Source organism: Terriglobus sp. 2YAB30_2 (assembly GCF_052114765.1).
Classification (GTDB): domain Bacteria; phylum Acidobacteriota; class Terriglobia; order Terriglobales; family Acidobacteriaceae; genus Terriglobus.
Genome location: NZ_JBFRFJ010000013.1, coordinates 115,343 through 166,810, shown reverse-complemented (window position 1 = coordinate 166,810; position 51,468 = coordinate 115,343). Strand labels below are relative to the sequence as shown.

Below are 51,468 nucleotides of genomic sequence, written 5' to 3'. Positions count from 1 at the left end.
TCTTCGACCATGCACCGTCAATCGGGCATGATAGTGATAGTCCATCCGTTCCTCCGGAAACTTCTATTTGCTCGTCACAAACAGAATCTCCAGATACAAACGGATGGACAACAACCTCTTGAAACATCACAGGTGCCCCATCCATCGCATCGCGATGGGTGGGATGTTCGCGGTAGAGAAGCAGATTTCTCCGCTATCGCTACGAAATGACAAAAAACACTCGTTTGGATTGAAAGATAGTGGCTACTCTCCCACTCATCGCGATATCACCCCCAACGAACAAGTTCGTCGGGGTCCCCGACTTGCGATGAATGGGGCACCCGGGTGTATGGGCTCCCGATCTCGCGATAAAATTAATGTTTATGCTTCGTTTCTCCACAGCAGGTGAAAGTCACGGCGAGAGTCTCGTCGCGCTGGTCAGTGGTATGCCCGCCGGGGTGCCGGTCGATCTGGAGTATGTCAACCGCGAGCTCTGGCGGCGTCAGCAGGGATACGGCCGCGGCGGCCGTATGCGTATTGAGCGCGATACGGCGCATGTGCTTTCGGGCGTTCGCCACGGTCACACCATCGGCTCGCCGATCGCGATGACGCTGGAGAACCGGGACTGGAAGAACTGGACCGAGATTCTGCCGGTTGAGCCGGGCGATCCTGCGAAGCACAAGGCTGTGGCGTCTCCGCGCCCTGGACACGCCGATCTTGCCGGATCGCTGAAGTACGACTTCCACGATGCCCGCTATGTGCTGGAGCGTGCCTCCGCCCGCGAGTCTGCGGCGCGCGTTGCTGCCGGAGCGCTGGCGAAGCTGCTGCTGAAAGAGCTTGGCATTGAAGTCGCCAGCCACGTTATTCGTGTCGGTAAGGCTGAGCTGCAACGCCCCGTGACCTGGGATGAGATCAAGGCTCTACACGGCAAGGACGAGATCCTGCTGAACTGCGCCGACCCCGAGAGCGAGAAGGCCATGAAGGCCGAGGTTGATGGCATTCTGCGCACCGGCGATACCATCGGTGGAGTCTTTGAGGTGGTCGCTCATGGTGTTCCTCCGGGTGTGGGAACGCACGTGAACTGGGACGAGCGTCTGGATGGCCTGCTGGCGCAGGCGGTGATGAGCCTGCAGGCGGTGAAAGCTGTGGAGATCGGCCGTGGTGTCACGGCGGCGGAGTCGAAAGGATCAGAGGTTCATGACGCCATCTCCTATGGAGAAGCAGATGGGCCGTTTACGCGCTTCGAGCGCGACCATAACAATGCAGGCGGTCTTGAGGGTGGTATCTCCAACGGCGAGGATGTGATCGTTCGCGGTTATCTGAAGCCGATCTCGACCCTACGTCGGCCGCTCGGATCGGTGAACTTTGAGACCCGTGAACCGGTGAAGGCGGCGTATGAGCGCTCCGACGTATGTGTGGTGCCGGCGGCGGGTGTGGCAGCCGAGGCCATGGTGGCGCTGACACTTGCTCGGCTGGTGCTGGAGAAGTTTGGCGGCGATTCTTTGAAGGAACTGAAGCGCAACTTCGAAGGCTACTGCGTGCAGATTCGTAACTTCTAGCGCAACGACAAAAGCGGGTCCTTCGCTTGTACTCAGGATGACAACAATAAAAGGTCCTTCGCGATGCTCAGGATGACAGTAAGAATATAAGACGATGATTTATCCCATTATTAAGTATCCCGACCCTGTGTTGATGAAGCCCGCCAAGGATGTCACTGTCTTCGACAAGGAGCTGAAGCAGTTGGTCGCGGACATGTTCGAGTCCATGTATGAGGCGCAGGGCATTGGTCTAGCGGCGCCGCAGATCAATATCGCGAAGCGTCTCTGCATCATCGATCTCTCGTTCAAAAAGAATCCGGCGGAGAAGATCGTGCTGATCAATCCCGAGATCATCGAGAAAGACGGCAAGCAGTATGAGGAAGAGGGTTGCCTCAGCCTGCCGGAGATTCGCGAGAAGGTCAACCGCGCCTTCCAGGTGAAGGTTCGCGCGCAGGATGCCGACGGCAAGTGGTTTGAGATCGAGGGCACAGAGCTGCTGTCGCGTGCCTTCCAGCACGAGATCGATCACCTGAACGGCATCCTGTTCATCGAACATCTCAGCCGTTTGAAGCGCGACCTGGTGGTGCGTCGCATTCGCAAGATGCAGAAGAACGGGGAGTGGTAGACCGGTGCGCCTGGTCTTCTGCGGTACGCCGCAGTTCGCCGTCCCCACGCTGCAGGCGTTGATCGCCGCTGGGCATGAGATCGCCCTGGTGGTGACGCAGCCGGACCGTCCTGTCGGACGCACGCAGGAGATCGTTGCTCCTCCGGTGAAGCAGTTGGCGCTTTCGCATGGGCTGCGTGTCCTGCAGCCGGAAAAGATCAAGACCAACGCGGAGTTCCGCGCGGAGCTGGAGACGATCGCTCCCGAGGTGATCGTGGTGGTGGCCTATGGCCGCATCATCCCGAAGTGGATGCTCGATCTGCCGCGCTACGGCAACATCAACGGACATGCGTCGCTATTGCCGAAGTATCGCGGAGCCGCGCCGATCCAATGGGCGATCGCCAACGGTGAAACGATCACCGGTGTGACCACCATGCTTCTCGACGAAGGACTCGACACTGGAGAAATGCTGTTGAAGCATGAGATCCCGATCGCGCCGGAGCAGACCTCGGTGGATCTGTTTCCGATTCTGGCCGAGGTGGGCGCGAAGTTGATGGTGGAGACGCTCGCGGGATTGCAGGCTGGAACTATCACACCACACCAGCAGGATGAATCGCAGGCGACGTTGGCTCCGATTCTGACGCGCGAAGATGGGCGTATTCAGTTTGCCCAGACGGCGCAGTGGAATGTGAATCGCTGGCGCGGCTTTCAGCCGTGGCCGGGGTGCTTCACCCTGTTCCGCGGCAAGAAGCTGACGGTGCATCGCATGCATGCGGTTACTGGTGTTGGAGAGCCGGGAGCGGTGCGCGTCGATGGCGGCAATCTGCTGGCAGCTTGCACCGATGGCACCATGTTGGTGCTGGACGAAGTGCAGCTCGAAGGCAAGAAGCGCATGCCTGCTGCCGATTTCCTGCACGGCTATCAGGTGAAGGCTGGCGAGGTGCTGGGGTGAGCGATCGGCGATTGCTGCTGATCGATACCTGCGGCCTTGGCGGGTCGGTTGCTCTATCGTCTGCAGCAGGCATACAGCAGGTGGAGCTTGCGCCTCGGATGGCGGCCTCGCATGGCATGCGCGCGGTACGGGAACTACTGGATGAGGCAGGATCTTCGCTGGCGGATCTGGATGCTATTGCCGTGATGCACGGGCCGGGATCGTTTACCGGCGTGCGTGTCGGAGTTGCAATGGCGAAGGGCTTGTCCGAGGCGGCGGGCATTGGGCTGATTCCGCTGTCGCGATTGGATGTGCTCCGCGCGATGAGTCCGGAGGCGATGTTTGCGGCACTGGATGCGGGGCGGGGTGAGTTTTACCTGGGCAGCGCGACGGAACAGGAACTGGTAACGCTGCAGGAGATGCTGAGCCGTGTTCCTGCGAAGGCGACGGTGGTGGTCTGCGAAGAACGCGTTGCCGATTCTCTGGATGCGCTGACGGTTGTTCGTGTTCCCGAACCAACTGCAAAAGATGGCCTGGGGCTGGCTCTCGCGGCACTGGATGCAGGGAGAGCAGTGACCGCGGAAGCTGTGGATGCCCTGTATCTGCGACGCCCGGATGCCGAGCGGGCCTTGGAACGGGGCTAAGGGGCTAAGGATTGGTACGAACTGGGTGCCCCATCCATCGCATCGCGATGGGTGGGATGTTCGAGCGGAAGCTCGAATTGTTCTGCTTAAGGGGACGGCTTTCAGCCGTCCCGTATTGAGCCCCACAGAGAACGCGGTTTTAACCGCTGAGGTCATCGCGCGACGCGCGACGGATCGAGCTCCGCTCGATAATCACCCCAGCGAACGAGTTCGCCGGGGACCCCGATACTCCCACATCTGCTTCGCAGATATGGGGCACCCCGGTGTATGGGTTAGCGATAATTCCTGTATGGCAACTGTGATTCGACGGGCGGAGGAGCGGGATGTGGCTGCATTGCAACGGTTGCAGGCTGCGACGCCTGGAATGCCCGAGTGGACTCCGGTTCACTGGCTGGGACTGCTATCCGGCGACGCCATTGTCGTGATCGCCGAGGACGACGCGGATGTCGCCGGGTATGCCGTGGCATCGCTGCTGCGGATTCCCGGTGAGGTGGTCGCCGAGCTGGACGCGATTGTGGTGGCGTCTGCCCATCGCCGGAACGGCCTCGGGAATGGGCTTCTGCGGTATCTGCTGGCCGAGGCCCAGGCTGCCGGAGCAATCCGCCTGATGCTGGAGGTCCGGACTGGCAACGGGGCGGCGCGGGCGCTCTATCAGGGGCTTGGTTTCCAGGAGGAGGGGCTGCGGCGGCGGTACTATCGCGACCCGGTGGAAGATGCCGTGTTGATGTCCCTTCAGTTTCCACAAGAGCTAGTTGCCGCGGAAAAAGGACAGGAGTAGAGTCCTTGGCATCAGTTTGAACGGAGGTCTTCATGCTTCCTGCGCACACCGAGGCGTCGTTTCGTCATGAGCAGTTCACCCGGCTACAGATGGAACACGCGCAATACTCTGAACGTCTTGACCATCTCCTCCTGAATCCGCTGCTTTCGCCGGCTGACCAATGGGAAGAGATTCGCCTGAAAAAGATGAAGTTGAAGTTGAAGGATGCCATGGAGCATCTCCGGACGGACTAGGTTCTTTCCGGAGCTGCGGAGCATCGTCTTGGTTTTGAGCCGGCAGTAAGGGCCGGGTTGTAAGGCCTCGGGCTCTTGGTGTGTCTCCCCATATACCGGGTGCCCCATGTCCGGGGTCCCCGGCGAACTTGTTCGTTGGGGTGGTGTCCCTCGGGGACATGGGACGTTCGAGCGGAGCTCGAATTCTTTTGTTTGTTCGGACGAATGAAATCGGTAGAGAAGCAAGTTTCTCCGCTTTCCTCCGGTCGCTCCGAAATGACAAACAAAAAAGTCATACCGGGGTAGGAGGTCGTGGCCTCCTTGCCCACCCTAGCGTTGCGAGGGTGGGGCACCCCGGGTTAGGAGATTGAGTAAAAGGCGGTCGCGCATAGCGCGATGCCCATGTCCCCGAGGGACATGGGGCACCCGATGTACAGGTTGGGAAAGACCCCGGATAACGACCTTTTCTTCCTGCGGCTCTATAATCGGAAGAACTTTATGGTGCGTGACGGTTTTCTGTATGCGCTCGGCCTGGGTGTCGTTGCGGTTCTTCTCTCGTTGACCGGGTGGCCCTGGCTGGCAGTGATTCCGGTTCTGCTGGCGGTGTTCTTTCTCTGGTTCTTCCGCGACCCCTCGCGTACGATCCCGCAGGGCAGGGGAGTCATTGTCTCTCCGGCGGACGGCAAGGTGACCGAGGCCGAATGGATTGAGACAGGTGCCGGTTCGCGCCTGCGCATCAGTGTCTTCCTCAGCGTCTTCGATGTGCACGTGAACCGTTCGCCCATTGAAGGTACGGTGACGCAGGTCGACCATCGGACGGGCCTGTTCAAGAACGCGCTCTCGCCGGACTCGTCTCTGGTGAATGAGCAGACGCTGGTCAGCGTTGACGGCCCCAACTACCAGATCAGCTTCAAGCTGATCGCCGGTCTGTTGGCGCGCCGCATTGTCTGCAATCTGAAGGTTGGCGACAAGGTTGAGCGCGGACAGCGCATCGGCCTCATCAAGTTCGGATCGCGTGTCGACGTTCTGTTGCCCTCGGATGCGGTGCTGAAGGTCAAGAAGGGATCGCGGGTGAAGGGCGGATCGACCATTCTGGCGGAGATGCCCGTTGCTTCGGAGGCTTGATGGATGAGCTGATCGAGCGCCGCCCTATGCAGCCGCGGCGCGCCATGTATGTTCTTCCGTCGTTGTTCACCGCGGGCAATATCGCCGTGGGGTACTACGCCGTGATGTCGAGCCTTCAGGCGGTATCGACCGGAGACGCTAGGTACTTCGACCGCGCGGCGATCGCCATTGCCTTCGCCATGCCCTTCGACGCTCTGGATGGCCGCATCGCCCGCATGACCAACACGGCCAGCGAGTTCGGCAAAGAGCTGGACAGCCTGGCGGACGTCATCACCTTCGGCGTGGCGCCCAGCATCCTGGCTTACCTGTGGGGATTCCGCATGCTGCCCATGGTGGGCCACCTGGTCTTCCGGCAGAAGGTCATGGACCTGGGGCTGTTCATCTGCTTTTTATTCCTCATCTGCGGAGCCAGCCGCCTGGCGCGGTTTAACATCACCAAGGACCCGAAGCCGCAGAATCCGGGACGGCCAGACCGGAAGTACTTTGTCGGTATGCCCATTCCTGCCGCGGCTGGTGTTGTGGCTTCTGTAGTGCATTGCTTTGATGGCCAGCCGATCGACAATATCTGGATCGCGCTGGTGTGGTTGTCGTTCGTTGCGTTTGTCGGGTTCCTGATGGTGAGCCGCTGGCGCTTCTGGAGCGGCAAAGAGATTAACCTCAGCCGGGGCCATCCGTTCCGGCTTCTGATTCTGCTGACGCTGGCCGTGGTGCCGCTTTTCCTGTGGTCGGGGATTACATTGATCACGCTGGCGCTCAGCTATACCGTGTACGGTCTGTTCTCGCGCGTGAGCTATGGATGGATGCGACGCCGCCGTACACAGACCGCATCGTAGCGGCAACAGGAAGGAAATCAAGATGGAAGAACGCGTGTATCACGTCGGCGTGGCTGGCGCATCGAGTCTGGCAGGCAAGGATCTGCATGAAGAGTTGGGGCAAAGCGTGCTGGCTGCCGCCGATGTGCGTCTGCTGGACCATGAAGAGCTGGCCGGAACGCTGGAGGCCACGGAAGACGAGATGAGCTTCATTCAGAAGATCGACGCCGACGCCTTCGACGGCCTGGACCTCGTCTTCTTCGTCGGCACCGCCGCGCAGACCGCCGATAGCTGGGGCTTCGCCAAGAAGGCAGGCGTGGGCATTGTGGATCTGAGCTATGCCATGGAAGACCAGCCGGAGACGGTCGTACTGGGTCCGTGGGTGGAGCAGGTGCTGGCCGCCAAGGGCCCGGGCGCAGCGCTCAGCCTCAGCACGGTCGCGGTGATCGCCGCGCATCCGGCGGCGCTGATGCTGTCGCTTATCGCGGCACGTGCAGGGAAGAGCCTTCCGCTGAAGAGCCTGGCCGCGGTGGTCTATGAGCCGGCATCGCAGATGGGCAAGGAGGCGATGGACGAGCTGCATCAGCAGACGCTGAACCTGCTCTCGTTCCAGTCGCTGCCCAAGGAACAGTACGACGCACAGGCAGCCTTCAATCTGCTGCCTGAGTTCGGTGACGCTGCCCTGCAGCGGCTGTCAGTCACCGATGGCCGTATTCAAAAGCACTTTGCGCGGCTGGCCGCGGGACGCCTGCCGGAGCCGGCGCTGCAGATTGTGCATGCCCCGGTCTTCCATGGCTATGTCGTCAGCGTGCTGCTTGAGTTTGCGCAGCCCATAGAGTTGGTTCTGCTGGAGCGCGCGCTCGAAGGCGAGCACGTCGAGGTGCTGTTGGGCGACGCCGAGCCGCCAAGCAATGTCAGCGCCGCGGGACGGAAAGAGATCCTGGTGCGCCTCCCCGAGGATTCCGGTGCGCCGGTCTCGCGCGTGTGGCTGTGGCTGGCTGCGGACAACCTGAAGCTGGCCGCACAGAACGCGATTGCCTGCGCCGTCGAGCTGGAAAAGCTGCGTCCCCAAGGGAAGGTGCAGTAGCCGATGCTGCGGTCGTTTCATGTGGAGGGCGGCAAGCTGCATATAGACGAGGGCGATTCGCTCTCCCTGCTGCAGCAGGCCGCGTGGATCGACCTGCTGGCGCCCACTCCGGAAGAAGACCACGCCGTGGAACGTGCGATGGAGCTCTCTGTTCCCACCAGGGAAGAGATGTCCGAGGTGGAGAGCAGCAGCAACCTCTACCGCGAGGATGGCGCCTCGTACATCACGGTCCGGCTGGTCAGCCGTCCGCGCGACCAGCAGCCCAAGCTGGCGGCCGTAACCATGATCGTGACGCCCAGGCAGTTTGTCACGCTACGCTATGCCGATCCCACAGCCTTCAAGCTCTTCTGCGCGCGTGTGGATAAGACGCCGAAGGTCATCGAGCACCCGCACGATGCCGTGCTGACCTTTCTGGAGACCGTAGTCGACCGTGTGGCCGACATCCTGGAAGAGATCGGCAACGGCCTGGATGTTCTGGCCGGCGAGCTCTTCGCGCAGGACGCGACGTCAACCAAGGTGGCGGTGGAGAAAGACCTGGCTGCCATGCTGCGGCAGATCGGCCGCAGCGGCGACCTGGCAGGCCGTGCCCGCGAGAGCCTGCTGAGCCTGACGCGTGCGGCCGGCTTCCTCTCCGGAGAGGAGAACGGCGAGACACCGCACCAGGACCGTAACGAAGCTCTGCACCGTAACGAAGCCCTGCGCCTGAAGACACTGCAGCGGGATATCAAGTCTCTGCTGGAGCATGATGCGTATCTGCTGTCGCAGATCCAGTTCCTGCTGGACTCCAACCTGGGCATGATCAGCATTCAGCAGAATGCGATTATCAAGATCCTGTCGGTAGCGGCCGTCATCTTCCTGCCGCCTACGCTGGTGGGCTCGCTGTATGGGATGAACTTCGAGCACATGCCAGAGCTGAAGTGGCACCTGGGCTATCCGATGGCCATCGTGATGATGGTTTTATCGGCGGTGTTGCCCTACTGGTACTTCCGGCGGCGTGGCTGGTTGTAGGGAATTTTCCCTGTAATGCTCTAGAATAGAAATCGAGCCGGGATGGCGGAACTGGCAGACGCAGCGGACTCAAAATCCGCCGACCCTTGCGGTCGTGGGGGTTCGACCCCCCCTCCCGGCACCAAAATACTCACTTGTAAATCTAGGAATAAAGCTTTGATTGTTGCCCAATCGGCGTTCTCGCAAGCGGAAACGATCAGGGAGCTCTGAGAGAACGTCGCTGGCTACCAGCGTTGCTCAACTGTTCTTTGGCAACCGCCGAGCCCAACTATTCCCTCACTTTCGGGTACAGACACTAGTTTGGCTAATCTAAGTTCGATTTCGCTCGTTACCCGATGGTCAGAGTAGCCTTATCCCACGTTGCACCTTTCATAGAGGCTGGAACTTCGATCTCTCTAGTCACAAGGACAGGGCGAAAGCGGTTTGGTGGCTGCTTCAGACGATACTGTAGACCCTTCTGGAAATCCGCCGGCTTTTGGTCAATCAAACTCTGGATCACCGCGCCATATGGTGAAAGGTTAAGCATCTTCGGCCCGCGACCAGCGCTGGCCTCTGACTCGAGAAACGTGCGAAATGCCGTGGCATCGAGCTTGACCATGCTGGCGAGATCCATGAGATTCTCAGCCAAGCGACGTACATCTTTGGGTAGATCGCTGGTGTCCCAGAGGGCTGTGACGATCTCGATAAAGGCCCTGAGGGTCGTTGTAAATGAGTCCGATTTCGAGAGCACCGACGACTTCGCTAAGTTCGTCGCTTCCTGAATGGAAAGTTCCGCGTGCTCCAGCATTGCCTTGATCTGAAACGCAATGCGCATCGTGCTCCAGTTCACGTCGTCCGTTTTGTACGTGAGGTCGTGGGTAGCGATCGACCAAGCGTGCTGGAGGAAGGTCTTGATTTGGAGTTCGAAGAGTGCTCCGTGAAAGCCTGTTGGAGGTACAGACGGATCGTCTCTCCAGAGCAAATAGAGACGTAGATCGTCAAAGGAGAATGTGTCCGGCCTCTTGTGGGTTTCAGAATCCCTCTCAGGGCGCCTATAAGCAAGATCGAACAGAGATAGAATGAGTTCTTCAGCCTCAGCGACTTCCGAACCGTTACGTACAACAATCGTCGCGGCGAAGAAGTCCTCCAGATTAAACGGATCCTTAACTCTTCCAGATTCGACTTTCAGTGTGAAGCTCTCTTCGCCCTTAACTCGACTTTCGTAGTGCCAGCCCGAGCGCTTGTGAGTGCGCAGGAAGTCGTCCACCTGCTTCTGCAGCGTACGGTACCGAGTGAGCTGATCTGCGTAGGCTTCTCTGAGAGAGGCAGGGATCTTCATCGTGTTTAGATGAGGGCTTGCGCTAGATGTTTCTGTCGTTCTTGCCGGGGCTTGAGGTCAGTGCTGGCTCCGCGGCTGTTTTCGTAATAAAGAGCATGCGACGGATATTGAGAAGCAAGAGACGGGAAACTGCCAGCCGGAGCATCTTTCTCGGCAGAGAAAGACTCCACGATCTTCATGAAATCTGTATATTTCTGCGCCGTTACCGCAGCATTGGACGAATTGGGAAAGACGGCAGGGTTGAGCGCGATAACGCCCCATAGGGTATAAAAATTCGCCAAAGTGCGGGCGTAACGCGTAACGACGTTTCCCGCCTTTTCCATTTCGAGGAGATACTCTTTAGTTCGTAGTAGATTGGTGCGGAAGTGGGCTTCGTCGAAATTCTCGACTTCGTCAATGTCATCGTATCGTCCATAAAAGACATCGATGGCGTCTTGATCGAATCCCACTGGAGCGCCATTGATGAGTACGATCAGAAGCTCCGATATGAATTGGGTATCAGCCATACGTTTCGCGCGGGATGTCGTCACAATCCCCAGCTTCTTCCAGCTGTCATTCTCTTCTTCTGCTTCAGCTAGTGTGATAAACCAACCCTCAAATTTTGCGTGACGGAGTTCCTGATCAGTCAATCGGCGCGAATTCCGGTTGAGCCGGTCAAAGACTTCATTGACGATGTTGCCTTCGACTATGTCGACCATCTCTACAGGAATCTGATAGTTCCAGAGGCGCTTTTTCAATTCAATTTCGCCTTCTAGCTGCTTCCAGTTTTTGCCATTGAGACGTACGTCACCGAAGTCTTTAGAAATTCGGAGCTTGTTGTTCACGAAAAGCAAAATGGTCTCTAGGCGCTGTTTGCCATCGACGACGTGATATGTAGAGCCGCCGTCAGCTGCAATGGTTTTGTGAAGAAAAATCGCCGGACTTGGATAGTCGCGGAAGATGGTGTCCAAAAAGAACTGACGGTCTTTGCTCGTCCAGACACTCTTTCGCTGATACGGAGGGTCAAGGTCGAGCTGATTATTCCGGTTCAAGTCGAGCAACCAAGTAATGTCCTGCGTTGTCGGACGCCTGTTCATATATGTGCCTTAGCTTGGTTCGTATGGCCCCAAAAAACGTTCTCCATTGAAATGGATGAGATGCGATGGAGCGTCAGCAACCCAGACTTCCGTTTCCCAAGCGATCTCTCCTAAATATTTGCTCATTAAAGCCCGTGTCGGGAAAGCTGTGACATAGACCAACCCCGCTTTTGAATCCACAAAGAGTCTTGCGAGTTCTGCATGTCGCTTCCCATTGACGGGGCCATGGCTTGTGACTGACTCGATCAAAAGAAGCCAATTGCGATCAGGGGCGTACAGGACAACGTCAGGCATCTTGCCGTGCATATCAACTGTAATCCCTAACGAAGAAAGGAGAACGGCATCAAAATAGCCCCACTTGTCGCCAGTATCTCCAATGTAGATGAGTTGGCCGCCGGGGACGTACCGTTCAGCAAAATCTTCGATAATGGCCTTGATGAGTTCGCTGTGATCGCCAGGTACAAGGCTTAGTGTCTTGCCGTCCGCCAACGTGACAGGTACACGATGCTGATTGCGCTCATGGGCGTACTTTTCGATGAGGGTCTGTCGTTCCGCCAAGAATTCTGTTAGCATCCCGTGCCACTCCGGTGTTCCGAAGGTTCGTACTAGAGCGAGTGTGTGAGCGGCAATCTGATAAACGTTGTCTTTGCTGTTGGGTGGGCGTTTTGGATCGTCAGGATTGTGAAGGATAATTCCGGCATCCAGAAACTGATGGATCGACTGGCGGCGCACGGTCTCCCGGGTGTTCGGAGCGTAAACCTTCTTGTAATGTTTCGCGATCCAATCCATGATCGGCGTGATTCCGATCATGGGATTCTTCGCGTCCTTCCAAGATGTCCCAGGCTTTAAATCTAGAAGAGCGAGCAGAGTTAAGGCAGACCGTTCGTTTTGTTGGGCGTGGGGCAGGCCCAGCGAGATGAGAATGTCACGAGCGGCTTTCAAGAGTTCTTTACGGGTCATACGATTAGTGTATTAAGCTGCCGGTCGATCATATCTTGTGTAAGAGTTCCTTTAGATCGTGCCCACTTGCCAAAAGATATTAGGGCTTCCCGCGATGGATAGCGCATTAGCCGCAGGTCAGTAGCGTTTACTTGCGTATGGCCGTTGAAACGCCGGAAATGATCATCTGCAGCCGTGCTATTAATAAACGCGGCAAGGCCATAGGCCAGATCAATCGGCAAACCAGATTTGTTGTCATGAAAAACGTTCAGATGATTTTCGAAGCCCACCTTATCAGCGTTCGGGAAGGCATCGGGGTGAACGATGCCTGCCACAAGGCGGCGCTTCTCTTCTTTTGAGGAGAAGCGCCTAACAACTGTGTAATAGCCATTGGGGTATAGCCATCGTTCCGTCTCCTTATTTCGAAGAATCGCATTCCCACGCTTGGCTGCATCGCTGGGCCAAATGGTGTCTTGCCCAACAAAGTGAGCAGCGTATAGGAGGGGGGCGGAACCATTTGTAGGCTCGGGGAGGATATATTGTTTGAGCCGGAAATCGACGACCGGACCAGTCGATAAGCTGACACCTATGGCACCGAGCGAATGGCAAATTTGAGGAGAGCCTTCCAATATCCCCATTTCTGGCGAAGTAGGTACATGAATAAACCGTTCGGGATCGTTAGGAAAAACGATCCGCTCGAACGGATAACTGTGCTCCACCAGGTCGGAAAATGAATCATCCGTAGATGTTGTAATCCTTACGTCGCCTTGTTGGCCGCGGCGTTCCAAATGAATGATGACGTTCTCCTGAAGAACATCATCATCCTTGAAAGCCTTGTTGCGCGATGCGAAGAGATGTATTTGCCTAATAGCAGCTTGTTCGAGGATCTGATCCCGAAACGGTTTGTAATAAGGACCATTACAGAAGCTTCTCGGAATGATCGCTACGATATGACCACCCGGTCGCATCAGTTCCAAAGAGAGTGAAACGAACGCCGTATACAAGTTGACCGCTTCGATCCCGAGCCGCCGCATAGTCGATCGGTGGTCCGAACTACTGCTGATCTTCTTGTAGGGAGGATTGAGGATCGCGTGAGTGAAGCGAGTTCCGAGACCGAGCAACCCATTCGTGACCGATTGATCAATGAAATCCTGGTCGGAGACTGTGATGCGAAGGGCCTCGTGATGTAGTCCCTGATAGGTTGATAGAACATGTTTCAAATGAGAACGGAGCCGCCCGTCTATCTCATATACAGTTGCATCGACGCTAGAAAATCGGAATCCGCCCTTGGTCCAGCGGTCGAGAAACGCTGATGTGAGCGCCCCCATCCCAGCGCCAGCATCCAAGAGCGAGCAATGGGTGATTGTCGAACTTGGGAACATGGCCGCCATAAACGTCGCGACCTTAGCGGGCGTCATGAATTGGCCGAACTTGGATTTGTGGGCCTGGGTGATTTGGGGTGAAATCGTCTGGCGTAGCGAGTCAGATAATTCGACCGTCTGATGTCCCAAAGCCAACCCCCTATGAAGAATCTAGCGCTCCACAGGAATGTGGATTTGTTCGTCTCTTCTTCGCCTACTATTCTATTCTGGCATGGACTCATGAGGTGGGCAATGGTGCTCTCGCATTGAATAATGATGTGCGCCCTCTTACCCCTTGACAGAGTCTTCTTCCTTATCGAGGGGCACCCAGTATCTGGTTGTGATGAGTTAGGGTTGCGGTGCAGTTTTTGGTTAGCCTGGGTGGCTTGCCTGGCGCTTTGATTTCGTTCGGGGTGGAGAGAAAGAACTCGCCTGATTTTTCTTTGCCAGTGTCGCGGGAGAAGATGAAGCTGCCGTCCCTGCCTATGAACATGGCTCCGATCTCGGTGCCGGTGGCGTTGATCTCTTTGCTGAGCAGGCCGGTTCGTTGCCAGCCTTTTGCGGTGTGCTCCACGCGGTAGATGCCTTTGTCGATTGCCCGTAGTCCCCATTGTCCGTTGGGGGGGAGGAACTCGTACTCGGCGTCGGCGGTGTTGAGGCCGGGGCCGGCGTTTTCTAGAGCATTTTCCCTGTTGCTGGGTATCCCGAAAGGGGCGTGCAGTGGCGTTTTCATTGCGGAAAACGCCCATAGATGCGGATGCCCTGGACTACACCGACAGGGAAAATGCTCGAGCCAGGTTCCGTTGGGTGTCTGGCGGGCGCGGTAGATGTCGTCTTTGCCGAATCCTCCAGGGCGGCCGGAGCCGAAGTAGAGCAATTCTCCTAATACTGTGGTGTTGGATAACTCTGCGAATGCCGTTTTCTTTGCGGAAAACGGCGCAAACAGCCAGCACTTCGCTCTACACCTTTAGGAGAATTGCTCCCGAGCCAGCCGTCGGAGGCGGGGCGGGGGAACCACTCCGCTTCGTTGGAGTTCACTGGTTCGGGTAGCTTGGTTGGCGTTTGCCATGTGCCAGAGGTTGAGCGGGTGGCGATCCAGATGTCGAGAGCATTTTCCCTGTTGCTGGGTATCCCGGAAGAGGAGTGCGGCAGCGTTTTCATTGCGGAAAACGCCCATAGATGTGGAAGCCCTACTCTACACCTACAGGGAAAATGCTCCAGGCCTGCGCTGGTGAGAGCTCCGGTACTGCGTGAGGAGATGAAGTAGAGGGTGCGGCCGTCGGGGCTGAAGTATGGGTCTGCTTCTAAACCGGGTGCGGCGATGGGGGATTCGGTTGGAGGTTGGAGATAGTTGTCGATGCAGCGGCTGACCAGGATTCTCCAGCAGGAGAAGTCGGGTTTGCTGCGTACGAACCAGAGAGCATTTTCCCTGTAGGTGTAGAGTAGGGCCTCCGCGTCTATGCGCGTTTTCCGCAATGAAAACGCCGCTGCACGCCTCTTCCGGGATACCCAGCGCAGGGAAAATGCTCCAGGTGGGAGCTGCGGAGGCGAGGAGTGGGAGAAGCGGCAGCATGGGTTTTTTTGTCCGGGATTTTTCTATCACGGATGGAGAGGGGCTACGAAATGATGGACAAAGCAGGTCCTTCGCGGTGCTCAGGATGACAGGGAAAGATGATTTGGTAAAGAAGCGGATTTCTCCACTCCCCTTTGGTCGACCACCCCCACCAGCAAGCTGGTCGGGGACCCGGCGCTACGAAATGACAAACAAAAGCGGGTCCTTCGTCTGCGGCTCAGGATGACAAACATAAAAACGGTTCGCGCGTAGCGGGATAAATCACCCTAGCGAACGCGGTTCAGAACGCGACCGTCTCCCCCAGCCCCGCATACACATCATTCTTCTTCCACCGCTGCTGAATCAGATAGAACGCCCTCTCCCCCGTGCAGTGGCCCACGGCGATACGTTGCAACTTGTTCGTCTTCTCCAACACATCGAGCGTACCGTTGATCTGCTCGTCTGTATCCTGCACCAGGTGGAGTCCACCGAACAGCATGTACACATCCGGCTTCGCGGCGCCTGCCGTTGCTGTCGCAATGATCCTCTCGATGCCCGGATGCGAGCATCCTGCAATCACCACAGGGCCTTTTGGCGTATCCAGCACCATCGATACCTCCACCAGTCCCTTGAACGCCGGCTTGTCCGAGACCAGCGTCACCAGCCGCACGCCCGGCATCACCGTCATCGTCTCTTTGACTACCGTCATCTTCGTATCGCTGTATCCCTTCCAGTCGGGAATATGCGCCGGCGGATTGCCGTTGAAGTAACGATGGTCCTTTTCGAGCGTAGGCTCGGGATGTGCCGCAAGAAACTGCTGCGGAACCTCGTGCCCGCGAAACACGACATCATCGGGAACGAACAACGCAACGTCAGGATTCAGGCCCAGCACATACCGCAACCCCGACGTGTGATCGCCGTGCGAGTGCGAGATCACCACCATGTCCAGATGCGACAGGTCCACATGCATGCGCTTCACATTCGCCTGCAGAATCGCCGCGCTGTCTCCTGTGTCGAACAGAATGCGCTTGCCGTTGTACTCGATCAGAGCCGCATAGCCCCAGTCCAGTTGCAACTCCGGCTTGCGGCCGAATGCATCTGTAAGAATCGTCACCCGGTTCTCCGCGCGGCAAACCGCCGCACCAAGAATCAGAACCGCCATGGAAGCCAAGATTGTCCGGTACAACACGCGAGTCAACATGGTGTGGGCCCTGCTTTCTCAGATCAAGTAAGTTGGATGCGGAAGTGTCTGAAGGCCTATCTAAACACGCCGCGCGCTCCGCGGCCAGCCTTAATGGACCAACGGGCTCCAGACTATTCGTTTTCTGAGCGCACGGATGCCCATCCCCCAATGCTTTCGGGCGGGCACTATAAGCGCTGAAGGCGCGCTCTATACCAGCCTGGGGCAACGCCCCAGGTCTCAGTGCCCACACGATGTTAAAGGGCTGAAGGCCCGCTCTATAACTCTGCAGCGAAGGCAGGTTAGTGCTAATGCGGGAACGGGTAGGAGCGGTGGACTTTAGTCTTCGCTTTACGGTCAAAGAAGTTGGGCTTTCCTTTCCCAGATGGGTTTCTTCAGCCATTAGGCATGAGGATTATAGATCGGGCCTTCAGCCCTCAGACCCCTCTTAACTATCCGAGACCTGGGGCGTTGCCCCAGGCTGGTATAGAGCGCGCCTTCAGCGCTTATTCAGCGGGCTATGAAAGCCGTCCCCCTTAACCACCCCAGCCAGCGGAGTTGGCCGAGCATTACGATCGCGCGGAGCGCGAATAGTTCACCCCAACCAGCGAAGCTGGTCGGGGACCCCGAATAGCCATGTCCCTATGGGGACACCACCCCAACGAACAAGTTCGCTGGGGACCCCGGACATGGCTATTCCAGTCTTACGGAGAATTCGTCATCTCAGCAAGATTCATTAAGCTGCTACTTCCCGCGCTCCTGTCGGTGCCGTCTCGGCATTGCCGGTTGATGCGAAGGTCTCGGAGTAAGCGTAGTTGTGCTGCCGAATAAGCTCCCCATCCCAGGTATTCCAATCTGTCGGATAGGTGAATACGTAGCTGTACAGGCCGGTCGTCTGCACATAGCTGACCTGGTTGTTCTGCATCAGGGTTACTTTGTTTTGAAGCGCAGCTTGCAGGCTGTTGTTGGGCATGGGATTAGGCCCGGGTGAGGGGAAAAGTAAAAAGAAGTTCGTCATATTAAGGGTTGGGTTGACGTTCGTGTCCGTTGCCCAGACATGTGGAATGGCGTCGTTCAGATTGAAGCAGGGCACATAGTTGGATGACGCATTCAGAACGTCCGCCAGTGCCTGGTTGCCGGCTGCGAACGGCGCAAACGTGAAGGACTGAATACTGGAAGGAAGGGTTGTGATTGGTTGCTGATTGTTCAGGAACTGGAAGGCAATCCAGCATGCCGCCAGATAGGCAACCGTCCCACCAAGACTGTGGCCGGTGATGAGCAAAGGAGTTGTCGCGTTAAATGATCCGGAGATCGACTGCAGGTAGGAAGCAAGGTCTGTACCACCCTGGGTAAGTTTGGCGTTCATCTGCATCAGGGCGCCGAAGAGCGCTGCCTGGGCGCCAATGGCTACCTTGGCTCCGCTGACCGGCTCGAAGCCGGCCCAGAACTCGCAGCAAAAGTCCTCCAGTTCATCGGGAGCACCATGGGTCCCCTGAATGACCAGGGCATATTGGTTCGTTGTCGTGTTCTGGATGACAGCCGAATAATCCTCGCCGATCGAGCTCGGCTGCCATACGACTGTCCAGGGCGATGGTGGATTGGGGTTGGAAGATACATGGTCGATCCAGTCACAAAGGCTCCACGCAAGTTGCGAGCCTTGAGGGAGACTGGAAATAGAAGCCTGCTGTTTTTCAGATGTCATTGCAAAGGTTCCTCTCGTTGAATGGGACGTGGAGTTCCTGAATTCAGCCGAGACCTAAGCGAAGAAGTTCGTAAGTAAAAGGGGGGCAGATGAGGTACTTCAAGAGCGTCCAGATGTAGTTGCTCCGCTGGATCTCGGAGCTCCGTAGCCATACACGCGGATGTGGCTAAGGAGGTGCATCCGACAGCTTCGGCCTTTTCCTGGGGTGGTGTCAAGATCGGGTTGATGAAAGTTTTGTAGGAAAGATGGTTGGTGACGGTGGAGAAGCAGGTCCTTCGCGTAGCTCAGGATGACAAGCAAAAGACGGTTTGGGGTGGTTGCGGGTGGGAGCAGCGGACTTTAGTCCGCTGATTGAAGGTCTCAAATGATTGATGGGCTTTCAGCCCTGGGCTCTCTCTGAGACCGACACAAAAAGCCCAGGGCTGAAGCCCAATTTTCTTTAGAGCTAATAGACCGTGGGCTAAAAGCCCACGGCTCCCACCCATCGCGCATAGCGCGAATCGTACCCCAGTGGCTAAAGCCACTTTATTTGAATGACTTGATGCGGCACGGCTGGAAGCCGTGCCCTTAAGCAAAACATTCGCGCGGACGCGCGAATACCCAGGTCCCTTTAGGGACCCGGGGCACCCGGTGTATGGGTTACTTAGCGGGGGAGGATCTCCGCGATGCTCTTCATGTCTGCCAGGTTGCGGTCTTCCAGCAGGGCGAGCAGTTGTTGCAGGTAGCCGGGGCTGTGTTCGACCGTCTTGGAGAAGGACTGGACGGTTTTCACAACTGCTTTCTCATCGAACTCAGATTGGCGGCTGCCGGAGATGCCGATCAGCAGGCCATGGACCAGGACGTACTGGCCGATCAGCAGGGTGTATTCCTGAAAGATTGTCTTTGGCGTGGAATGGGCGCTGGCTTCGCGGCCGAAAGGGAACAGCGTTCTGAAGATGTAGTTCAGCAGGTAGTTCTCGAGAATGTGCGGATGCTGGTCGAGGAACGGTTGGCAGTAGGCATTGTCGGCGTGCTGGTAGCGTTCCAGGTCCTGGGCGGCCGTTGATTCCGGTGCGTAACCGATGCCGGCGAGGAAGTCCTGGAAGGATTCGTTGAATCGCTTTGAGTTCACGCCGGAGCGGTTGGCAAGGTCAGCGACGCGGAGAACGAGATCCAGTTGCGCGGCGGGGTTTGCGGGCAGATGGTTGAGCTCCGTCCGGAGAGTTCCCTCGTCGACGATCTGCTGGTAGCTTTGGATGATCTCCGCCACCTTCGCTTCGCCCTCAAGCGAAGTCACCTCATCGAGCTGCTTACACATCATGCCCAGGAGGAAGATCCGCTGCCAGAGGGGACGGCTGCGATCGGTAAGCAGGTCGCCCATGCATAACCGGACCTCGGTGAAATAGCCGAAGGGTTTGTGAGGCGAGTCGGGTCCGTTCTGGGCGAGCTTGGAGAACTGGTCGGTGCGGTAGGGAACGGCCGGGCCATCGGTGTGGCGGTTCGCAAATCCTGGATCCAAGAGCACCATGCGCGCTGCCTCGGGGCAGGAGAGATACAGGGAGACTTCGAGCTGTCCTTCCACCTGATTGAGGGCGCGGGGATAGGTGGAGCATGCGGCCGACAGGTAGTCGTGGCCATGCTCCTTGTGGATGCCGCAGAGACGCTGTGCCGTGAAGAAGGGGCACTTCTTGTCGGCGGTCATCTCGATGCTGGCGTAGAGGTTATCGCTGGGAGAGCCTGGAACCTTACGGACATGGGTATCGACGGCGGACCGGATCTCGCTGACAGGCAGCAAACGGTAGAACTCATAGGTCTGTTTGTCGACGGGGACAGAGAATCCGTTGCAGCAGGTGTCATCGCAGGCCCCGCTGATGCATTGGAAGGCCTGTCCGTAGAGAGGCTGAGACGGTAGAGGTTGACGTTGACGTGGGATAGCGCGGCTCACGGGGTGAGGGAGTGCAATTTTTGGGCCGTCGATGGGGTGAGTGGATCAGAGGTCTCTAATCTCGGGGGGTGCGCCGCTCGAACCATTTTTGTTTGTCATCCCGAAGGGATCTGCTTCTCTCAAAGGCTGTGGCCTCCTTACCCACCCTAGCGTTGCGAGGGCGGGGCACCCGGTGAATGACAAACGAAAGACGGTTCGCGCAGGCGCGAATACCCAGGTCCCTTTAGGGACATCACCCCAACGAACACGTTCGTCGGGGACCCCGAACCTGGGGCACCCAGTGCATGGGTTGGGCGCTAGCTCTTCAACAGCTTCTGGGCCGTCTTCTGATCGGTGATCAGGACGTTGATCAGCTTGCCTTTGATCGCCGCTTTGATGGCGGTGAACTTGGCAGGCCCGCCGGCGATGCCGATGATCTTGCTGACACTCTTGAGCATCGGCATCTCGATGCCGATGACGCGGTTGAGCAACGGAGAGCGGATCAACTCTCCCTGTTCATTGAAGAACTGCAGGCAGATGTCTCCGACAGCGCCTTTCTTCTGCAGCGACTCAAGCTCTGCCATGGTGAAGCTGTTGCCGCTGCTTTCGAGCAGGGCCGATGGCTTGAGGGCGCCGATGCCGACCAGTGCGAGATCGAGCGTTGGGAAGGTCTCGATGGTCTCTCGTACGTACGGCTCCTGCAGCAGCAGGTCCCGTGTTTTGGAGCTGCCAGTCACACCTGGAGCCTGCAGCAGAACGGGAGTCGCACCGATCAGACGAGAGAACTGATTTACGAGCTGGGTAGCGCGTGACTGGATGTCGGGCGTTCCGACGCCGCCGAGCATTTGGATCACGCGTCCACCCTCGGCGCGATTGGTCGGGTGGAGCTGATCGACCATGGCGAGCAGGTGGCGGCTCCAGGAGGAGATGCCGATGTTTTCCTTGGGGCGCAGGGTAGATTCGAGCAGGAAAGCGGCAGCGGCGCCAAGCTCCTGAATCATATGGAACTCGTCATCCGGGCAGTCGACGATGACGACCTCGCGCAGGCCGAAGCGGCGTTCCAGCTGCTCTTCCATCTCGGCGTACACGCCGCCGGGAACATCGACGATGACGCGGACCACGTTCGCCTCGCGTGCCTTTTTCAGAAGACGGGAGACGGTGGACTGATGGATGCCGAGCATTTCAGTGATGTCCTGCTGCCGCACCTCGTGTACATAATAGAGGCGGGCGATTTTAACCATCAGTCGGGTTTCATTGATGCGTGGCATATAAATTTATGTCTGCATAATATTACACGTGAGGTTGGTCGAAGCTTTGTCTTCCATGGTTTCCCTCGCCCGGGTGCCCCACCCTCGCAACGCTAGGGTGGGTTGAGATGCCCAAGAATTTCGACAAGCTTCGATACTCGAACATCTCACTCATCGCTGATTACTCCAACGAGTACGTTCGTCGGGGACGTTTTGGATATTTAATCTGTGCCACCTTTCCCACCCTAGCGTTGCGAGGGTGGGGCACCCCGACAGGGAAATAGAGAAAAGAAAAGGCCCGCTCTGGTAAGCGGGCCGAGTGTTGTGATGTGTCTAGAAAGATCAAGCCTCGGCGTGATGGTGATAAACATCCCATCCCATATAGGTCCCCAGAGCCTCTGCTACCGGCTCGGCACAGTGGCTTCCATTCATCGCAGCATGATGCTCAAACCCGTTCTTGCAGATCACATGCATCAGCTTCTGCAGCTTCGGCACATGCGCCACGGCGCGGGTCCCAAAGGTATTCAATGGATCATCCGTAAACAGGCCATTGCCAACATAAGCGCGAATCTTGCCTTGGAGATCATCGGTACTGACGCGGCCAAAGGTGAGGGGGCCGGCAGGCGTGCGGCCTTCGAGAGCTCCGACGGTGTTCTGCTCTCCAAGGACAGTTCCGAGGATGGGAGCGGTGCCGATGCGGATGTCGGGGAGAAAATCCTTCGCCCAGTTGCCGCAGTGGAATAGGACGCATTTGTCCGGATCGTTGCCGTAGTTGTTGTTCCAGTCGACCAGCGCCGAAGGCTTCTTGCTGGCGAGTTGCAGGGCATACATGCTGACCACACCGGCGATATCGACCTCGCAGGCCGAGGGTAGCATCTGCTCGCTCATCATCGACATGATGGTGCAGACGTTGACGCCGAAGTTCTTCTGCATCGACGACCAGCATTGAATGGCGGTCGCGGTCAGGCCAAGCTCCTGCATCCAGTCATCGACGACCAGGGCGAACTTCGCCATCTTCACCAGGCTCTCATTGGGAGCGTTGGATGCATCGGCGTAGCTGCGAATCTGCTCGATGCGCTGCTTCACGCGAGTGTCGGCATCGGCAATGCGCTGTGTGGAGCCGAAGACCTCTGAGAGGTCAATGGTATTGACGGAGATGCCGGCAGCCTCAAAGAGCTTCTCGCTGAAGCGGGTGGTATTGAAGGCGTTGGGGCGAGCTCCGACGGCTCCCAGGCGGACGCGGCGGAGACCGCGCACGACGCGGCAGGTTGCGAGGAAGTGGGTGAGGTCTTCGCGGAACCGGTCGCTGTTGATGGCGACGGTGTGATCGCGAGTAAGGGTGTACTTGTAACCGTACTGACGCAGGTTGTTACAGGCGGAGATCTTACCGCAGAAGGCGTCGCGGCGGCGCTCCAGGCCGAAGGCGTCCAGATCGTCAGGGCAGGCCTGCACCAGGATGGGGACATTGAGCTCAGAGAGGCGGATAGCGTCGGAGAGCGCCTTCTCGTCACCGAAGTTCGGCAGGCAGACGAGGATGCCTTCGATCTCAGAGTGGTGTGCGCGGAAGAGCTCGCCGCACTTCACTGCATCGGGCCATCCCTGGACGTCGCCCAGCTTGGTCTGGCCCTGGGTAAGCCAGATGGGCGTGACATCGAGCTGTGAGAAGAGCGTAGTGAGCTGCTGCCGTGCCTCGGCGATGAGAGCGTCGGGAAAGAAGTCGCGGTTACCGAGGATGACGCCTAAGGTGCTGGGCATGAGAGGTGATTCCTTTCCGTTATTACCTGATCTTTTCGAAGTCGCGATAGTCGTCCACGTTGGTGCGGGTGACGAGGTCGCAGGGGATGATCTGTTTTTCCGGCTTGCCGGTCGAGCCTGTCTTGAGGAAGCGATCGGCTTCATCGACTGCAAGCCGGGAGATGACGACGGCGGGCTGCAGAGAAGTGGCCTGCAGTTCGCCGGAACGAATGGCCGTAGCCGCATCCGGTGAGCCGTCGAAGCCGGTGACGATGATTCCCTTGCGCCCGGAGGACTTGATGGCCGCCGCAGCGCCGAGCGCCATGGTGTCGTTGCCGGCGATGATGCCTGCGAGCTTCGCATGTGCCTGCAGGATGGTCTCGGTCTTCTGGAAGGCTTCAGCCTGCGACCAGTTGGCCGATTGGGCAGCGACACGCTTCAGTTGCGGTGCAGTGTCGAGGATCTCGTGAAAGCCTTTAGTGCGGATCTGCGCGTTAGTGTCGGATTCGCGTCCGAGTAGCTCGGCGTATTCCCCTTCTTTGGTGGCGCGGGCAAACTCTTCGGCAACGATGCGGGAGCCCTGGTGGTTGTCGGCGATGATCTGCGCTTGGGCTACTCCGGTGACCTGGATCTCACGGTCGATGAGGAAGACGGCGATGCCTTCCGATTTCGCGCGGCGTACGGCGGAGATGGAGGACTCCGATCCAGCGTTATCGAGGATAAGGGCTTTGGCTCCGCTAGCAATAGCGGCATCGATCAGGTTGTCCTGACGGTAGGCATCATCGTTGTGTGCATCGATACGTGTTCGGTAGCCAAGCTGCTGCGCGCGGGCCGCGGCTGCATCGCCCTCGGCCTTGAAGTAGGGGTTGTCCTGCGAGGGAACGATGATGGCGATCAGCGGCTTCGACAGCTCTTCACGGTGACAGCCGGTAAGAGCGATGGCGCCAACCACGAACAGTGTCGCGAGCTTCATGCTCCGGCTCCTGGGTTGGAGCGCAGCAACAGCGGCAGGAACTTTGCCTGCAACCGCGACTGCAGCTGATCGATGGCGACCGCCAGAACGATGACGACGCCTTTGATGACGATCTGCCAGAACTCGGAGACGCCGAGCATCACCAGGCCGTCGGCCAGTACGCCGATGACAAAGGCGCCGATCAGCGAGCCGGTGACGGAGCCGCGTCCACCCATGAGTGACGTGCCGCCCAGAACAACGGCGGCGATGGCATTCAGCTCGAAGCTCTCTCCTGTAGCCGGGTGAGCGGCCTCGAGCTGCGAGGCGATGATGAGCCCAACCAGCCCAGCGCAGAGCGCAGAGAAGAGAAAGGTATACATCTTCACACGCGGCACAACAATGCCGGCCAGGCGGGCGGCGCGTTCGTTGCCGCCGATGGCATAGACATGACGTCCAAATGGTGTCTTGGCCGCGATGAATGCCGCGACAGCGAACAACAAGAACATGAGCCAGACCGGGATGGGAATGTGCAACAGGAAGCCCTGGCCGATGAAGGCGAAGGAAGGCGCGTGGGCCGCGAGGTTCGGAAAGGTCTTGCCGTTCGACATCAACAGCGCAGACCCTCGGGCGATATAGAGCGTGCCGAGGGTGGCGATGAAGGGAGCGACGCCGGCGCGTGAGACCAACCAGCCATTCAACGTTCCTACCAGCAGGCAGAGAGCAATGGTTGCCAGAATGGCGACGAAGACGCCGGGATGATAGGTAGTGCTGCCGACGGCGATGCCCTGGGTGAGAATGTAGCCTGCAACCATGCCGCCCAGACCGGCAACAGAGCCGACGGAGAGATCGATGCCTCCGGAGAGGATGACGAAGGTCATGCCGATGGCGAGGATTGCGGAGATGGCGACGTGCTTCGTCAGGATGGACAGGTTGGCGCCCGTAAGAAAGCTTGGCGCCAGGGCAGAGAAGAGGATGAGCAGAAGCACCAGCACGAGGACAGCACGGGCACGCAGCAGGATGAGTGCGATGCGGGCTCCACTGCTGGCCAGACGATCGGACGATGAGAGCGTGGCGGAGATAGAGGTCATGCGATGCTTCCTGTGGTCACGTTCGGGCTGGCTGCGGCGAAGAGGGCTTCGTCGGTCAACTGGTGATGCTGAAACTCGGCTGCAATGCGTCCCTGGCAGAGGACGAGGGCGCGGTCGGCGAGCGTTCGCGTCTCTTCAATCTCGGACGAGGTGAACAGAATGCTCAGGCCGTTCGCGGCCAGCTTGCGAAGGATGCGATAGATCTCTGCCTTGGCTCCGGCATCGACCCCGCGTGTCGGCTCATCGAGCAGAAGGACCCGCGGGTTACGCATAAGGCAGCGGGCGATGAGGACCTTCTGCTGATTGCCGCCGGAGAGCGAGGTGACCGGCAGTTCGAGGTCGTTGGCTGCGATGTTCAGGTCCTTCGCCAGCTTTCGGACCAGCTCAGTCTCGTGCGCGCGTGAGAGCAAAGGACCGTGCGAGGCGGCGAGGGCCACATTTTCGCGGATCGACAGCTCGGGGATCAGACCGTCGCGCTGGCGATCTTCCGGGACAAGCACAATGCCTGCCTTGACCGCACTGCCAACGGAGTTCAGTGCGAGCGTGCGGCCTTCGATCTGGACGGAACCCTCGAGCGGTGTGCGGTTTCCCGCGAGTGTCTCCAGAAGTTCGGTTCTGCCCGCTCCGAGAAGACCATAGATGCCCAAGACTTCGCCCTTGTGAAGGGTGAATGAGATCTCATGCAGAGCTGCCTGCGATTCTTCACCCGCGGAGGAGGAACCGAGCTCTAAGTGGTGGACTGATAGCACGGCCTGGGTGGAGGCAGCGGGACGGACCTGCAGGTCCGTGGTGTCGGCGCGGCCAGACATGCGTTCCACGATCCATTGCCGTGTGACCTCGGATCGCGGAGCTTCGCCAACGACACGGCCGGAGCGCAGGACAGTGAAGTAGTCACCGAGGTGCAGCAGCTCGTGGAGGCGGTGCGAGATGTAAACGATCGTGACGCCGGAGCGCTTAAGGTCTTCGATGACCTCGAAGAGCGACTCTGCTTCTGCCATCGAAAGAGCAGAAGTGGGTTCGTCGAGGATCAGGATCTTCGATCCATGAGCAATGGTGCGGGCCAGCTCGACGATCTGTCTGCATCCGAGCGAGAGGTGAGCAGTCTGTGCGCTGACCGGCATCGGCTTGTGCAGGCGATGGAGCGCATCGGCCGATTGGCTGTCTTCGGTCTTGCGATCAACCATGGCCACGCGGGTTAGCTCGCGGCCGGCGAAGATGTTCTCGCTGATGTCGAGGTTCGGCATTACGCTCAGCTCCTGGTGCACGATGCTGATGCCGTGTGCCCCGGCATCGCGCGGGCTGCGCAGAGTGATAGGCTTGCCGTCCAGCAGGATGGTGCCTTCGTCGCACGATTCAACGCCGGACAGAATGCGCATCAGCGTGGACTTGCCGGCGCCATTCTCTCCGATCAGCACATTCACCGCATTGCGGTGGAGCCTGAAGTCGACGTGGTCGAGCGCGATATTTCCGGGATAGCGCTTCAGGATGCCGTTTGCCTGCAGGATTACGTCGCTCATGCGAGGTCTCCCTTCAGACGGGCCTGCCGGACAGCGTGCTTCCAGCCTTCATAGTGGGAGGCGAGTTGTGTTGCGGGGAGGAATGTCGTCGACTCTTGCGGAAGCGAGGCGAGATCAGAGACGCTGTGCCACCACCCAAGTGTGAGTCCCCCGAGCCACGCGGCCCCGAGCGCCGACAGGTCTTCGCAACTGGAGCGTTGGACCGGCACCTGCAACAGGTCCGCCTGAAACTGCATCAGGGCAGAGTTGCGGGTTGCGCCTCCGTCGGTGTGCAGAGCGGGAAGGTCTATTCTGGCGGCGTCGCGCATCGCATGAAAGACATCCACGACCTGGTAGGCGATGGCGTCGACGGCGGCGCGGGCCATGTGTTCCCGACGACTGGTGTGGCTAAGGCCAACCAGTGTGCCGCGAACTGCGGAGTCCCAGTAAGGTGCTCCGAGGCCGACCATTGCGGGAACGAAGTAGACCCCTGCTGCATCCGTTACACCTTCGGCCAGAGCAACGGTGTCGCGGGTGGGCTCGGTGAGGTTGAGGAACTCTCCTACCCACTGCACTGCTGACCCGGTCATCGTAATGTTGCCCTCAAGGGCAAAATGGGCTGTGCCGCCGTGCGACCAGGCGATGGTGCGTGCCAGGCTCCGTGTCGGTGCTGGCAGGCCCGGTGCCAGCGTCATCAACGACGAGCCGGTTCCGTAGGTCGCCTTGATGGTTCCGGGAGTGTAGCTTCCATGGCCCACCATGGCGGCGTGGGAGTCTCCGATGGCGGAGACGATGGGGACGCCCGCAAGCTCTGGAATCGCTGAGACCGTGCCAAGCAAAGATGAGGAGCAGGCAAGCCGTGGCATCGCGGCGTATGGAATCGCGAATAGTTCCAGCAGTTCACGATCCCACTGCAGGGTCTGCAGATCGAGCAAGGCTGTACGCGATGCATTCGTGTGGTCGGTGATGTGGACGGCGCCGCCGGTCAATTTCCCGCCGGTAAGTTTATATACGAGCCAGCTATCGACATTGCCCAAGCAAAGGTTGCCTTGTTCGGCCTCGGTCCGCAACGCAGGGTTCTGCTGGAGCAGCCAGCTCCATTTGGTTGCGGACACTAGTGGATCGAGTGGCAGACCGGTGCGCTCCCGGATGAGATCCGTGTGTGCCTCTAGCTGTCTGCAGATGACCTCGCCTCGCCGGCACTGCCAACTGATGGCATTCGCTGCAGGCCTGCCATCTGCGCGGTACCAGGCCACGGCGGTCTCCCGCTGGTTGGAGATGGCGATGCCTTTGATCCTGTCCGCGCTGCTATGGGCGATACACTCCCGTATGACGGTGAGTACCGACTGCCACAGTGCTTCGGGATCCTGCTCCACCATGCCCGGTTGCGGTGTGAGCAGCGCAAGCGGTGCAGACGCACGAAAGACCGGCTGTCCATCGTTGCCGACGAGGAGAGCCTTGGTATTCGTTGTTCCCTGATCGATGGCGAGGATAAGGTCGGACATGATCTGCGCCTACTTGTTCTCTCCCAGCAGATCGAGTGCGGCATTCACCATGCCATCTGCGTTCAGATGAAAGTGGTCGAGCAGAAACTCTGCCGACCCCGTCGGTGCGAAGACGTCAGGAAGCCCCAGCATGCGCATCCGCGCAGGATGATGCAGTGCGAGCACTTCTGCGACCGCTCCGCCCAGACCGCCTGCGGTGAGTGCTTCCTCCGCGGTGACGATGCCGCGGGTCTCTTTCGCGGCTTTGATGATTGCGTCGTAGTCGAGGGGTTTGATGCTGCTCATATTCAGCACACGGGCGAAGATGCCGCGCTGTTCCAGAAGCTTTGCGGCCTGCAGCGCGCGAGCCACCAGGATGCCGTTGGTGATGATGGTGACGTCGTCTCCATCGTTCATGAGCGCGGCCCGGCCGAGGGTGAATTGATATCCGCGATCGTGCACCTCAGGCACCGGAACCCGGCTGATGCGTAGGAACATGGGTCCATCGTGCCGCAGCGAATAACGCATCACCTGCTCGGTTTCGAGCGGATCGGCCGGAACGATCACGGTGAGGTTGGGAATGATGCGCGTCCAGGCCATGTCTTCGATGGAGTGGTGGGTGGCGCCAAGTTGCCCATAAGCCATGCCGGACGACATGCCGCAGAGCTTGACGTTCCACTTGGAGTAGCCGAGGTCGACCTTTACCTGTTCCATGGCGCGGGCTGTCAGGAAGCAGGAGGCTCCGCAGACGTAGGGGACCATACCTCCATTGGCCAGGCCGGCGCCCACGCCGATCATGTTCTGCTCCGCGATGCCGACGTTGACGAACCGGTCGGGGAAGAGTTCCTTGAACTTCTTCAGCTTGGTCGAAGAGATGGAGTCGTTGACGACGGCGCAGACCCGCTTGTCCTGAGCGGCCATCTCTTCCAGCGTTCTGGAGTAGGCTTCCCGGCAATCGTAGGTCTTGGCTGATGTCTCAACGGGGGCGGCGACTACCATGGGACCTCCACACCGAGTTCTTTTGCCGCCATGAAAAGCTGCTCACGGGTCGGCACACCATGATGCCAAGCGGGCTTGTTCTCTGCAAAGCTGACGCCTTTGCCTTTGATCGTATTGGCAATGATGCAGGTGGGTTTCCCCCTTTCGAGGGGGAGAGACTGAAAGACCCGCATCAGCTCCTCGTGGTTATGCCCGTCCACCTCACGCACGGCAAAGCCGAAGGAGGACCACTTCGGAGGGAGCGGGTCCAGTTGAACCGTGTTTTCGGTGAAGTCACCCTGCTGAATCCGGTTGCGGTCGACGATGACCGTCAGATTATCGAGCTTGTAATGATGCGCGGTCATGGCGGCCTCCCAGTTGGAGCCTTCCTGCAGTTCGCCATCGCCGGTCAGGACAAAGACCCGCCAGTGTTCGCCGCGCATCTTTGCCGCGAGTGCGGCGCCGACGGCGATGGGGGCTCCATGGCCCAGGGGGCCGGTATTTGCCTCTACCCCGGGCAGTTTGTTCCGGTCCGGATGTCCATTCAACATGGACAGCGGGTCCATAAATGTCTTGAGCTGCTCGACCGGGAAGAAGCCACGTGCGGCGAGCGTTGCGTAGAAAGCGCCCGAGCAGTGTCCCTTAGACATGATGAAGCGATCCCGCTGTTCCCAGTGAGGCCGGGCGGGATCGACCGCCAGGATTCCACCCAGGTAGAGACAGGCAAGGATGTCGGCAGAGGAGAGGTCGCCGCCGGTGTGACCTAGTTGCGAATGATGGGTCATCGACATCGCACGGATGCGGGTCAGGTTTGCAGCTTGTTGCAGGTGTTTCACGGATGATTCCGCCATAGGGTAAGGGCAACCAAGGGTTCGACTTGCCACTCATGACATCACATCGTCGTACTTTTTTGCAATAGTGCATAAAAATGCTAAAGCCCTGTATTCCGCTATTCGGGTTGAAAAGCTTCGCCAGGTTAGATTCCATGGGACCGCCGCCCTTCTCCGGCCGTAAAAACGTAAAAAGCCACCCCAGCACCCATGGAAGACGGGCGTGGGGCGGCTTTCGATTTTCCGCCGCTATCGATGTGGATAATGCCTTAGAGGGGGACCGCATCTCAAATTTCCGCGATCTCCGGCGGCCGAAACCGTAACGAGCACCTTTCAGGAAGTGAGGAGTTGGCTTGAGAGTTTTTCGATATTTAGAGCGTTTTCCCTGTCACTGGGTATCCCGGAAGGGGGGTGCAGCTGCGTTTTCATTGCGGAAAACGCCCATAGATGCGGAAGCCCTACCTTACACCCGCAGGAAAAATGCTCTAGCGTTTTTGCTTCTTGTTTCAATGGCTCTATTGAGCGTTGGCGTTGGGGCGATCGCCCAGACCGGACCTCACACGATTGGATTTCTGACCGACTTCGATACGAAAGATGATGCAGTAGGTATCTGCCGTGCCGTCATGCATGGCATTGCGCCAACGGCCACGATTATCGATATCACGCATCAGGTTACGCCCTACGACATCAGCGAAGGTGCTCGTTTTCTCGCTGGAAGCGCTCCGTATTTTGCGAAGGATGCGGTGTTTATTGCAGTGATCGATCCAGGCGTGGGTACGGCTCGAAAAGCCATTATTGTGAAGTCGAAGGTGGGACAGTACTTCGTCCTTCCTGACAATGGTCTTATTACCGGCATTGCGGAGCGCGATGGCCTGGAAGCTGCACGCGAGATAACCAGTCAGGAGTGGATGATTGGAGCTAAGCTTTCGTCCACATTTCATGGCCGTGACATCTTCTCTCCAGCAGCGGCCCATCTCGCGCGTGGGGATGACTGGACGACGGCTGGTCCCGAGATCCCCGTCGCACAACTGGTCAGGCTGCAAGGAACGGTAGCAAAGCTCGACGATAAAGGTTTGCACGCGGAGGTCATCGGTACGGATGGACCCTATGGAAACCTGGTCCTCAACGTACCGCAGCCTCTCTTCGCGAAACTCGGCTATTCCCATGGCGATGTCGTTCCTTTGACGCTGAATGGAAAGGCCTACCGTACGCCCTTTGTAAGAACGTTCGACGACGTTCCCGTTGGGAAGGACCTGCTTTACATCGATTCGAGAGATCGGCTCAGCATCGCGATCAACCAGGGAAATTTCGCGGAACGGAACCATATCGACAAGCACATGGTCTTGGAGATTCCGTACAAGCATTAGAGCATTTTCCCCGAAAAGGGTGTGCAGCGGCGTTTTCATTGCGGAAAACGCCCTAAGATACCGAATCCCTACACTACACCTACAGGGAAAATGCTCTAGCAGCGCCTTGGACGTACGTCCCGACAAAGCTGAAGCAGAGAGTGATTGCTAATTTCTCTACTTTTCAGTAAACGTTAACTGTTACGTTTACTATGCGCTATCGAACACTCGGTTCTACCGGCCTTTCCGTCTCCGTGATCGGGTTCGGCGCTTCGCCGCTCGGCAACGTCTTTTCGCCAGTTCCACAAGCTGACGATGGCGCTCTGATTGGGCGGGCGGTAGACGCCGGCGTCAATTTCTTCGATGTCTCTCCTTACTACGGGGCGGGACTGGCGGAGGAGCGTCTTGGCGCTGCGCTTGCTCCTTATCGAAAGAATGTGGTGCTGGCGACCAAGTGCGGCCGGAACGGCGCCGATAGCTTTGACTTCTCGGCAAAGGGGATCACTGCCAGTCTGGAAGCTTCACTGCGCCGGTTGAAGACCGATACCGTGGATCTGATTCAGGCGCACGACATCGAGTTCGGGAATATCGATCAGGTGATTCACGAGACGATTCCTGCGCTGCTCGCGTTGAAGCAGCAGGGCAAGGCCCGAACGGTTGGTATTACCGGCTATTGGCCTGGCCTTTTGGCCAGGGTGGCGTCTGAGGCGCCAGCCGATACGGTTTTGAATTACTGTCACTGGAATCTCTTCTCGGACGATATGGATGCAGCGTTGACGCCCGTTGCGGAACGGATGGGGATTGGATTGATCAACGCGTCGCCGCTGCACATGGGGATTCTGGGAGGAGTTACGCTGCCCGAATGGCATCCGGCTCCGCCCGAAGTGCGCAAGGCCGGCGCTGAGGTGGTCGCGTTCTGCCGTTCGTCTGGCGTGGGTCCCGCCACGCTTTCGATGTGGGCGTGTCTGCAACATCCATCTGTTGCATCGACGTTGATGGGATTTGCGAGTGTGGAGCAGGTCGATGCGGCGTGTGCTGCGTTGGATCTTGAGCCGGATGCGCAGGTGCTGCAGACGGTACGACGTCTGGTGGCTCCGATACACAACACTTCATGGCCGCAGGGACGCCCGGAGAACGAAGATACTAACCGGATGACAGCGGTATCGGAAGAAGACGTGATCAAGGTGACAAAGGCATGAGAGCGTTGACGATGGTTGCTCCCGGTGAGCTGGCGATAACCGATGTCGCGGAGCCCGGAAACGATGGTGTTCTGCTGCAGGTAGAGATGGTCGGGCTCTGCGGATCAGACCTGAACAGCTACCGCGGAAACAATCCGATGGTGAGCTATCCGAGGATCCCAGGGCATGAGATTGCAGCGACCGTCCTGGAAGGCTCAGAGAAATATCCTGCTGGTACGCAAGTAACGGTCTCGCCCTACACGAGCTGTGGGGGCTGTGCGTCATGCCGTAATGGACGTGTGAATGCCTGCGAGTTCAACCAGACCCTGGGAGTGCAACGCGATGGCGCTCTGACAGAGCGTATCCGCGTGCCGGAGGAGAAGCTGTACACCTCGCCGAAATTGAGCCTGCGTGAGCTGTGCCTGGTAGAACCGCTGACCGTCGGATTTCATGCGGCAGCCCAGGGGCGTGTAACCGAGCGTGATACGGTGGCGATCTTCGGTTGCGGCGGGGTTGGGCTGGGCGCGGTAGCGGGTTCGGCGTTTCGCGGCGCCCAGACGATTGCGATCGATCAGGATGACGAGAAGCTGGAGATTGCCCGTGCTGCAGGAGCAGTACATCTGATCAACACCCGGCGCGACGATGCTGCCGTGAAGTTGAAGGAGATTACCGGATGTGGACCGGATGTCGTGATCGAAGCGATTGGCCTGCCGGAGACATTCCGCATGGCGGTCGAGCAGGTTGCTTTTACCGGCAGGGTCGTCTATATCGGCTACGCCAAGCAACCGGTCTCGTATGAGACGAAGCTCTTTGTTCAGAAGGAGCTCAACATCATGGGGTCACGGAACGCCTTGGCCGGCGATTTCCGCGAAGTGATTGCGATGCTGGAAGCCCAACGCTTTCCTGTGGAGAGGGCGATCAGTGCGGTTGTGGGGATGGATGAGGCTTCTGACTATATCGCCCGTTGGGCTGCGAATCCTGCTGCGATGAAGAAGATTATGGTGCAAGTGCACTGAAGTGATTGCGAAACGTCAACCTGCAGCCCTATTGTCGTGGATGCCCGTATGAAACGCCTTCACGCTATCGTCTGCAGTGTTACGTTCGCGGCTTCCAGCCTGTATGGTCAGGTGGTTCTGCGGCCCGAGAGTTTTCGTCATTATGTGGACGAGTTTCGCCAGCAGGAGAAGCTGGTCACGGGGATCATGGGAAGCGACTCGTATGACTGGATGGCGGCGAACGTTCCGCTCTTCGAGTCTTCGGATAAGGACTTCAACGATCTGTATTACTTCCGTTGGTACGTCTTTCAGAAGCATGTAGTGCACAGCGAGAAGTATGGCTACCTGATCACCGAGTGGCTGCCGAAACCGGAAAGTCAGGATGGAGCCTATGGTGTTCTGCCGGACGCGACACCGCTTCATCTGCGTGAGGCGCGATGGCTGCGGACGCGCCAGATCGCTGCCGACTATGCACGTTATTGGTTGAAGCCGGAAGCCGATCCGTGGAAGTATTCGGTGCCGCTGGCTGATGCCTTCTATCAGGTCACGCTGGCAACGGGATCGCGCGATCTTGGGCGGGAAAATCTGCCGGCGCTGATGCAATATGCGGAGCATTGGGATGCAACGCAGCGAGACAGCAACGGGCTGTACTGGTCGATCGATACCCGGGATGCGATGGAGAAGTCGATCTCGGGCGATGGCTACCGGCCTACCTTGAACAGCTACATGGTCGCCGATGCGAGGGCGATCGCCGCGCTTACCGACGATGTCAATCTGCGTACGAAGTTTGCCCGCAAGGCGGATCTTCTGCGGACCCTGGTGCATGAGCGGCTTTGGAATACTAAGGATCAGTTTTACGATGTGGTTTCGCCGGCTGCTGATTCAGGTATCCGCAAACAAAAGAAGTTTGTCGATCCTGGAACGCAGATGCAGCTTGCAGGCGTGCGGGAGCAGATCGGCTACATCCCATGGACCTATGGCATTGCCACACCGGATCAGGATATTGCCTGGAAGCAGTTGTTTGACCCGCAAGGCTTTGATGGGAAGTACGGACCGACGACGGCGGAGAAGCGTAGTCCCCGGTTTCGTTTTGCCAGCAGCGATCAGTGCACCTGGAATGGTCCCATGTGGCCGTTTGCGACGACTCAGACGCTGACAGCGCTGGCAGAGTTGTTGCAGACGCGCGGAACGTCGTCCATCGGCAGCAACGAATACTACAAGTTGTTTGCGCGCTATGTGTTGGCGCAGCACCTTACTTTGCCAGGCGGACAGTCCATCCCGTGGATTGACGAGGATCGGGACGCGGATGCCGATGACTGGATCGCACGCCGCATGCTCAGGGAGAAGAACAAGCAGGTCGGGCGAGGGAACTACTACAACCATTCCGGCTTTGCTGATCCGTTGATCACCGGTCTGCTTGGCATCCGGCCTGAATCGGGAGACACCTTGCACATCCAGCCGTTGCTGCCTGAGGGCACATGGCAATACTTTGCTCTGGACGGTGTGCCCTATCACGGGCACCAGTTGACTCTGGTCTACGACCGCACGGGGGCCCGCTACCACAAAGGGCGCGGATTTCAGGTCTGGATCGATGGGAAGATAGCAGCGCATCGCGAAACGCTCGGTTCGCTGACCGTGCAGCTTCCGGGAACGAAGAGACCATGAAACGAGTAACCTTTGCCGCTTCGATATTGCTGGGACTGACGACAGTTGTCGGGCAGGCGGAGAGCTATCTGTTTGCCTACTTCAAGGAGCCGGGCGATACCGGTATCTACTTTGCTTTGTCGCATGATGGCTATCATTACGCTCCGCTGAACGATGGCGCGCCGTGGTTTCTTCCTCCCGCGGGGCAGAGAATTCGCGATCCCTACCTGACGAAGGGATCCGATGGGAAGTATAGGTTGGTGTGGACGTGGGACTGGCGAGGCAAGTCGATCGGTTATGCCGAGTCCGACGATCTGCAGCACTGGACGGCAACGCGCGAAATTCCTATCATGGCCGATTTTCCTGAGACCAATAACACCTGGGCTCCGGAGATCTACTGGGACGCGAAAGCCGGGAAGTGGCTGGTTCTGTGGTCTTCAGCGATGAAGAGCGAACCGAACAATCACCACATCTGGTCTTCGATGACGGCGGATTTTCAGAGCTTTACCAAACCATCGGTATGGTTCGATCCTGGATACGTCACCATCGATCAGACGATCTTTCACAACACGTCTCGGAAGGATCTCGCTCCCTGGTACCTCGTTTTTAAGGACCAGAACCAGGATCCGCTGCGTTACCAGATTCGTGTCGCCGGCGGACCAAGTGTTCAGGGACCGTGGAGCAATATCTCCGGACCGATTACACCGACATGGAGCGAGGGACCGTCGGCCCTGCAGGTTGGCGATCGATATGTGGTCTTTTACGACTACTATCGCCCGCCGGCGCGGTTCAAGGCGGTGGAAACCACGGACTGGGTGCATTGGAGTGACGCGACCGACAAGATTGATCTGCCGCATGGATGCAAGCACGGAAGTTTTTTGAAGATTAGCGATGAGGTGGCGGCTGGCCTAGAGCAGCGGCATGATGCTGCTTCTAGGTGAGTGCAAAGCTCTGTGTTCTTGAAGGTAGAGGTAAAGAAGCAGATTTCGTAGCTCCCTTTCGGGAGCTACGAAATGACAAAACAAAAAGCCGACAAGCCCATGTTCTGATCAAGGGCATGGGCTTGTCGGTTCTGCTTAGTCTTCGAACATCCAGTCGAGGTTTGGTGGCTCTCCATCAACAGAAGCAGCGGACAAGTTGATGCGGGCTTTGACTTTTGTCTCCTGCGGGATGAAACCGAGAATCACATAGTTCCCGCGTCCAAGGTCGAGCTCGTTCCGTCCAGCCGAGAGCGGCGCGGCCCATACGGTGAGGGCTGGTGCTCCCTTCAATGCAATCGCATTGGTCAGGACGATATTCCAGTTCTCGGCGTCGGCATTCTGTGGGCCTGCTTTATTAACGCCCTTGCGAACGAAGCCGACGAGAACCTGAGCAGGCTTCTCGAGAGTGAAGCGTACAGGTGTGTTGCTCTTGCCGCTGACGCGGATGCCGCGCATACCATCCAGTTCACCGGCTATGGATGCGATCTGTTGTGGTCCGTCGGGGAAGATCGGTTCGCCGGCTTTGACGGTGAATGCTTCTCCGGAGCCGGGCTCGAGCTGGAAGGCGACCTGAGGCAGTCTCTCTATCGGTTTCTGCGCCTCTGCCAGTGCGGCCGGATCATTCATGCTGTTCAGGCGCGAGCGGAAGGTGACCAGCTCCTTTTCATAGACAGGGAGAATATCGCGCCAGTGATTGGTCTTTGGACCTCCGCGCACTGGAATCTGCCGCTGTGAGGTCTGCATGCCGGCTGCGTTGCGGTAGGTCTTGTCGGTGATAGTCGTCAACTGGCGGAAGAACTCAACCGACGAGGCGAGCAGGGAATCTGCTTTCTGAAGATGTTGCTGATCTTTGTCGTACCCAAACAACATGACCTCAGCAGCAGCGTGGGTCTTTGCCTGATAGAACTGCATCAGAAGCCAGATGCTCTGCATATCGCCGACGATACGGTTGTATTCGTCCTTGTTCTTCGTAACGAGCGGCGCCGCTGCTTTGGCGGCTTCGTATGCCTGTTCCGCATCCTTCGTGACGGTATCGGCTACGCCAATAGGCGTTTCTCCCTGGTGTGGCTGGTGATGAAACTCATGGTCCACGTAGTCGTACAGACGCTCTCCGCCTGGAGCGTTGGCGGTCCAGAGCGTCTCAGCAGGGCCAAAGCGTTTGGCATCGATCAGCTCCGGCATTGTCATCCCAAGAGCGAATGCCTGACGATTGCCTTCGGTGATGCCGATGCGCGGCAGCAGGCGTGGTTGTGCTGGACCTGCGAGCGTGTAGGCATCGAGCAGCTTTTCTCCAGCCTGTGGTGTACCGAATCGCTGGGCGAACTCCTGTATCCAATACGTGCGTTCTTTCTGTGGATCGCGATTGGGATTCCAGGCATAGCGAGCCCAGGCTTCAAACCAGATCCAGTCCCGTTCCGGCTGATAGAGCAATGGCTCGGTCTTATCGGCGGCATTGGGCCAGTCCCAATAACGCAGCGGGTAGAGGTGCACACCTCCAATGCCGATGCGCTGATAGTTCAACACGGTCTCGCGGATGAAGTCAGGATCTCCCCAGCGGAAGGGCTCAAGGTTCGAAAGCAGGTGGACGTTGGAGACGGCGACGTTGCTGTTCTCGACCAGCAGCTTGAAGCGGTCAAGCACCTTGCCGCGATCGTTTGTCCAGGTGAGGGACTCGCCGTTCCACTTGGAGAGGGTATCGATATTGCCGTAGAGCGGTTGGCTTGCCTTCAATACATCTTCGATGTCGGTGGCATGGTCGCGTAGCACGATCGGTGGTTCCACCGTCGTTCCAAGAGCCTTCATGCCGTCCTTCACGCCTGGAATGATGGCTTGGGTCATGAGCTCGACGCCCTTGTGTGGGGAGAGGGCTTCGCCCAGCGTCATCATCAGGCCAACGTTCGGATAGTTGCGGATGAACTCGGAGATGACATAGCGGGTGTACTCGATGGCCTCCGGTGTGGGGTTCACCAGATGGTAGGGAAGATGGTGGGCTCGGGCATACGCATGGGATAGATGGAGATTGTAGAAGCCCTGCAGCAGCCAGATGCCACGCTTGTCGGCTTCTGCCGTGATCCACCGCATCATCTCGATGTTCTGGTTCAATTGCGCATCGCTCATCTCCTGCGCTTCGGGATACTTCGGCAGCTTCAGCAGCGAAGTAAAGGGATGGCCACTCCAGAGATAGAGTGTGTTCGACCGCTGGCGGACCATCATGTCGAGGTAACGAGCCCATTCCGCTTTGTCGTAGAAGAAGGGAAAGTCTTTGGGCGTGTAAGGGTAGTCATACTGCGCGTCTTCGTAGGTAATCTCGGGCTTCTGCATCCCGATGCAGGTTCCGCGCAGCTTCAGGGCGGGATGATCGATGAACTCAATCTCTTTCGGGAGCGCATGTGTCTGATCGATTCGGTCGGCCAGCTCCAGTGCTCCGTACAGAACGCCGGAGGCATCGCTGCCGGCGACGACGATCTGATTGCCGATGCGCTTGATGACGAAGGCTTCGCTGGCGCCCGGCCATAGCTGCGGCAGTTGCTTGTACTTTTCGATCGAGGGAATAGAGCGTAGACCAAGGACGATTTGTTCGCCACTCTCAATGTGGTTCGCTGTGAGGGCCGCTTGCAGGCGGTCGGCGCCAAAGCGCTCACGAGGTGTCGCGTTTTCCAGGACGACGACCTTTACTGGAGCCGCCATCACGATGGCGGGCGCAGCCAATACAAGAGAGAAAGCCACAATGGACCGAATGCGAACGCGGGCCTGGGTCAACAGATACATGTCAGAACTCCTAAACCTTCTGGAAGAGCACAGCCATGTAAGGCTTGCCCGTAAGCTCGATGTGATTGGTGCCGCCTTGAATCTGGTCGCCGGCATTTTCATCGACGAATCTGCTGCCCGTGGACTTCCCGGTAAAGACGCCAGGAAGCTCGCGTTCGCTCATATTCCAGGGATCGATCAGTGTGGCTTTGAAGCGCATACCCGCAGGAAGAGGAAAATCGTATTCACCGACACAGTGAAAGTCGAAGTAGTAGAGATAAAGCTCTTTGTCTTTGCCGGCGGACGGATAGTAGGCGTCTTCAAACTCATTGACTCCTGTTGGCGTCACTCGCTCCAGCAGCTTGCGCAGGAAGGCGATGCGTGGCGCGCTGGCGCCGCGAAGCTTTCCGCCGTCGCTCCAGACGGGCTCGCCCGCCGGTGTCTTGTAGGTCTCTCCGTGGGAGGCATAGACACCATGGACGGTAGCGAGCCAGAAACGCCGCGTCATCTCTTCGGCAGAGAGATTGCCCCAGCGGCGGGCGATGTTCCCTTCATATTGGATCTCGTCATAGACGAGGGGTTTGTTCCAGGCAGCGCGTCGCTCGGCCGACTTCTGGAAGTCATACTCCTGCAGGCTCGCGTGCGTGCACCACGGTTTGGAATGGTCGTAGATGACCTTGCTGTGATGGATGGAACGCAGATGGCTGTAGGGATCGCTGGCGACCGTGATGCGAAAGAAGCGATCCCAGTCGGCCATGCTCTTGGTCTTTACCAGGTCATACTCGTTGGCAATCGCCCACCAGACACTCCTGTAGGCGGCAAAGCGGGCGATGGCATAACGCAGGTAACGGTCGTCCTGCTCTGGAGTCATCGCTTTGAAGCCCCACGAGTCATACGGATGAAAGAGGATCAGATCAGCTTCGACACCGAGCTTTTGAAGTTCGAGAAGGCGCCGCTCGATCAATTGAAAATAGCGCGGGTTGAGGCGATCACAATCAAAGGTCGCGTTCGATTGACTGTTATCTTTCAAATCTTCGTGATGAGTGCTGATGGAACCCGCAGCATGTTCGAACGGAAACTCCGGCAGGCCGCGCTTGCCTTGTCCCTTTGGCAGGATGCAGACGCGCACCTTGTTGAAGGGAGAGTCCATCAACGCAGCAATCGTCTGCGCATCGTACGGTTCGCACGTGAACAGGTAGGAGTAGGTGGTGGTGCCGAAGGGAAAGTATGGCGTTCCATCCGCATACTGGAAGTGGAATTGATGAGCGACGTGGACTGGTCCGTGGTTTGCTGACGAGGCCGAGGTGCAGCGAAAGCTGCCCGACTTGCCATGCAGCGCGGCGGTTGAGGACGTTGTGATGTAGCTCCAGTCTCCGGTGGCATCAGGCATGAAGCGGACGCGATAGGTTCCATTGCCGTCGTAGAAACCAGTGACGCTGACGGTGCGATGCTGGTTGCGGAACTCCGCCGACAGCGTGACCTCGATAAATGGATTTCCCTCGGATGGGCCCTGAAGCGCGACCTCAAAGATTCCCCACTGTTCTATAGTTCCAGCGCCAGCTTGTTCCGCAGTGGCGCCGCTATGCGATGCCGCATTGCGGAATGAATGCTCTCCGTGTGCGGCCAATGGAACGGCGGTTGCAAAAGCGCCTGCGCCGAGCTTCATCATTTCGCGGCGATTCATGGATGTGCGTCTCTCCAGCTCGCGAAGCAACTGTGGTTGATCGCGATTCGTTCGTCGTTGGTGAAAACGATGGTTAACACCAACCGAATCCTGCGTTGAAGTGTGCCGAGGAAAAGAGAAGGTGCTGTCGTTTATGCCACCCAAGTATGCAATGAGGAGGGTCGAACGTGCATTGCATTTTTTGTCGATACATTTTGACAAAATACGATAATTTCAAGGGAAAAGCGCAGAAAATCATCGCGTTTCCTCTCATTCTTTATTGACAATTCTTTCTTCACCTCGCTAGTGTGGCAGCCGTTCCGGATTCATGAATGAAATCCGGTTTTCGTCAGGAGCACGTCTATGAAACGCTTTGCCGCTTTGCTTTTGCTTCTTGTCGCCAGTGCTTCCATCATGTCCGCCCAGGAGTTTCGCGCAACTCTGACAGGGCGAGTCTCTGATCCAACGGGCGCGACCATTCCGCGCGCCTCCGTGCTTGTCACCAACATGGAGACAGGCGTCAATTCCATGACCACGAGCAATGGTGCGGGTGAGTATACCGTGCCCTTCCTTGCTCCGGGCAAGTACCGCGTGACGGTGACAGCGAACGGTTTTCAGCGCTATGTGCACGAGAACCTGACGCTCGAGTCTGGATCGAAGGTGGGCGAAGACGTCACCATGCAGGTAGGAGCCACCACTGAGGAAGTACGGGTGACGACCGATGTTCCACTGATCCAAACGGAGACGGCTTCAGCCGGTCAGACGCTGTCGGCGCAGGAGATCGAGAATCTCCCAGACAACGGCCGTTCCCCCCTGGCGCTCGCCAAGACGATGTACGGTGTCGTCGTTAAACAGAAGAACTCCGTGGTGCAGGCTCGTCCCTTCGACAACTCCGCTTCTTCCGACTTCTCTCTTGGAGGCGGCAATTCGCAGTCGAACGAATATCTGTTGAACGGCGTACCCAACATGCAGGACTCCTCACGTCTGCCCGGTTTCAGTCCGCTGCAGGACTCGGTACAGGAGGTGAAGGTAGATATCTTCAATGCCGATGCCTCGACCGGAGATACCTCGGGCGGTACCGTAAACCTGGTGACCAAGTCAGGAGCGAATCAGTTCCACGGCTCGCTTTCAGAGTTCAACCAGTTTTCTGCAATCAATGCGCCAAACCGCTGGTTTGCCGGAACGACGAAGCAGCAGGCCTATCGCCAGAATCAGTATGGCGGCCACATCGCAGGCCCGATCTGGCTTCCCCACCTGGTAAATGGCAAGGACAAGCTCTTCTTCTTGTATGCATACGAAGGATTCAAGGGATCACAGCCCAGCCCGGTGTTGACGACTGTGCCGACTGCAGCGGAGCGCAATGGTGATTTTTCCGCGCTGCTGGGTCTGGGGACGAACAAGTCGGCGGCTCGCTGTACTGGCTATACGGCCACCTACAACAGCTATCAGATCTTCGATCCCGCGAGCGGTACTGCCGATCCGAACTGCTCCGGTCAGGCTCTGCGCACGCCCTTCACAAATAACGTTGTCCCGGCGTCGCGTCTAAGTCAGATCGCGCAGAAGTATCTGTCGCTTTATCCGCAGCCTAATGTCACGGGCACGGCCGATGGTCAGAACAACTTTTATTCGAGCAACAACACCATCAACAACTACAACTCCAACTCGGGTCGTTTTGATTGGAGCATCGGCGCCAACAATAAGCTGTTTGTTGATGTGCATCGCAGCGAGTATCAGCCCATCAGCAACAACTATTTCGGCAATATTGCCACCGGCTCGAAGAGCTATACGGTCTACCAGGGTGGCCTGGTCGACTTCGTGCATACCTTCAGCTCGTCGGTGGTCATGGATTCCCGAATCAGCCTGACCCGTTCCTATAAGAATTCAGCGATTGCCAGCGGCGGTGTCCAACCCAGCAGCTATGGCTTCCCCGGCTATATGGACTCATCGTCAAGTGCAGGCGCCGCGCTGCCTCGCATTCAGTTCACCGAATCCGGAACGGCGTACACCACTCTGAGCGCGGCGTCGCCCAGCCGGACTGCTTTTGACACCATCCAATTCTTCACAGCAGTCACCTGGGTGCATGGTCGTCACACGTTGAAGATCGGTCCGGATCTTCGTCAGAACCGAAGCTACGCTACGCCTACGGCTCCCGGAACAAACAACTACTTCACCGGTAACCTCGCTTTTGACAGTACCTTCACTAGGGCGGGTACCGCGCTTGCCGGGCCGGTCTTTGGCGGCTCGATGGCCTCCTTCCTGCTGGGTGTTCCTTCGAGTGGTGCTTATACCATCAGTCCCTACCTGACTTTCAACAACCATTACTTCGCCGGCTTCGTCCAGGATGACTGGAAGCTAACCCGGCGGCTGACGTTGAACATGGGTATCCGCCTGGAGAGTGAGACGTCGATTAATGAGAGCCACAATCGAGCCGTCTCTTACTTCGATGCGAACGCCGTAAACTCGGCTGCAAGTGCAGCGGCAACGAAGTACGCCGCTTCTCCGGTTCCTGAGCTTTCGGCTTCCAGCTTCAACGCGAAGGGTGGTCTAGTCTTTGCGTCCGATGCCCGCCGCCATGAATACGCTACGGCGCCGCTGTACATTACGCCGCGCGTTGGGCTCGCCTTCAACCCGCCGATCTTCAACGACCGGATGGTGATCCGTACGGGCTTCGGCATCTTCGTTAATCCGTTCAATGACTACTACACGCCGCAAAGCTACGGCTATATCTCCAATACCTCCCTGGTGGCTTCGCTCAACAGCAACTTTACGCCGGCATCTTCGCTCTCCGATCCATTTCCGACGGCGAATCCGATTCTGCAGCCGACCGGAAATGCGCTGGGTGTGAATACTTATCTTGGACAAGCGATTACGGTTCGGCCGATGGCGGTCAAGGTTCCGTACTCCGAGCGCTGGTATCTGGATCTGCAGTTCCAGGTGACCAAGAACACGATGTTCCAGGTGGGATACCTGGGCAACCATCAGGTCCATCTCTCCTATAGCAACTGCGTAAGCTGTGTACCGGTTCTGCCGCTACTGAGCCGCTCTCCCGCGCGCGATGCCGCGGTACAGAACAATCTGAGTGGAGCCGTTACCAACCCATTCAAAGGCGCACCCGGTATGACGGGAACGCTGGCAACGGCGAGCACGATTCCGAAGTATGTGTTGCTGCAGGCTTATCCTCAGTTCGGCAACGGCACGGCGCAGAGCGGTGTAACCCAGCAACTGGCACCAGGTGCAAGCTCCAACTACAACGCTCTCATGGCACGCTTCCAAAAGCGTGTTTCGGATGGGCTTACGCTTAACGTCAACTACACCTACTCTCGTAATCTGCAGGCACAGCAGATTAATCCGGGTGGGGCACTGACCTACCAGACCAATGCCTCGGATTTCCCGCAACATCTCTCTATCTCCGGCGTCTACCGTCTGCCTTTTGGACGCGGACGGCAGTTTGTAGCAAATGCCCCCTATGTTGTGAATGCTCTGATCGGCGGCTGGACGATGAATACGATCTTCCAGCATTTGTCAGGAGCTCCCGTTCAATGGAACAATGCACCGCTCTTTGCCGATGGAACGGCATATAACAATGTGACGTTCAATGCGCGCCGGGTGGAAGGAGCGTTCGATATCACGAAGTTCAATCGTGATGCGAATTCTCAGCCAAGCTCCATCTATAACTACCGTACCTTCCCGCTCTTCTACGGGCGGCAGGACGGAACGAACAACCTGGACGTCTCGGTATTGAAGGACTTCAACGTCTTCAAGGAACGCATCCATATGCAGTACCGGTTCGAAGCGTACAACGTCCTCAACCACACCAACTTCGGAGCGCCGACTGTCTCACCCACTAGCACCAGCTTCGGCCTCATCACCTCAACCTCAACTCCGCCACGCGTGCTGCAGCAGGCGCTACGGTTGAGTTTCTAACCTCCCTTGAACAAAGGGAACGGGGTGCGCAACGCAACGCGCCCCGTTTCCTTTTGTCGGCCCAGTGTTGTTTATACAAAACGGACGGAGTAACGCGCCCCGGCTTCCGCTTCGATGACGTACTCTTCTCCTTCGGCTTTACCAGTGGACTTACCGCGTAGCTGCACTGTCTCCACGCGAGAGCCATGAGGCACGGCCAGGCGAAGTTTTCCGGCGCGCGATGCCAGAACGACTGCGGAGACCGGCTTACCTGACTTCCACGTGAGATTGACGGTGTAGCCTCCACGGGCGCGGAATCCCTGGAAGCTGCCGTCCTGCCATACGCCGGGAAGGGCGGGAAGCAGACGCACGACATCCCCGTGGCTTTGCAGCAACATCTCCGTCATACCGGCCGGCATACCGAAGTTGCCGTCGATCTGGTACGGAGAGTTGTCCTTCAGTCCACAGACATCGAACATGTTCGGGCGCACGCTCTGGCGGAAGAACCATTTGATGTTGTCGTAGGCCAGGTTGCCGTCTTCCAGACGGGCACACTGGTTGATGATCCAGGAGCGGCTCCATCCAGTGCTGCCGCTGCCCGCATCGAGACGGCGTTGCAGAGAGACCCGGACCGCGGCGGCTAGGTCCGGAGTCTGGCGCAGCGTGATCTGGTCATCGGGGTGGAAACCCCATAGATGCGAGATGTGGCGGTGTCCAGGCTCGAACTCGTCGTAGTCTTCGGCCCACTCCTGAAGCTGGCCGTGTTTGCCGATCTTGTAAGGCAGCAGCTTCTTTGCGGCGGCTTCTACTTCGGCGCGGAGATCCGCATCGCGGTTGAGTTCGTTGCTCGCCGCGACAAACTGGCGAAAGAGGCCGCGGGCAATCGCCTGGTCCATGGTTGGTCCCATGCAGAGGTTGGCCTTGGTTTGAGTGGTGCCGGGAAGGATATAGCCATTTTCTGGAGAGCACGAAGGCCCGCCGACGAGGTGGCCGTCCTTATCCGTTTGCAGATAGCCGAGCAGGAACTCGGCCGTCTGTTTCAGGTGAGGATAGGCACGCTGCTCCAGGAAAGTGCGATCGCCGGAGTGTAACCAGTGCTCCCAAAGGTGAGTGGTGAGCCATGCGCCACCCAGCGGCCAGAAGCCTCCGCCAATACCGTCGATGGGGACAGCGTCTCCCCAGAGATCGGTGTTGTGGTGAATGCAGAAGCCGCGGGCGTTGTAGTACTTCTTTGCCGTAACGACACCGGCTGCGTGGGCTGCGTCCAGCAGATCGAAGACAGGGAAGTGCAGGTCGCCAAGACCGCTGACTTCTGCAATCCAGTAGTTCATCTGTGTGTTGATGTTGATGGTGAACTTGGAGCCCCACGGTGGATCGAGCGCATCGTTCCAGATGCCCTGCAGATTCGCCGCCATCGTGCCTGGACGGCTGCTGCTGATCAGGAGATAGCGCCCGAACTGAAAGAAGGTGGGCAGCAAGTGAACATCGTCCTCTCCTTCTTTCATGCGCTTCAGGCGTTCATCGGTCGGTATGGCTGCATTGGGATCGGGTGTATTCAGGAGCGTCAGGTCCGCGCGGCGGAAGAACTGCCGATAGTCGGCGATGTGTCTGCGCTTGATCTCGGCAAAGGGAGCGGAGGCTACGGTGAGATAGCGGCGGCAGGCCCCCTCCATATCCTGCGTTCTGATCTCGGTTGCGGCGCACAGAAGCAGTGTTACCTCGGTGGCACCTTCAACCTTGAGAGTGTTTTCTGCTGCGGAGATACGGCCTCCGTGATTCAGGACCACCATTTCGGAACGGAAGCGGACACCGGCTTGACGTTCCTGGGTTGCTGGGTCGGTGGTCGGCTTCACCGGTAGCGCCTGTCCGGTCATAACCAGCCGCTTACTGCCTACGACCTCAGTGGTTGCATTTGCCGGACGGTCGAGTGTCGCGGTGAAGGAGAGCTTTCCAGGAGCGCTGGCCGTGAGATGAACGACGATGACCTGGTCCGGAGCAGACGAGAAGACCTCACGGACAAAGGTGACTCCGTTGCTGACAAACCGCGTGGTCACGATGGCGGAGTCGAGATCTAGCTCATGACGATACTTCGAAGTGTCAGTAATGCCGTCGAAGTTCAGATGCAGATCGCCGAGAGTCTGGTAGTAAGGCATCCGTGTCGGAACGGCGATGACATCCTTCATCGCCAACGCCTCCGCCTCTTTCACCTTGCCTTCGAAGAGCAGCTCGCGAACACGGCGAACGCCTTCGGCTGCATTGGGATTGACGCGATCGCGCTTCTCGCCGACCCAGATGGTCTCTTCGTTGAGCTGAATACGCTCTTGAACAGGCTCCCCAAAGACCATGGCGCCAAGGCGCCCATTGCCTACAGGGAAGGCATCGCGCCACTCCCCGGCAGGATGGTTAAACCAGAGGCGATAGCGGGGTTCTGGCTGAGAGGTCGCGATGGCGTTGCCTCGCCTGGAAGTGGCGGCGACACCGGCCAGGACGGAGTCACGCAGAAAGCTGCGGCGTGAGAGGTGCATTGATATCTCCTTATCGTTTCCACACGAAGCCCGCACTATGCGCAGGCAGATCGAGGGTAGAGGTTTTCCCCATGTGCATGGGGTGTAGTGTGATTCCTTCTTTGCTTTCGAATCCGAGACCGGTCAGCAGCATGCCCCTGTTCCAGGGACTCTCCGTGTGAATACGAAGGGGATCTGCGGTCTTATTAAAGAGAGCGAGCCTCGATTCTCCGCGTGCATCTTTCGCCGCATAGGCGGTGATACGGTCGCTGTCGCAGGTGAGTGTGCAGGGGATGAGAGTTGCATCGACAAACCTTTGGGCCAGCAACATGCCATAGAATTCGGGACGCCGGGTCAACGGTTTGACCAGCCCACCGGCGATCGGAGTGTAGTTACCATCGCCGCCGCCATGCATATTGACGCCAACGCATCCGGCCTGCGCCCACTGCAGCATGAAGTCTCCGCACCAGAGGGCTGAAGCCAGGGTGTCGCTGACTCCGAGCTTGCCGCCATCCCAACAGGAGTTGCCCTCCGCCATGCGGAAGGGAAGCGCGGTCGGCTTCACCGCGGCCATGATCTTATTCACGTCCCCGGTCCGCTGCTTTGGAGTGGGCGACATGAGTTGATCGAGCGTGGCGCCTTCGCTTCGAGCTGGACCCATCGCGTAGTAGTGAGCCGTGAGCAGGATGACCTCCGGATAGTGGCCGCGCTGCATCTCTTCCGCGAAAGCGGTGAGGTAAGGGAGCTTGTTGGAGATATCCGGTCCGGCGAGCTTTAATCCCAGAATCTTTGAGACAAGGGCCTCGCGAAACCGTTTCCACTCTTCCAGAAAATCAACGGGTCCCCAGGTTGCGGGGCGGTAGCGGGTTCGCCATGAGTCAGGCTCATTGCCGAGCTGGAAGCAGATGAGTTTTGCCCCGAGTGTCTTTTGCACATAGGCGGCCTCGGCGACTGCATTTTCAACGCTGCCTTGTGCCATGTTGAGGCCATAGATACAGGTCCAGCCCGTGGCATCCAGAAATCCGCGTAGGGCGTCGATCGCCGTAGTGGAGATGGGGAACTCTTTCTTCGCGGTCTTCTCTGTATCGGGGCCAAAGACATCGAAGGGAGGCGGTGTCTGCTGTGGTTTTCCTGTAAAGGTGGTGAAGGCGCTGGTGCCACCGCCGATGCGAAGCACGCCGTGAGGTGTGAGCTCCCGATAGAGGGAGATGAGTTGCCGATGGTGCGGCGAGAAGAAGGCGGGATTTACGAGCTGTGCCGACTCGTAGCTGAAGCCGCTGTAATCGGATGGAATTTTGTGGCCTTCACTCCTCCAATCAACAGAGATCGAGGCTTCCCTGGTGCTTTGTGACCAGAGCCGGGGATGAAGGGCAGTGGCTCCCAGGCCGATCAGCAGATCGCGACGGCGTAGCATCAGTTGCCTCCTTCCAACGTGGAGACAATCACGATCTCTCCAGGCTGGACAACGACATCACGCAATCCAGGCTTTGCGGCAGCAACCTCGTTCTCTTCGTACTGGGTCACGTGCTCTACCTGGCGCCACGGTGCGCTCCAGGGAATCTTGACGCGAGCGGCATCGGTACCGCGATTCAGGAGCACGATCGTCTTCTTACCTGCGGCGCCGGCGAAAGCTGAGACCAGAAGATCCGAATTGCCTGGAACAGTAGCGCTGACACGCCACATGCCCTCCTGAATATGGCGGCTATAGGCGCCGAGAATCCGGAGCTGGAAGCTGGAAGCAACCGGAACATTGCCATGTGTCTTGTCGGGAATCAGAAGAGAGCGTGACGCGCCGAAGTTGGGTTGCTCGACATCGAGAATCGTCCAGCAATACATCAGTGCAATGGCGTTCAGCTCGGTCAGGTGCTTGTGGTAGAGCTGTCCCACCTGAAAGGCTACGCGGTAGCTGGGCTCCTGCAGCTTGCCGTCGTTGAGGCAAATCTCGGTGGCCAGGTATGGTTTGTCACCCATCGCAGCGCGCATCGCCTGCAGCTGTTCGTCGTACCGGTCAGGATCGGCGGCATACTTTTGCCAGTCATAGACGTGGCTGGCGACGTAGTCCGTATCCTTCCACGCTTCAGAGTCCTGTTTCAGGTCGTTCACCCGGCCGACGCCCATCCATAGATAGGGAGCATCGGCCATGTGGATCTTCACTTCTTTGAAGCCTGCTTTGTCCAGTTCACGGCGCAGACTCTTCGTCATCTCGGCATAGACGGAGGGAATCTGTTCGACTTCGTTCTGGATACCGACGATCATCGGAGGCCTGCCGGACTTTTTCGCAGCCATACGGCAGTAGGCCACCACGATGCGGACGTACTTTTCCACGTCGGCCTGCTTGGTGACGGGTTTCTTCCATGCGTCGATGATCTTGACGGGGCCGTCGTACGGTTTCTCCGCCCATTTCGGCAGAGCCCACATCTCGTAGATCACGTGACCGCCAAGCGCGAGCATGCGGCGGGAGTAGTCGAAGTCGCTGACTTCTCCGTTGGGAAAGTTGTCGCCGTAGTAGTGAGGTGTGGCTGATGAAAGATCGTCGAAGTTGCTGAGATCCTGCTTGAGCTCCGTGCCCATCGGATATTCCCGGTGGAGCAGCAGATTGTATTTGCGGATGAGATGCCAATACTCGGTCTTGCCGTGTTCGCTCAGTTCGGCATACGCCGGAATTCCGGGGCTGCCGCCGAAGCCGAGCATGGTCTGTTGTTTGTTGTCCGGATCGATTTGCAGCGCTACGGTTTTGATCGCCGGTGGAAGCAGGGCCCCGCGCACGACGAGGTGTTGCGTGCGCGGAGCGACCAGCATTATCTGATGCCGCTGCAGGTCGAAGTACATCGGGGCTTGCAGGAGATCTTGTCCGTTGACCAGAACATGTACAGAGAGATGAGCATCAGCGACGACCGTAAGAGTCCGGGAATGTCCGGTAAACGCCTTTTCCTGCCGTACGAGGGTGCCTTTGTCCCCCAGCAGTTGCGTGCTGTCGTACCAGCGTTCTGAGAGTTTGATGTCCCCTTCGCTGAGTTCAATGGTCAGGCTGGCGCGGGGGCCGGTAAAGATCCAGCGCAACGCAGCGGGCTGCGGAAGATCGCCTTCGATTGCAACGGTACGACTGAAGAGTGCCGGCAGCATCTCATGGAAGTACTTCCGGGCGGGCTCGTTCGGACGCGTCCACCCGGGTCCGGCAGGACCGTCGGCGACAAACTCGAAATGGTCCGCTGCTTGTGTGACCGCGGGAGCAACGGTATCGGGAAGTTGCAACGGTTGCTGAGCCACTACCGGAACGGTGTCCACCGCAACGGTGACCATTGCAACAACAGCGGCGGTGAGCCACCGATGCCTTCTGTGTCTCATCCTCACTCCGTCCACCCTTCCACTGCGAGTCCTTTGCCTCGAACCACCTTGTCTTCAGCCTGGATGGTGAATCCCTCGGCTTTTCCCTGCGCGAACTGGGTAACGCCTGCCTTTTTTGCCTGTAGGTGGACGTTCTTGAGCTGCAGATTCCGGATCGGGGCCTCGGGTAGTCCCTGGATCTGCACGGCCGTCTGCGAATTCTTCGCGGTTACATTTTCGAGGTAGATGTCGTGGAAGCGGGGTGTGTGCTCGGTGACGGGCTCGCCAGGATCGTCGGCTTTGTAACCGGTGTAATAGCCCGTGATCTGGATCGCGGTACGGACATCTTCCATGGTGATGTCCTTGTAGTGGAAGTCGCCGATGTCATTTCCGCGCCCGCGTGCGCTCTTGATCCGGATGCCCTGGTCTGAGCCCTTAAAGCTGACGCGTTCGACCCGGACATGCTGCACGCCGCCGGCAAGCTCGCTGCCGATGGAGAGACCGTGTCCATGAACAAACTCGCAATCCCGGATCGTGATGTCGCGGCTGGGAACGATGGGTTCTCCACGCTCAACCAGTCCGCTCTTGATGGCGACGTTGTCGTCGCCAGTGTCGATGTAGGCATGCTCAATCAGGACGTGAGAGGTTGAGAGCGGATCGATGCCATCGGTATTCGGCGCCTTACGGCCGGGATTCAGGATGCGAACATTCCGCACCGTGAGTCCGTCACAGAGATTGGTCAGGATGTTGTACATCGGAGCGTTCTGGATGGTTACGCCCTCGATGTGGATTTTTTTAGACCGGGTAATATCGACGATCATGGGCCGCGGTGGCTCGGGCGAGCCCTTGGGACGATTCAGGTGGCGGGTCCACCAGCCCTGGCCGCTGCCATCGATGGTGCCTTCGCCGGTAATGGCGATATCTTCTGCCTGATCGGCATGAATCAGCGCCATGCGGCGCCATTTGGCATCTTCACGGATGGGGAAATCGTCGACCTCTTCGCTGGCCTTGAGCAGGGTGTCTTTCGCGACAGAGAGGGCCACATGGCTCTTCAGATCGAGCGGGCCGGAGAGAAAGGTGCCTCCCTGCAGGATCACGATTCCTCCACCTTTGGAGGCGCAGGTGTCGATCGCTTTCTGGATCGCGGCGGTATCTTTGGTCGCGCCGTCGGCCCTGGCGCCCATCTGGCGGGCATCACAGGTAGTGGAAGCAAAGGCTGTCGCTGTACAGAGGATTGCTGTAGCCGCAACTAATTGAAATACCATCGATAAGATCTTTCGTGCGTTGAAATCGGGGAGTTCAGATCGTGATGTGATTTTCATATTCGAAAATAGGTTTTCAGACAAAGTTGCGGGAAAACAAGTATAAGGAGTTTCACGCGAAACTTGTATTCGCGTGTTTGTGTTCTGACCTTTATCTGGCTTGAGGTGCTGTCATTCGTTCCCAGAAACGTACTCTTCGTTGCTACTTCAATACTCTGGCTCTTGTCGGTCTGGGACCTTTTCCCGACGGCGCGATGGCGGCGATCCGCGAGGCCGGGTACGACGGCGTCCAGTTCCATATCTCGCCGGAACCGCATGATCTCGAAGAAGCTTTGAAGCAAGGGCTTGGAGTCTGTGCCGCGG

The 51,468-nt window shown here is 58.0% G+C and carries 39 protein-coding genes and 1 tRNA gene (1 of these 40 running past the window's edge); 18 read left to right on the top strand and 22 right to left on the bottom strand.

Annotation, left to right across the window (positions count from 1 at the left end; genetic code table 11):
- Positions 1 to 362 precede the first annotated feature (362 nt).
- From aroC to AB4Y89_RS18465, 11 genes are all read left to right on the top strand, one after another.
- On the top strand, positions 363 to 1,538 hold the full coding sequence (aroC, locus tag AB4Y89_RS18515) for a chorismate synthase (protein ID WP_442302420.1): 1,176 nt from the start codon (positions 363 to 365) through the stop codon (positions 1,536 to 1,538).
- Between the two features lie 94 nt (positions 1,539 to 1,632).
- Positions 1,633 to 2,142 (top strand): peptide deformylase, encoded by a 510-nt coding sequence (gene def / locus AB4Y89_RS18510; RefSeq protein ID WP_442302419.1) that lies wholly within the window; start codon positions 1,633 to 1,635, stop codon positions 2,140 to 2,142.
- A gap of 4 nt (positions 2,143 to 2,146) precedes the next feature.
- Entirely contained in the window at positions 2,147 to 3,073 is a 927-nt protein-coding gene (gene fmt / locus AB4Y89_RS18505; protein ID WP_442302418.1) for a methionyl-tRNA formyltransferase, read from the top strand.
- The gene (gene tsaB / locus AB4Y89_RS18500) at positions 3,070 to 3,696 is read left to right on the top strand and encodes a tRNA (adenosine(37)-N6)-threonylcarbamoyltransferase complex dimerization subunit type 1 TsaB (RefSeq protein WP_442302417.1); all 627 of its coding nucleotides are present in this window, start codon (positions 3,070 to 3,072) and stop codon (positions 3,694 to 3,696) included. Before fmt ends, tsaB begins: the two co-directional genes overlap by 4 nt.
- Positions 3,697 to 3,985: 289 nt before the next feature.
- Complete coding sequence (locus AB4Y89_RS18495; protein ID WP_442302416.1) at positions 3,986 to 4,474, top strand: GNAT family N-acetyltransferase; 489 nt, start codon at positions 3,986 to 3,988, stop codon at positions 4,472 to 4,474.
- A gap of 32 nt (positions 4,475 to 4,506) precedes the next feature.
- Entirely contained in the window at positions 4,507 to 4,707 is a 201-nt protein-coding gene (locus AB4Y89_RS18490) for a DUF465 domain-containing protein (protein ID WP_442302415.1), read from the top strand.
- 477 nt (positions 4,708 to 5,184) lie between these two features.
- Positions 5,185 to 5,811 carry a phosphatidylserine decarboxylase gene (locus AB4Y89_RS18485; protein WP_442302423.1) on the top strand — a complete coding sequence of 209 codons (627 nt, stop codon included), beginning with the start codon at positions 5,185 to 5,187 and terminating at the stop codon, positions 5,809 to 5,811.
- The gene (gene pssA / locus AB4Y89_RS18480) at positions 5,811 to 6,644 is read left to right on the top strand and encodes a CDP-diacylglycerol--serine O-phosphatidyltransferase (protein WP_442302414.1); all 834 of its coding nucleotides are present in this window, start codon (positions 5,811 to 5,813) and stop codon (positions 6,642 to 6,644) included. The genes AB4Y89_RS18485 and pssA overlap by 1 nt, the downstream gene beginning before the upstream one ends.
- Positions 6,645 to 6,666: 22 nt before the next feature.
- Positions 6,667 to 7,710, top strand: coding sequence for an Asd/ArgC dimerization domain-containing protein (locus AB4Y89_RS18475; protein ID WP_442302413.1), 1,044 nt, complete (start codon positions 6,667 to 6,669; stop codon positions 7,708 to 7,710).
- Between the two features lie 3 nt (positions 7,711 to 7,713).
- Positions 7,714 to 8,718 (top strand): magnesium transporter CorA family protein, encoded by a 1,005-nt coding sequence (locus tag AB4Y89_RS18470; RefSeq protein WP_442302412.1) that lies wholly within the window; start codon positions 7,714 to 7,716, stop codon positions 8,716 to 8,718.
- A gap of 36 nt (positions 8,719 to 8,754) precedes the next feature.
- A tRNA-Leu gene (locus AB4Y89_RS18465) sits at positions 8,755 to 8,842 on the top strand.
- A gap of 204 nt (positions 8,843 to 9,046) precedes the next feature.
- Here AB4Y89_RS18465 and AB4Y89_RS18460 read toward each other — a convergent pair.
- From AB4Y89_RS18460 to AB4Y89_RS18385, 16 genes are all read right to left on the bottom strand, one after another.
- On the bottom strand, positions 9,047 to 9,964 hold the full coding sequence (locus AB4Y89_RS18460) for a hypothetical protein (protein WP_442302411.1): 918 nt from the start codon (positions 9,962 to 9,964) through the stop codon (positions 9,047 to 9,049).
- A gap of 77 nt (positions 9,965 to 10,041) precedes the next feature.
- Positions 10,042 to 11,112 (bottom strand): DUF262 domain-containing protein, encoded by a 1,071-nt coding sequence (locus AB4Y89_RS18455; RefSeq protein WP_442302410.1) that lies wholly within the window; start codon positions 11,110 to 11,112, stop codon positions 10,042 to 10,044.
- A 9-nt stretch (positions 11,113 to 11,121) separates the two neighbouring features.
- Complete coding sequence (locus tag AB4Y89_RS18450; protein WP_442302409.1) at positions 11,122 to 12,072, bottom strand: BsuBI/PstI family type II restriction endonuclease; 951 nt, start codon at positions 12,070 to 12,072, stop codon at positions 11,122 to 11,124.
- Complete coding sequence (locus AB4Y89_RS18445; protein ID WP_442302408.1) at positions 12,069 to 13,562, bottom strand: Eco57I restriction-modification methylase domain-containing protein; 1,494 nt, start codon at positions 13,560 to 13,562, stop codon at positions 12,069 to 12,071. The genes AB4Y89_RS18450 and AB4Y89_RS18445 overlap by 4 nt, the downstream gene beginning before the upstream one ends.
- Positions 13,563 to 13,725: 163 nt before the next feature.
- Positions 13,726 to 14,289, bottom strand: coding sequence for a hypothetical protein (locus AB4Y89_RS18440; protein WP_442302407.1), 564 nt, complete (start codon positions 14,287 to 14,289; stop codon positions 13,726 to 13,728).
- Positions 14,290 to 15,265: 976 nt separating this feature from the next.
- Positions 15,266 to 16,126, bottom strand: a complete 861-nt coding sequence (locus tag AB4Y89_RS18435) for an MBL fold metallo-hydrolase (protein ID WP_442302406.1) — start codon at positions 16,124 to 16,126, stop codon at positions 15,266 to 15,268.
- 754 nt (positions 16,127 to 16,880) lie between these two features.
- Positions 16,881 to 17,846: a lipase family protein gene (locus AB4Y89_RS18430; protein WP_442302405.1), complete on the bottom strand. Its 966-nt coding sequence runs from the start codon at positions 17,844 to 17,846 to the stop codon at positions 16,881 to 16,883.
- Positions 17,847 to 18,489: 643 nt separating this feature from the next.
- Positions 18,490 to 19,770, bottom strand: a complete 1,281-nt coding sequence (fliB, locus tag AB4Y89_RS18425; protein WP_442302404.1) for a flagellin lysine-N-methylase — start codon at positions 19,768 to 19,770, stop codon at positions 18,490 to 18,492.
- A gap of 296 nt (positions 19,771 to 20,066) precedes the next feature.
- Complete coding sequence (locus AB4Y89_RS18420; protein WP_442302403.1) at positions 20,067 to 20,990, bottom strand: sugar-binding transcriptional regulator; 924 nt, start codon at positions 20,988 to 20,990, stop codon at positions 20,067 to 20,069.
- A gap of 348 nt (positions 20,991 to 21,338) precedes the next feature.
- A complete protein-coding gene (locus AB4Y89_RS18415; RefSeq protein WP_442302402.1) occupies positions 21,339 to 22,751 on the bottom strand; it encodes an L-fucose/L-arabinose isomerase family protein in 1,413 nt (470 codons plus the stop codon).
- Positions 22,752 to 22,773: 22 nt separating this feature from the next.
- Positions 22,774 to 23,703 carry a D-ribose ABC transporter substrate-binding protein gene (locus AB4Y89_RS18410; protein WP_442302401.1) on the bottom strand — a complete coding sequence of 310 codons (930 nt, stop codon included), beginning with the start codon at positions 23,701 to 23,703 and terminating at the stop codon, positions 22,774 to 22,776.
- Positions 23,700 to 24,770 carry an ABC transporter permease gene (locus tag AB4Y89_RS18405; protein WP_442302400.1) on the bottom strand — a complete coding sequence of 357 codons (1,071 nt, stop codon included), beginning with the start codon at positions 24,768 to 24,770 and terminating at the stop codon, positions 23,700 to 23,702. Before AB4Y89_RS18405 ends, AB4Y89_RS18410 begins: the two co-directional genes overlap by 4 nt.
- A complete protein-coding gene (locus tag AB4Y89_RS18400; RefSeq protein WP_442302399.1) occupies positions 24,767 to 26,287 on the bottom strand; it encodes a sugar ABC transporter ATP-binding protein in 1,521 nt (506 codons plus the stop codon). The genes AB4Y89_RS18405 and AB4Y89_RS18400 overlap by 4 nt, the downstream gene beginning before the upstream one ends.
- Positions 26,284 to 27,771 (bottom strand): FGGY family carbohydrate kinase, encoded by a 1,488-nt coding sequence (locus AB4Y89_RS18395; RefSeq protein ID WP_442302398.1) that lies wholly within the window; start codon positions 27,769 to 27,771, stop codon positions 26,284 to 26,286. The genes AB4Y89_RS18400 and AB4Y89_RS18395 overlap by 4 nt, the downstream gene beginning before the upstream one ends.
- A 9-nt stretch (positions 27,772 to 27,780) precedes the next feature.
- Entirely contained in the window at positions 27,781 to 28,749 is a 969-nt protein-coding gene (locus AB4Y89_RS18390; protein WP_442302397.1) for a transketolase family protein, read from the bottom strand.
- Positions 28,743 to 29,564, bottom strand: a complete 822-nt coding sequence (locus tag AB4Y89_RS18385; RefSeq protein WP_442302396.1) for a transketolase — start codon at positions 29,562 to 29,564, stop codon at positions 28,743 to 28,745. The genes AB4Y89_RS18390 and AB4Y89_RS18385 overlap by 7 nt, the downstream gene beginning before the upstream one ends.
- Before the next feature lie 488 nt (positions 29,565 to 30,052).
- Between AB4Y89_RS18385 and AB4Y89_RS18380 the strand changes: the two genes are divergently transcribed.
- The 5 genes from AB4Y89_RS18380 (at position 30,053) to AB4Y89_RS18360 (ending at position 35,662) form a co-directional block, all read left to right on the top strand.
- Positions 30,053 to 30,925 carry an SAM hydrolase/SAM-dependent halogenase family protein gene (locus tag AB4Y89_RS18380; RefSeq protein ID WP_442302395.1) on the top strand — a complete coding sequence of 291 codons (873 nt, stop codon included), beginning with the start codon at positions 30,053 to 30,055 and terminating at the stop codon, positions 30,923 to 30,925.
- Positions 30,926 to 31,116: 191 nt separating this feature from the next.
- On the top strand, positions 31,117 to 32,103 hold the full coding sequence (locus AB4Y89_RS18375; protein WP_442302394.1) for an aldo/keto reductase: 987 nt from the start codon (positions 31,117 to 31,119) through the stop codon (positions 32,101 to 32,103).
- Positions 32,100 to 33,098, top strand: a complete 999-nt coding sequence (locus AB4Y89_RS18370) for a zinc-binding alcohol dehydrogenase family protein (protein WP_442302393.1) — start codon at positions 32,100 to 32,102, stop codon at positions 33,096 to 33,098. The genes AB4Y89_RS18375 and AB4Y89_RS18370 overlap by 4 nt, the downstream gene beginning before the upstream one ends.
- Positions 33,099 to 33,146: 48 nt before the next feature.
- Positions 33,147 to 34,742 (top strand): MGH1-like glycoside hydrolase domain-containing protein, encoded by a 1,596-nt coding sequence (locus AB4Y89_RS18365; RefSeq protein WP_442302392.1) that lies wholly within the window; start codon positions 33,147 to 33,149, stop codon positions 34,740 to 34,742.
- The gene (locus AB4Y89_RS18360) at positions 34,739 to 35,662 is read left to right on the top strand and encodes a glycoside hydrolase family 43 protein (RefSeq protein ID WP_442302391.1); all 924 of its coding nucleotides are present in this window, start codon (positions 34,739 to 34,741) and stop codon (positions 35,660 to 35,662) included. Before AB4Y89_RS18365 ends, AB4Y89_RS18360 begins: the two co-directional genes overlap by 4 nt.
- 135 nt (positions 35,663 to 35,797) lie before the next feature.
- Here AB4Y89_RS18360 and AB4Y89_RS18355 read toward each other — a convergent pair whose 3' ends face one another.
- The gene (locus AB4Y89_RS18355) at positions 35,798 to 38,470 is read right to left on the bottom strand and encodes a hypothetical protein (RefSeq protein ID WP_442302390.1); all 2,673 of its coding nucleotides are present in this window, start codon (positions 38,468 to 38,470) and stop codon (positions 35,798 to 35,800) included.
- A gap of 10 nt (positions 38,471 to 38,480) precedes the next feature.
- Positions 38,481 to 40,133, bottom strand: a complete 1,653-nt coding sequence (locus tag AB4Y89_RS18350) for a DUF5060 domain-containing protein (protein WP_442302389.1) — start codon at positions 40,131 to 40,133, stop codon at positions 38,481 to 38,483.
- A 342-nt stretch (positions 40,134 to 40,475) separates the two neighbouring features.
- On the opposite strand from AB4Y89_RS18350, the gene AB4Y89_RS18345 reads away from it, so the two are divergent.
- Complete coding sequence (locus AB4Y89_RS18345) at positions 40,476 to 44,036, top strand: carboxypeptidase regulatory-like domain-containing protein (RefSeq protein ID WP_442302388.1); 3,561 nt, start codon at positions 40,476 to 40,478, stop codon at positions 44,034 to 44,036.
- 71 nt (positions 44,037 to 44,107) lie between these two features.
- Here the strand turns inward: AB4Y89_RS18345 and AB4Y89_RS18340 are convergent, their stop codons facing one another.
- The 4 genes from AB4Y89_RS18340 to AB4Y89_RS18325 are packed head-to-tail and all read right to left on the bottom strand — an operon-like array spanning position 44,108 to position 51,108.
- Positions 44,108 to 46,540, bottom strand: a complete 2,433-nt coding sequence (locus AB4Y89_RS18340) for a glycoside hydrolase family 95 protein (protein WP_442302387.1) — start codon at positions 46,538 to 46,540, stop codon at positions 44,108 to 44,110.
- A gap of 10 nt (positions 46,541 to 46,550) precedes the next feature.
- Positions 46,551 to 47,933, bottom strand: a complete 1,383-nt coding sequence (locus tag AB4Y89_RS18335) for a hypothetical protein (protein WP_442302386.1) — start codon at positions 47,931 to 47,933, stop codon at positions 46,551 to 46,553.
- Positions 47,933 to 49,864, bottom strand: a complete 1,932-nt coding sequence (locus AB4Y89_RS18330; protein WP_442302385.1) for a hypothetical protein — start codon at positions 49,862 to 49,864, stop codon at positions 47,933 to 47,935. The genes AB4Y89_RS18335 and AB4Y89_RS18330 overlap by 1 nt, the downstream gene beginning before the upstream one ends.
- 2 nt (positions 49,865 to 49,866) lie before the next feature.
- Complete coding sequence (locus AB4Y89_RS18325; RefSeq protein WP_442302384.1) at positions 49,867 to 51,108, bottom strand: glycoside hydrolase family 28 protein; 1,242 nt, start codon at positions 51,106 to 51,108, stop codon at positions 49,867 to 49,869.
- 251 nt (positions 51,109 to 51,359) lie between these two features.
- Between AB4Y89_RS18325 and AB4Y89_RS18320 the strand changes: the two genes are divergently transcribed.
- On the top strand, positions 51,360 to 51,468 hold the 5' end (the start) of the coding sequence (locus AB4Y89_RS18320; protein ID WP_442302383.1) for a sugar phosphate isomerase/epimerase family protein. Its footprint extends 653 nt past the window's final position; the window shows 109 of its 762 coding nt (coding positions 1–109); it begins with the start codon at positions 51,360 to 51,362; its stop codon lies beyond the right edge, outside the window.

Excerpts from the sequence above, each read along its gene's own strand:
- aroC (WP_442302420.1), top strand. The coding sequence starts at position 363 with ATGCTTCGTTTCTCCACAGCAGGTGAAAGTCACGGCGAGAGTCTCGTC.
- def (WP_442302419.1), top strand. The coding sequence starts at position 1,633 with ATGATTTATCCCATTATTAAGTATCCCGACCCTGTGTTGATGAAGCCC.
- AB4Y89_RS18495 (WP_442302416.1), top strand. The coding sequence starts at position 3,986 with ATGGCAACTGTGATTCGACGGGCGGAGGAGCGGGATGTGGCTGCATTG.
- AB4Y89_RS18490 (WP_442302415.1), top strand. The coding sequence starts at position 4,507 with ATGCTTCCTGCGCACACCGAGGCGTCGTTTCGTCATGAGCAGTTCACC.
- AB4Y89_RS18485 (WP_442302423.1), top strand. The coding sequence starts at position 5,185 with ATGGTGCGTGACGGTTTTCTGTATGCGCTCGGCCTGGGTGTCGTTGCG.
- pssA (WP_442302414.1), top strand. The coding sequence starts at position 5,811 with ATGGATGAGCTGATCGAGCGCCGCCCTATGCAGCCGCGGCGCGCCATG.
- AB4Y89_RS18475 (WP_442302413.1), top strand. The coding sequence starts at position 6,667 with ATGGAAGAACGCGTGTATCACGTCGGCGTGGCTGGCGCATCGAGTCTG.
- AB4Y89_RS18470 (WP_442302412.1), top strand. The coding sequence starts at position 7,714 with ATGCTGCGGTCGTTTCATGTGGAGGGCGGCAAGCTGCATATAGACGAG.
- AB4Y89_RS18455 (WP_442302410.1), bottom strand. The coding sequence starts at position 11,112 with ATGAACAGGCGTCCGACAACGCAGGACATTACTTGGTTGCTCGACTTG.
- AB4Y89_RS18450 (WP_442302409.1), bottom strand. The coding sequence starts at position 12,072 with ATGACCCGTAAAGAACTCTTGAAAGCCGCTCGTGACATTCTCATCTCG.
- AB4Y89_RS18435 (WP_442302406.1), bottom strand. The coding sequence starts at position 16,126 with ATGGCGGTTCTGATTCTTGGTGCGGCGGTTTGCCGCGCGGAGAACCGG.
- AB4Y89_RS18430 (WP_442302405.1), bottom strand. The coding sequence starts at position 17,846 with ATGACATCTGAAAAACAGCAGGCTTCTATTTCCAGTCTCCCTCAAGGC.
- AB4Y89_RS18420 (WP_442302403.1), bottom strand. The coding sequence starts at position 20,990 with ATGGTTAAAATCGCCCGCCTCTATTATGTACACGAGGTGCGGCAGCAG.
- AB4Y89_RS18415 (WP_442302402.1), bottom strand. The coding sequence starts at position 22,751 with ATGCCCAGCACCTTAGGCGTCATCCTCGGTAACCGCGACTTCTTTCCC.
- AB4Y89_RS18410 (WP_442302401.1), bottom strand. The coding sequence starts at position 23,703 with ATGAAGCTCGCGACACTGTTCGTGGTTGGCGCCATCGCTCTTACCGGC.
- AB4Y89_RS18405 (WP_442302400.1), bottom strand. The coding sequence starts at position 24,770 with ATGACCTCTATCTCCGCCACGCTCTCATCGTCCGATCGTCTGGCCAGC.
- AB4Y89_RS18400 (WP_442302399.1), bottom strand. The coding sequence starts at position 26,287 with ATGAGCGACGTAATCCTGCAGGCAAACGGCATCCTGAAGCGCTATCCC.
- AB4Y89_RS18395 (WP_442302398.1), bottom strand. The coding sequence starts at position 27,771 with ATGTCCGACCTTATCCTCGCCATCGATCAGGGAACAACGAATACCAAG.
- AB4Y89_RS18390 (WP_442302397.1), bottom strand. The coding sequence starts at position 28,749 with ATGGTAGTCGCCGCCCCCGTTGAGACATCAGCCAAGACCTACGATTGC.
- AB4Y89_RS18375 (WP_442302394.1), top strand. The coding sequence starts at position 31,117 with ATGCGCTATCGAACACTCGGTTCTACCGGCCTTTCCGTCTCCGTGATC.
- AB4Y89_RS18370 (WP_442302393.1), top strand. The coding sequence starts at position 32,100 with ATGAGAGCGTTGACGATGGTTGCTCCCGGTGAGCTGGCGATAACCGAT.
- AB4Y89_RS18365 (WP_442302392.1), top strand. The coding sequence starts at position 33,147 with ATGAAACGCCTTCACGCTATCGTCTGCAGTGTTACGTTCGCGGCTTCC.
- AB4Y89_RS18360 (WP_442302391.1), top strand. The coding sequence starts at position 34,739 with ATGAAACGAGTAACCTTTGCCGCTTCGATATTGCTGGGACTGACGACA.
- AB4Y89_RS18355 (WP_442302390.1), bottom strand. The coding sequence starts at position 38,470 with ATGTATCTGTTGACCCAGGCCCGCGTTCGCATTCGGTCCATTGTGGCT.
- AB4Y89_RS18350 (WP_442302389.1), bottom strand. The coding sequence starts at position 40,133 with ATGAATCGCCGCGAAATGATGAAGCTCGGCGCAGGCGCTTTTGCAACC.
- AB4Y89_RS18345 (WP_442302388.1), top strand. The coding sequence starts at position 40,476 with ATGAAACGCTTTGCCGCTTTGCTTTTGCTTCTTGTCGCCAGTGCTTCC.
- AB4Y89_RS18340 (WP_442302387.1), bottom strand. The coding sequence starts at position 46,540 with ATGCACCTCTCACGCCGCAGCTTTCTGCGTGACTCCGTCCTGGCCGGT.
- AB4Y89_RS18335 (WP_442302386.1), bottom strand. The coding sequence starts at position 47,933 with ATGCTACGCCGTCGCGATCTGCTGATCGGCCTGGGAGCCACTGCCCTT.
- AB4Y89_RS18330 (WP_442302385.1), bottom strand. The coding sequence starts at position 49,864 with ATGAGACACAGAAGGCATCGGTGGCTCACCGCCGCTGTTGTTGCAATG.
- AB4Y89_RS18325 (WP_442302384.1), bottom strand. The coding sequence starts at position 51,108 with ATGGTATTTCAATTAGTTGCGGCTACAGCAATCCTCTGTACAGCGACA.